General features: G+C 57.7%; 59 protein-coding genes (1 of these 59 running past the window's edge). 20 read left to right on the forward strand and 39 right to left on the reverse strand.

Annotation, left to right across the window (positions count from 1 at the left end):
* The first annotated feature begins 166 nt into the window (after nt 1–166).
* The 6 genes from ACSQ3H_RS30830 to ACSQ3H_RS30855 all read left to right on the forward strand — a co-directional run bounded on the left by ACSQ3H_RS30830 (nt 167) and on the right by ACSQ3H_RS30855 (nt 4064).
* Complete coding sequence (locus tag ACSQ3H_RS30830; protein WP_436120839.1) at nt 167–1714, forward strand: alpha/beta fold hydrolase; 1548 nt, start codon at nt 167–169, stop codon at nt 1712–1714.
* 132 nt (nt 1715–1846) lie between these two features.
* On the forward strand, nt 1847–2323 hold the full coding sequence (locus tag ACSQ3H_RS30835) for a carboxymuconolactone decarboxylase family protein (protein WP_436120840.1): 477 nt from the start codon (nt 1847–1849) through the stop codon (nt 2321–2323).
* 31 nt (nt 2324–2354) lie between these two features.
* Complete coding sequence (locus ACSQ3H_RS30840; RefSeq protein ID WP_436120841.1) at nt 2355–2717, forward strand: nuclear transport factor 2 family protein; 363 nt, start codon at nt 2355–2357, stop codon at nt 2715–2717.
* A gap of 141 nt (nt 2718–2858) precedes the next feature.
* On the forward strand, nt 2859–3200 hold the full coding sequence (locus tag ACSQ3H_RS30845; protein WP_436120842.1) for a hypothetical protein: 342 nt from the start codon (nt 2859–2861) through the stop codon (nt 3198–3200).
* Between the two features lie 83 nt (nt 3201–3283).
* Complete coding sequence (locus tag ACSQ3H_RS30850) at nt 3284–3559, forward strand: hypothetical protein (RefSeq protein WP_436120843.1); 276 nt, start codon at nt 3284–3286, stop codon at nt 3557–3559.
* Between the two features lie 109 nt (nt 3560–3668).
* Nucleotides 3669–4064 carry a DoxX family protein gene (locus ACSQ3H_RS30855; protein WP_436120844.1) on the forward strand — a complete coding sequence of 132 codons (396 nt, stop codon included), beginning with the start codon at nt 3669–3671 and terminating at the stop codon, nt 4062–4064.
* On the opposite strand, the gene ACSQ3H_RS30860 is transcribed toward ACSQ3H_RS30855, so the two are convergent.
* The 14 genes from ACSQ3H_RS30860 to ACSQ3H_RS30925 form a co-directional block, all read right to left on the reverse strand.
* A complete protein-coding gene (locus tag ACSQ3H_RS30860; RefSeq protein ID WP_436120845.1) occupies nt 4061–4831 on the reverse strand; it encodes an amino acid ABC transporter ATP-binding protein in 771 nt (256 codons plus the stop codon). The genes ACSQ3H_RS30855 and ACSQ3H_RS30860 overlap by 4 nt on opposite strands.
* Before the next feature lie 11 nt (nt 4832–4842).
* Nucleotides 4843–5505 carry an amino acid ABC transporter permease gene (locus ACSQ3H_RS30865; RefSeq protein ID WP_436120846.1) on the reverse strand — a complete coding sequence of 221 codons (663 nt, stop codon included), beginning with the start codon at nt 5503–5505 and terminating at the stop codon, nt 4843–4845.
* A gap of 4 nt (nt 5506–5509) precedes the next feature.
* A complete protein-coding gene (locus ACSQ3H_RS30870; protein ID WP_436120847.1) occupies nt 5510–6172 on the reverse strand; it encodes an amino acid ABC transporter permease in 663 nt (220 codons plus the stop codon).
* A gap of 67 nt (nt 6173–6239) precedes the next feature.
* Complete coding sequence (locus ACSQ3H_RS30875; RefSeq protein WP_436120848.1) at nt 6240–7085, reverse strand: transporter substrate-binding domain-containing protein; 846 nt, start codon at nt 7083–7085, stop codon at nt 6240–6242.
* Nucleotides 7086–7498: 413 nt separating this feature from the next.
* Nucleotides 7499–8002: a ferritin-like domain-containing protein gene (locus ACSQ3H_RS30880; RefSeq protein WP_436120849.1), complete on the reverse strand. Its 504-nt coding sequence runs from the start codon at nt 8000–8002 to the stop codon at nt 7499–7501.
* A 128-nt stretch (nt 8003–8130) separates the two neighbouring features.
* Nucleotides 8131–9003 carry an SMP-30/gluconolactonase/LRE family protein gene (locus tag ACSQ3H_RS30885; protein ID WP_436120850.1) on the reverse strand — a complete coding sequence of 291 codons (873 nt, stop codon included), beginning with the start codon at nt 9001–9003 and terminating at the stop codon, nt 8131–8133.
* A 5-nt stretch (nt 9004–9008) separates the two neighbouring features.
* Nucleotides 9009–9647 carry a 2-dehydro-3-deoxy-6-phosphogalactonate aldolase gene (locus ACSQ3H_RS30890; RefSeq protein ID WP_436120851.1) on the reverse strand — a complete coding sequence of 213 codons (639 nt, stop codon included), beginning with the start codon at nt 9645–9647 and terminating at the stop codon, nt 9009–9011.
* Between the two features lie 4 nt (nt 9648–9651).
* On the reverse strand, nt 9652–10569 hold the full coding sequence (locus tag ACSQ3H_RS30895; protein WP_436120852.1) for a 2-dehydro-3-deoxygalactonokinase: 918 nt from the start codon (nt 10567–10569) through the stop codon (nt 9652–9654).
* Nucleotides 10566–11333, reverse strand: a complete 768-nt coding sequence (locus tag ACSQ3H_RS30900) for an SDR family NAD(P)-dependent oxidoreductase (protein WP_436120853.1) — start codon at nt 11331–11333, stop codon at nt 10566–10568. Before ACSQ3H_RS30900 ends, ACSQ3H_RS30895 begins: the two co-directional genes overlap by 4 nt.
* A gap of 240 nt (nt 11334–11573) precedes the next feature.
* Nucleotides 11574–12200, reverse strand: a complete 627-nt coding sequence (locus ACSQ3H_RS30905; RefSeq protein WP_436120854.1) for a nucleoside triphosphate hydrolase — start codon at nt 12198–12200, stop codon at nt 11574–11576.
* Between the two features lie 13 nt (nt 12201–12213).
* Nucleotides 12214–12903 (reverse strand): D-lyxose/D-mannose family sugar isomerase, encoded by a 690-nt coding sequence (locus ACSQ3H_RS30910; protein ID WP_436120855.1) that lies wholly within the window; start codon nt 12901–12903, stop codon nt 12214–12216.
* 24 nt (nt 12904–12927) lie between these two features.
* Complete coding sequence (locus tag ACSQ3H_RS30915) at nt 12928–13707, reverse strand: ATP-binding cassette domain-containing protein (protein WP_436120856.1); 780 nt, start codon at nt 13705–13707, stop codon at nt 12928–12930.
* Nucleotides 13707–14789: an ABC transporter permease gene (locus tag ACSQ3H_RS30920; RefSeq protein ID WP_436120857.1), complete on the reverse strand. Its 1083-nt coding sequence runs from the start codon at nt 14787–14789 to the stop codon at nt 13707–13709. Before ACSQ3H_RS30920 ends, ACSQ3H_RS30915 begins: the two co-directional genes overlap by 1 nt.
* Before the next feature lie 249 nt (nt 14790–15038).
* Nucleotides 15039–16073, reverse strand: a complete 1035-nt coding sequence (locus ACSQ3H_RS30925; protein WP_436120858.1) for a sugar ABC transporter substrate-binding protein — start codon at nt 16071–16073, stop codon at nt 15039–15041.
* 301 nt (nt 16074–16374) lie between these two features.
* On the opposite strand from ACSQ3H_RS30925, the gene ACSQ3H_RS30930 reads away from it, so the two are divergent.
* From ACSQ3H_RS30930 to ACSQ3H_RS30940, 3 genes are read left to right on the forward strand one after another with little or no spacing between them, the layout of a single operon-like run.
* On the forward strand, nt 16375–17523 hold the full coding sequence (locus tag ACSQ3H_RS30930; protein ID WP_436121104.1) for an ROK family transcriptional regulator: 1149 nt from the start codon (nt 16375–16377) through the stop codon (nt 17521–17523).
* Complete coding sequence (locus ACSQ3H_RS30935) at nt 17524–17964, forward strand: RbsD/FucU family protein (protein ID WP_436120859.1); 441 nt, start codon at nt 17524–17526, stop codon at nt 17962–17964.
* Between the two features lie 2 nt (nt 17965–17966).
* Complete coding sequence (locus ACSQ3H_RS30940; RefSeq protein WP_436120860.1) at nt 17967–18902, forward strand: carbohydrate kinase family protein; 936 nt, start codon at nt 17967–17969, stop codon at nt 18900–18902.
* Between the two features lies 1 nt (nt 18903).
* Here the strand turns inward: ACSQ3H_RS30940 and ACSQ3H_RS30945 are convergent, their stop codons facing one another.
* From ACSQ3H_RS30945 to ACSQ3H_RS30980, 8 genes are all read right to left on the reverse strand, one after another.
* Nucleotides 18904–19302, reverse strand: a complete 399-nt coding sequence (locus ACSQ3H_RS30945) for a type II toxin-antitoxin system VapC family toxin (RefSeq protein ID WP_436120861.1) — start codon at nt 19300–19302, stop codon at nt 18904–18906.
* Nucleotides 19299–19538, reverse strand: a complete 240-nt coding sequence (locus ACSQ3H_RS30950; RefSeq protein WP_436120862.1) for a type II toxin-antitoxin system VapB family antitoxin — start codon at nt 19536–19538, stop codon at nt 19299–19301. Before ACSQ3H_RS30950 ends, ACSQ3H_RS30945 begins: the two co-directional genes overlap by 4 nt.
* Nucleotides 19539–19615: 77 nt before the next feature.
* Nucleotides 19616–21217, reverse strand: coding sequence for an ABC transporter ATP-binding protein (locus tag ACSQ3H_RS30955; RefSeq protein ID WP_436120863.1), 1602 nt, complete (start codon nt 21215–21217; stop codon nt 19616–19618).
* A gap of 1 nt (nt 21218) precedes the next feature.
* Nucleotides 21219–22358: an ABC transporter permease gene (locus ACSQ3H_RS30960; RefSeq protein WP_436120864.1), complete on the reverse strand. Its 1140-nt coding sequence runs from the start codon at nt 22356–22358 to the stop codon at nt 21219–21221.
* A complete protein-coding gene (gene oppB, locus ACSQ3H_RS30965; protein WP_436120865.1) occupies nt 22351–23274 on the reverse strand; it encodes an oligopeptide ABC transporter permease OppB in 924 nt (307 codons plus the stop codon). Before oppB ends, ACSQ3H_RS30960 begins: the two co-directional genes overlap by 8 nt.
* Nucleotides 23275–23688: 414 nt before the next feature.
* Nucleotides 23689–25287 carry a peptide ABC transporter substrate-binding protein gene (locus ACSQ3H_RS30970; RefSeq protein ID WP_436120866.1) on the reverse strand — a complete coding sequence of 533 codons (1599 nt, stop codon included), beginning with the start codon at nt 25285–25287 and terminating at the stop codon, nt 23689–23691.
* Between the two features lie 283 nt (nt 25288–25570).
* Nucleotides 25571–27196 (reverse strand): cisplatin damage response ATP-dependent DNA ligase, encoded by a 1626-nt coding sequence (locus ACSQ3H_RS30975; RefSeq protein WP_436120867.1) that lies wholly within the window; start codon nt 27194–27196, stop codon nt 25571–25573.
* Entirely contained in the window at nt 27196–28212 is a 1017-nt protein-coding gene (locus tag ACSQ3H_RS30980) for a ligase-associated DNA damage response exonuclease (protein ID WP_436120868.1), read from the reverse strand. The genes ACSQ3H_RS30975 and ACSQ3H_RS30980 overlap by 1 nt, the downstream gene beginning before the upstream one ends.
* Before the next feature lie 277 nt (nt 28213–28489).
* Between ACSQ3H_RS30980 and ACSQ3H_RS30985 the strand changes: the two genes are divergently transcribed.
* The 4 genes from ACSQ3H_RS30985 to ACSQ3H_RS31000 all read left to right on the forward strand — a co-directional run bounded on the left by ACSQ3H_RS30985 (nt 28490) and on the right by ACSQ3H_RS31000 (nt 32338).
* Nucleotides 28490–31009, forward strand: coding sequence for a ligase-associated DNA damage response DEXH box helicase (locus ACSQ3H_RS30985; protein WP_436120869.1), 2520 nt, complete (start codon nt 28490–28492; stop codon nt 31007–31009).
* A gap of 17 nt (nt 31010–31026) precedes the next feature.
* Nucleotides 31027–31722 carry a ligase-associated DNA damage response endonuclease PdeM gene (pdeM, locus tag ACSQ3H_RS30990; protein ID WP_436121105.1) on the forward strand — a complete coding sequence of 232 codons (696 nt, stop codon included), beginning with the start codon at nt 31027–31029 and terminating at the stop codon, nt 31720–31722.
* A 66-nt stretch (nt 31723–31788) separates the two neighbouring features.
* Nucleotides 31789–32007 (forward strand): AbrB/MazE/SpoVT family DNA-binding domain-containing protein, encoded by a 219-nt coding sequence (locus tag ACSQ3H_RS30995; RefSeq protein WP_436120870.1) that lies wholly within the window; start codon nt 31789–31791, stop codon nt 32005–32007.
* A complete protein-coding gene (locus tag ACSQ3H_RS31000) occupies nt 31994–32338 on the forward strand; it encodes a type II toxin-antitoxin system PemK/MazF family toxin (RefSeq protein WP_436120871.1) in 345 nt (114 codons plus the stop codon). The genes ACSQ3H_RS30995 and ACSQ3H_RS31000 overlap by 14 nt, the downstream gene beginning before the upstream one ends.
* A 12-nt stretch (nt 32339–32350) precedes the next feature.
* Here ACSQ3H_RS31000 and ACSQ3H_RS31005 read toward each other — a convergent pair whose 3' ends face one another.
* A complete protein-coding gene (locus tag ACSQ3H_RS31005; RefSeq protein WP_436120872.1) occupies nt 32351–32812 on the reverse strand; it encodes an Lrp/AsnC family transcriptional regulator in 462 nt (153 codons plus the stop codon).
* 121 nt (nt 32813–32933) lie between these two features.
* On the opposite strand from ACSQ3H_RS31005, the gene hppD reads away from it, so the two are divergent.
* Nucleotides 32934–34046 carry a 4-hydroxyphenylpyruvate dioxygenase gene (gene hppD, locus ACSQ3H_RS31010; RefSeq protein WP_436120873.1) on the forward strand — a complete coding sequence of 371 codons (1113 nt, stop codon included), beginning with the start codon at nt 32934–32936 and terminating at the stop codon, nt 34044–34046.
* 4 nt (nt 34047–34050) lie between these two features.
* Here the strand turns inward: hppD and maiA are convergent, their stop codons facing one another.
* The 3 genes from maiA to hmgA are packed head-to-tail and all read right to left on the reverse strand — an operon-like array spanning nt 34051 to nt 37024.
* Entirely contained in the window at nt 34051–34695 is a 645-nt protein-coding gene (maiA, locus tag ACSQ3H_RS31015) for a maleylacetoacetate isomerase (protein WP_436120874.1), read from the reverse strand.
* Nucleotides 34692–35711: a fumarylacetoacetate hydrolase family protein gene (locus ACSQ3H_RS31020; RefSeq protein WP_436120875.1), complete on the reverse strand. Its 1020-nt coding sequence runs from the start codon at nt 35709–35711 to the stop codon at nt 34692–34694. The genes maiA and ACSQ3H_RS31020 overlap by 4 nt, the downstream gene beginning before the upstream one ends.
* Complete coding sequence (gene hmgA / locus ACSQ3H_RS31025) at nt 35711–37024, reverse strand: homogentisate 1,2-dioxygenase (RefSeq protein ID WP_436120876.1); 1314 nt, start codon at nt 37022–37024, stop codon at nt 35711–35713. The genes ACSQ3H_RS31020 and hmgA overlap by 1 nt, the downstream gene beginning before the upstream one ends.
* A 78-nt stretch (nt 37025–37102) precedes the next feature.
* Here hmgA and ACSQ3H_RS31030 point away from each other — a divergent pair, with 78 nt between their 5' ends.
* The 3 genes from ACSQ3H_RS31030 to ACSQ3H_RS31040 all read left to right on the forward strand — a co-directional run bounded on the left by ACSQ3H_RS31030 (nt 37103) and on the right by ACSQ3H_RS31040 (nt 38293).
* The gene (locus ACSQ3H_RS31030; RefSeq protein ID WP_436120877.1) at nt 37103–37555 is read left to right on the forward strand and encodes a MarR family winged helix-turn-helix transcriptional regulator; all 453 of its coding nucleotides are present in this window, start codon (nt 37103–37105) and stop codon (nt 37553–37555) included.
* 76 nt (nt 37556–37631) lie between these two features.
* Nucleotides 37632–37859 carry a CopG family transcriptional regulator gene (locus ACSQ3H_RS31035; RefSeq protein WP_436120878.1) on the forward strand — a complete coding sequence of 76 codons (228 nt, stop codon included), beginning with the start codon at nt 37632–37634 and terminating at the stop codon, nt 37857–37859.
* On the forward strand, nt 37859–38293 hold the full coding sequence (locus ACSQ3H_RS31040; protein ID WP_436120879.1) for a TA system VapC family ribonuclease toxin: 435 nt from the start codon (nt 37859–37861) through the stop codon (nt 38291–38293). Before ACSQ3H_RS31035 ends, ACSQ3H_RS31040 begins: the two co-directional genes overlap by 1 nt.
* A gap of 10 nt (nt 38294–38303) precedes the next feature.
* Here the strand turns inward: ACSQ3H_RS31040 and ACSQ3H_RS31045 are convergent, their stop codons facing one another.
* The 3 genes from ACSQ3H_RS31045 to ACSQ3H_RS31055 form a co-directional block, all read right to left on the reverse strand.
* Nucleotides 38304–39065 (reverse strand): ABC transporter permease, encoded by a 762-nt coding sequence (locus tag ACSQ3H_RS31045; RefSeq protein ID WP_436120880.1) that lies wholly within the window; start codon nt 39063–39065, stop codon nt 38304–38306.
* Nucleotides 39062–39988, reverse strand: a complete 927-nt coding sequence (locus tag ACSQ3H_RS31050; protein ID WP_436120881.1) for an ABC transporter ATP-binding protein — start codon at nt 39986–39988, stop codon at nt 39062–39064. The genes ACSQ3H_RS31045 and ACSQ3H_RS31050 overlap by 4 nt, the downstream gene beginning before the upstream one ends.
* A gap of 202 nt (nt 39989–40190) precedes the next feature.
* On the reverse strand, nt 40191–41411 hold the full coding sequence (locus ACSQ3H_RS31055; RefSeq protein WP_436120882.1) for an MFS transporter: 1221 nt from the start codon (nt 41409–41411) through the stop codon (nt 40191–40193).
* A 128-nt stretch (nt 41412–41539) separates the two neighbouring features.
* Here ACSQ3H_RS31055 and ACSQ3H_RS31060 point away from each other — a divergent pair, with 128 nt between their 5' ends.
* Nucleotides 41540–42367, forward strand: a complete 828-nt coding sequence (locus tag ACSQ3H_RS31060; RefSeq protein ID WP_436120883.1) for an AraC family transcriptional regulator — start codon at nt 41540–41542, stop codon at nt 42365–42367.
* Here ACSQ3H_RS31060 and metH read toward each other — a convergent pair.
* Complete coding sequence (metH, locus tag ACSQ3H_RS31065; protein WP_436120884.1) at nt 42352–46128, reverse strand: methionine synthase; 3777 nt, start codon at nt 46126–46128, stop codon at nt 42352–42354. The genes ACSQ3H_RS31060 and metH overlap by 16 nt on opposite strands.
* A 190-nt stretch (nt 46129–46318) precedes the next feature.
* Between metH and parS the strand changes: the two genes are divergently transcribed.
* On the forward strand, nt 46319–46756 hold the full coding sequence (gene parS, locus ACSQ3H_RS31070; RefSeq protein ID WP_436120885.1) for a type II RES/Xre toxin-antitoxin system antitoxin: 438 nt from the start codon (nt 46319–46321) through the stop codon (nt 46754–46756).
* A 271-nt stretch (nt 46757–47027) separates the two neighbouring features.
* Complete coding sequence (locus ACSQ3H_RS31075; RefSeq protein ID WP_436120886.1) at nt 47028–47489, forward strand: RES family NAD+ phosphorylase; 462 nt, start codon at nt 47028–47030, stop codon at nt 47487–47489.
* Nucleotides 47490–47509: 20 nt separating this feature from the next.
* On the opposite strand, the gene ACSQ3H_RS31080 is transcribed toward ACSQ3H_RS31075, so the two are convergent.
* From ACSQ3H_RS31080 to ACSQ3H_RS31120, 9 genes are all read right to left on the reverse strand, one after another.
* Entirely contained in the window at nt 47510–48301 is a 792-nt protein-coding gene (locus ACSQ3H_RS31080; protein WP_436120887.1) for a heme ABC transporter ATP-binding protein, read from the reverse strand.
* Between the two features lie 2 nt (nt 48302–48303).
* Nucleotides 48304–49425, reverse strand: a complete 1122-nt coding sequence (locus tag ACSQ3H_RS31085; protein WP_436120888.1) for a FecCD family ABC transporter permease — start codon at nt 49423–49425, stop codon at nt 48304–48306.
* Complete coding sequence (locus tag ACSQ3H_RS31090; protein WP_436120889.1) at nt 49422–50300, reverse strand: heme/hemin ABC transporter substrate-binding protein; 879 nt, start codon at nt 50298–50300, stop codon at nt 49422–49424. The genes ACSQ3H_RS31085 and ACSQ3H_RS31090 overlap by 4 nt, the downstream gene beginning before the upstream one ends.
* 10 nt (nt 50301–50310) lie before the next feature.
* The gene (locus ACSQ3H_RS31095; protein WP_436120890.1) at nt 50311–51369 is read right to left on the reverse strand and encodes a hemin-degrading factor; all 1059 of its coding nucleotides are present in this window, start codon (nt 51367–51369) and stop codon (nt 50311–50313) included.
* Nucleotides 51370–51390: 21 nt separating this feature from the next.
* The gene (gene hemP / locus ACSQ3H_RS31100) at nt 51391–51546 is read right to left on the reverse strand and encodes a hemin uptake protein HemP (protein WP_436121106.1); all 156 of its coding nucleotides are present in this window, start codon (nt 51544–51546) and stop codon (nt 51391–51393) included.
* 406 nt (nt 51547–51952) lie between these two features.
* A complete protein-coding gene (locus ACSQ3H_RS31105) occupies nt 51953–52900 on the reverse strand; it encodes a substrate-binding domain-containing protein (RefSeq protein WP_436120891.1) in 948 nt (315 codons plus the stop codon).
* Between the two features lie 111 nt (nt 52901–53011).
* Nucleotides 53012–54025, reverse strand: coding sequence for an ABC transporter permease (locus ACSQ3H_RS31110; protein WP_436120892.1), 1014 nt, complete (start codon nt 54023–54025; stop codon nt 53012–53014).
* Nucleotides 54022–55572 (reverse strand): sugar ABC transporter ATP-binding protein, encoded by a 1551-nt coding sequence (locus ACSQ3H_RS31115; protein WP_436120893.1) that lies wholly within the window; start codon nt 55570–55572, stop codon nt 54022–54024. The genes ACSQ3H_RS31110 and ACSQ3H_RS31115 overlap by 4 nt, the downstream gene beginning before the upstream one ends.
* On the reverse strand, nt 55572–55700 hold the 3' portion of the coding sequence (locus ACSQ3H_RS31120; protein ID WP_436120894.1) for a Gfo/Idh/MocA family protein. It continues 1044 nt past the right edge of the window; the window shows 129 of its 1173 coding nt (coding positions 1045–1173); its start codon lies off the right edge, out of view; it ends in the stop codon at nt 55572–55574. Before ACSQ3H_RS31120 ends, ACSQ3H_RS31115 begins: the two co-directional genes overlap by 1 nt.

Consider the following 55700-nt stretch of genomic DNA (forward strand, 5'->3'; position numbering starts at 1 on the left):
CTACAACACATGATCACATAAGAGTTGTTATGGAACTCATAGATGGTTGGAAACGTTGCGCCGACAGAACAGCGTTCGCGATGAGCTTTTGAACCCTGGCCGCCATCTGACACTCCCGTGTAATCATGGTAGAATGCGTCAATAGCCCTCTCGAGCAGGTATACCGGTGAGAGCGGTCGAGACCAGATATACGCGAAATGGAGAACTCCGCATCGCCTACCAGGTGATTGGTCAAGGAGCGTTCGATCTCATTTTCGTGCCTGGCTTCGTTACTAATCTTGAGATCCTATGGGAAAGTCCCGGATTTGTGCATTTAGTCGAACGTCTATCTGTGTTCTCGCGGCTTATCCTTTTCGACAAGCGCGGAACTGGTTTGAGTGACCGGACCCAAGCGCGGGGCTTCCGCGGCAGCGTCGACGATATGCTGGCCGTATTGGACGCAGCAGGAAGCGGCAGAGCGGCCGTGCTCGGCGAAGCCGATGGTGCGGCTATTTCGGCGGTGTTTGCGGCGTCTCATCCCAAGCGCATGCGCGCACTCTTGCTCTATGGCGGGTATGCTCACTTTCATAATTCGGTGCTTGCACCGGCACCTTTTGCTGAGTTTCTGAGGGGTATCGATACGAGCTGGGGGCGCGGCGCGACGCTTTCCCGCTTTTCGCCGGACCGCGCTACCGATCAACAGTTCCTCGATTGGTGGGCGCGGTACGAGCGGCTGTCGGCAAGTCCCTCATCGGCCGTAGCGCTGGCGCAAATGAATGCTGAAATTGACATTCGTGGCGTGCTGCCGGGTATAAGGGCACCAACACTTGTCATTCACAGGTTGGAAGACATTCATGTCAACGCGGAGGCCGGCCGCTATCTGGCTGCTAATATACCAGGAGCGGTTTTTGCCGGTGTTCCGGGTAATGAGCATCCGATCTGGATGGGTGATACCGACCGCGTAGCGGACGTGATCGAAGAGTTCCTGACTGGCGAGCGGCGGGTGCTGAGCGGCGATCGCGTCCTCGTTGCACTTCTGGTCGTTCGTGTTCGCGGCGCTAGGCAAATAACAGCGGGCATCAATGATCATCAGTGGCGGGAACGTCTGGAAAGCTTCCGCGCAATGGCAAATAATCTCATCGCGCATCATGGTGGACAAGGGATCAGTTGGGAGCCGGAGAGAATTACGGTGAGGTTCGATGGTGCTGCACGCGCAACGGAATGCGCTCTCGCCCTGCGGGAGGCCGCCGATCGGCTCGATCTTCGCCTTGCCCAAGGTGTTCATGCGGGTGAAATCGAAGCCTCCAGCGATCTTATGACGGGATCTGCGATTCATGTAACGGAGCGTGTTGCCGCTGCCGCTCAGCCGGGAGACGTGCTGGTCTCAAGCCTTGTTGCCGATCTCGCGGCTGGATCGAGCCTGCGTTTCGCCGAGCGATGCGCTGTCGGCTTGCAAGGGGTGGACTCGGCATTGCGGGTTCTTGCCGTTGCGGCGGAACAGCATCTTGAACCGGTCAAGAACCGGAAGGACAAGCCGTCACTGGATGTGCTGACAACGCGCGAGCGAGAAGTTCTGGGGCTTGTGGCAAATGGCATGAGCAATTCGGCCATAGCAGCCGAACTCGACCTCAGCGAACACACTGTAAAACGCCACGTTGCCAATATGTTGCTCAAACTGGACCTGCCAACGCGGGCTGCCGCGGCCGCACTCAGCGCAAGGCAACCAAAGACCTAGATATCACTGGTCCGTTCGGGCCATCGCCGGAGTAATGCTTTCAGGCGAAGTTTACCCTGGCTAAAAGCTCTATCGTTTGCGCGGCGGATCCGGAAAGATTTCCGGACCCCGCAGGCAAACAAGGAGGATAAAATGTTCAGGTCCAGATTTGCAAACACTTTGCTCATCGCTGCGCCAAGCATTTTTGCGGTGACTGCACCAGCTCTTGCCGGGGATACCACGGCGCAAGCAGCCTATCAGGATATCGAAAAGACGCTTGGCTCCGTTCCCACAATGTTCAAGATACTGCCGGAAGCCGGCGTTGCCGGGGCATGGGCTGAGATCAAGGCGGTGCAACTCAATCCGGAAACCCAACTCGATGGTAAGACCAAGGAATTGATCGGGCTCGCCGTCGCTTCTCAGATACCATGCCAGTATTGCATCTATTTCCATACCGCAGCTGCGAAAGCCAACGGTGCAACGGATGAAGAGATTCGTGAGTCTGTAGCGATGTCAGCCATCGTGCGTCACTGGAGCACAATGCTAAATGGAATGCAGGTCGATCTGGCTACGTTCCAAACGGAGACAGACGCGCTAATGAAGCACGCCACGGGAACGACAAAGAAATAAAGCCGCTGACGTCAACTAAATGGAGGAAGATATGTCTATTCAAACAATGGAAAACGTTGGGGTTGTTCTCAAAAACGCCATCGAGGGACGCGATGGCCACAAATTGGCTAGCCTTTATGCCAATGACGCGGTCGTGCAGGTAATGGACCGGAACAACCCACCCAGCAGGCCACGGGAAATCAAGGGCAGAACCGCAATCGGAACCTTCTGGGACGATATTTGCAGCCGAACGATGACCCACAAGGTTGACACGCGGATTGCCGAGGGTAACCGCCTCGCCTTTACGCAGGACTGCACCTATCCCGACGGCGCGAAAGTGTTCTGCATGGCGTTTGTCGACCTGAAGGACGGGTTGATTGCCCGACAGACGGTTATTCAGGCTTGGGATGAATAGCTGGGATCCGGGAACCGGGCACGGCTCCCTCCGTGGCCGAGCCTGGTTTCCGTGATCGCTGCTCATCGATTTGTTCTCATACCAAAGCACGGTTGATTGTCGCACAAAAGAGTGGATAGTCGTCGGAATGGAGAGCCGGAAATGAATCTCAACGATGACGACGAGCACCTCATAGAGACGCTTTTCCGCAACGGCACGATTACCGTCGTCGGTGTCGTGCTTTCATTTTCCTTAGGCTTTCTTACGCAGTGGGCCAGTAATCCAATACCGTGGAAACTTGCCGACCTGCCGACGCTTATCTTCATAGCAATAGGCATCGTTCTTCAACTGCGCTCCCTGGCTTTGCTTCTGCAAACGTCATCACTGAAGAAAGTAATCTACGACAGAGCCAGCCGGCTATTCCTGAATGGCGTGATCACCACCGGGTCGGGCGTTTTTCTGGCAATCCTTATCGATGCCGTTCGATTGCTGGTGGAGCGTTAACCGACACTTGCGATTACTTGGTTTCGCCTCTTGATTTGCAGCCAACTGCCTGTTGTGTTGCCGGCCATCAAGGAGATCCTGCAATGCGATTAGAGACTGACTTTCCCGATCATCGGAACGGCCGATTTTCACGTGAACCTGTGCCATCCCATTGGCCCCGCAATGTGAGGCAACTTTCGCTGAAAGGCAGCGCCCTGTTCGGCATTCACGAAGAGACCGGCAATCTCTATTGGGATGGCAAGCTTATCCAGACGACCAATCGGCTCGGCAATTTTGAGCGGGGCCTTGGCCTTGCCCTGACTACAGCGATTGTTGCGATGGCTGTATTTGATGCGATCCGGTTCTTTTTCGGCCACTGATCTATCGCCAGAGATAGTGCCATGTTGCAGTTGTTTGTTTCGAATAGAATGGTCATTTTCGGTGTTACTGACACATACAATTCTTGTAGCTTCGTTAGCGGAGGATAGCATGGAAAGTTTTCAAGCACCCGTTGCATTGCTGGCCAGACTGTTCCTTGCTTATATTTTCGTCATGGAGGGCTGGGGTAAGATTGCCGACTATGCCGGTACCGGCGCCTATATGGAAGCCAATGGCGTTTCAGCGACGCTATTGCCTCTCGTCATTGTCACCGAACTGGGTGGCGGAATCCTTATCGCAATGGGTTTCATGACCCGTTACGCGGCGATCGCGCTTGCAGGGTTCTGTCTGCTGACGGCCCTTTTGTTCCATACCGACTTCGGAAATCTCGAACAGTTGATCAATTTCAACAAGAATATCGCCATTGCCGGCGGGTTTCTGGCGTTGATCGCGTTCGGTCCGGGTGCATTGTCAGTCGATGAATGGCGGAAGCGCGACGAGCGTTAGCCAAAACTTGATGTCTTGAGGAATTCGGCGAGCCGTTCGCTCTTCGGCTTATGAAACATCTCGCGCGGGTTGCCTTCCTCGCCGATGCGTCCCTGGTTCATGAAGATGACGCGGTTGGAAACTTCGTAGGCGAAGCGCATCTCGTGGGTGACAAGCAGCATGCTCATTCCATCTTGAGCCAGTGTCTTGATGACCTGCAAAACCTCGTTGACAAGCTCGGGATCGAGCGCCGATGTGACCTCATCAAAAAGCATGAGTTTGGGGTTCATGGCGATAGCCCGGGCGATCGCGACACGCTGCTGCTGGCCGCCCGATAGCTGGCCGGGGAAATGATCGGCACGTGTTCCAAGTCCGACCCGGTCCAGCCATTTCTCGGCGACGGCGCGCGCTTCCTCCTTGCTCAGCTTTTTCACCTTCATCAGGCCCAGCATGATATTGCGGGCGGCTGACATATGCGGAAACAGGTTGAATTGCTGGAACGCCATGCCGGTCAGCGCCCGTTGGCGTGCAATTTCTTTCTCCTTCTTGCGGCGGCGCTGGCCCCCAACGATCTCGTAGCCAATTTCCTGGCCGTCGATGCTGATCGAGCCGCCCTGGAATTCCTCCAGCATGTTGATACAGCGCAGCATCGTCGTCTTGCCCGAGCCACTGGAGCCGATGATGCTGATGACGTCGCCCTGTGTCATGGTGCAATCGACGCCTTTCAGGACCTCGACATCGCCGTAGCTTTTGTGCAGGTCGCGGATTTCAAGAAGATTGTTTGTCATCGTTTGTCGCCTCAGGATGGAACAGCGGTCTTGCGTTCGACGTAGCGGCCAAAACGCTCGATGGCATAGTTGATGATGAAATAGAGAAAGCCGGCGAAAAAATAGAATTCGAGGCTCATGAATGATCGTGAGATGATCTCCTGCGTGCGAAGCAGCAGTTCAGCAACGCCGATAATCGACAGCAATGTCGACGCCTTTACCATCTCCGCGGCGGTGTTGACCCAAGCCGGCAGAACCTGGCGCAGCGCCTGCGGCCCGAGCACATACGCAAAGGTTTGCGGGAATGTCAGGCCGATCGCCTTGGCGGCTTCCGTCTGGCCTTTCGGAATGGATTGCAGGGCACCACGGACGATTTCGCCGACATGGGAACTGCAAAACACCGCGAGTGCCAGAACGCCTGCCTGGAATGGTCCGAGATCGAGACCGATGGTGCCGAGCACGTAATAGCTCGCGAGAACGAGCACGAGAACCGGCGTGCCACGGATAAAATCCGTATAGCCACGAACGAACCAGCGCAGTGGCCGGACGCCGTAGGTCAGAGCAAGACCGACAAAGACCCCAAGTACCGTACCGAAGCAAATCGCCAGCAGCGAGATAGAAATGGTGAAGCCAAGGCCTTTAAGGATCGGTATGCGGGCCAGCCAGAGAACGTCGAGGAAATGAGCAATATCCATCAGATCACCTCGGCAATGACAGGCGGCGCTCGACAGCGCGCATCAGCGCCGCGAGGATCGAACAGGTGAAAACGTAAAGGCAGCTGGCGACCATCCAGGTCTCGATGACCCGGAAGGTTTCGACATTGATTTTGCGTGCCTCGAAGGTCAGCTCTGGCACGGCGATGGCCGCGGCGAGCGAGGTGTCTTTGAACAGCGAGATGATAGTACTGCTGAGCGATGGCAAGACATTGCGGAACATCAGCGGCGCGATGATCGAGGTGCGAATCTGCATTTCCGTGAGCCCGATGGCGAGCCCTGCTTCTCGCAGCCCGACAGGAATTGACAGCAGACCAGCGCGGAAAACTTCCGCAAGATATGCGCCGGAATAAAGCGCGAGCGTGAAGACGAAACTTTCGATCTTGCCTAGCCGGAAACCCAGCTGTGGTAGAGCGAAATAGGTGAAGAGAACAAGCACGAGGATCGGCGTGTTGCGGATGATCGTGACGTAGATACCGGCCGGACGCTTTATGAATCCGTTCCGGGATACCAGACAGAACGCCGTGAAAAGGCCAATCAGCGCGCCAATCAGGATCGCGCCAAAGGCCAAGGCAAGGCTGAGCGCCAGCCCTTCGAGTAAAAGGTCGAAGCTGCGCCACACCGCAGCAAAATTGAGCGTGTAACCCATAGTGTTCCTGTTGTCCGGAACGAGAAGGAACGGCTCCGAAAAATTCCGAAGCCGCAGCGTGATCGGGCTACTTGTATTCGACAGGGAAGCCGATTTGCGGAGGGGTCAGATCCTTGCCGAACCAGGTCTTGAACGATTTCGCATAGAAGTCGAATTCGACGCCAGTCATTGCTTCGTGCAGCGCAGTGTTGACGAAGTTCAGCCAATCCTGATCCCCGCGCTTGACGCCGCAGGCATAGGTCTGCGGATTCCAGCCATAGCCGGCATCCTTGTAGCGGCCCTGATTCTGGGTCATGTACCAGGCGAGTGACGATTGATCGGTCGCGGCGGCATCAGCCCGGCCGGACTCAAGGGCCTGATAGATCAGGTCTACGGATTCGTACTGATCGACCTTGGCTTCGGGCAGCGCCGCATGCACCATGCTTTCGGCATAGACATTTTGCAGGACGGAGATCGTGACCGAGGAACCCGCGGCTTTCAACGCGGCATACTCGGCGTATTTGCTGTCAGCCTTGAGCATGAGACCAACACCTTCGCGGTAATAGGGAATGGTGAAAGCGATCTGCTGTGCCCGTTCGCCAGTCACCGTCATGAACTGACAGGTGATATCGACCTTGTCCGTTGTGATATTCGGGATGCGCGCATCAGAGGACTGATTAACGAATTCGATCTTGTCTGGATCGTTGAAAAGCGCCTTGGCGATGATGTGGCCCATGTCGATATCAAAACCCTGAAGCTTGTCGTCAGCGCTCTTGAAATGCCATGGGGCATTGGTGCTGCCCGTGCCTAGAACCAGATGGCCCCGTGCCAGTACTTCATCCAATTTGCTTTTGGTTTCCTGGGCGAACGCCGTGATTGAAGGCAGCATCGCGAAGGCGGCTACAGCGGCCGCAACGCACAGTCGTTTGGTCATTTTCAGTTCCCCTATTCGTCGAGCGAATGTTTTTCATTGTCCATTATTATGGAATATAGTACCTAATAATGGATTGCTTATAGAATGACAGCCGCTGCAACTTGTCAAGGGCCATTCGACGACGGGAGCTCCACTGTTTACATGCCGTGGGCAACAAACTGGCCATAAACCTCTCCCGCAAGCCAAGCGAGCGCTGCCAGTCCGAGCGATACGGTCAGAATGGCGAGGACCGGATAGCCCTGTTTGCCTGGTTTGCTTCATCAGCCTCAATGCTCTTTGCCATGACGAGCCTCGTTTTTATCGCATTCGAAAGTTCGACGGACCCGGACAATGATGGTTCCGATTTCAACCGCAGGAACCAAACAAAAAGCCCGCATCATCGGCCGATGCGGGCTTTGCAGGACGGAGCTAAATCAAGCCGCTGCGGCGTTGACGCGGCTTTCGGCCATCGCGGTCAAGGCCTTGTCGGTATTCATTTCTTCCTGAAGATTCTGCTGGAGCAGTGCCGCGCAATCATTGCGGCCAAGCTGTTTCGCCCAGGCAACAAGCGTACCGTAGCGCGTGATCTCGTAATGCTCGACTGCCTGTCCAGCGGCGATGAGCGCAGCGTCCAGAACCTGATCGTCATCGACCTCGCCCGAGACATCATCGGCTTCTTCCAGGATGCCATCGATTGCCGGGCAATTCACGCCGGCGACATCCACGCCATGTAGCTTGAACACTTGTTCCAGACGTTCGATCTGCACCTCGGTCTCCTGCAGGTGCTTCTCAAAACCGTTCTTCAATTCCTGATCCGAAGCCTTGTCTATCATTTCAGGTAGGGCCTTCACGATCTGGTTTTCAGCGTAGTAAATGTCACGCAGGGTATGGACGAAGAGATCGTCCATTGTCTTTATATCCTTGGAAAAAAATCCCATGTCGTCCTCCTGTGTCACAGACATGAACAACCATTCGGCCGCCTCACAGCTTCCGCAAAGAGTTGCTCTCTCGGTTGGTCACAGGGAAACAACGAGGACCCGCGGGAATGGTTCCTTCGTCTTTTGAACTACAATCGCACCGGCGGATCGAAGCGGCCCTTCCCGGCAATTTCGACCAGGTAGGTCTTGCCTGCGTCAGGATCTGACCGGTGCAGAGTCTCATTCATTTCGTGGTAGGCAGTCGTCACGATGATATTCGCGCTGCCCTCGCTGACAAAGGCTGGACAGGAGGGCTGACGGACTGGCATTTCGATAGAACGGATACGCTTTCCAGTTGGCGAAAAGACGTTGATACATGCGCCTCCCCAGCATGCGTTCCACAAATTCCCATCGGCATCGACCACGGATCCATCGACACCGCCCTTTTCCTTGTGCTGGTAAAATACCAAAGGTTCACCAATGGGCAGGCCCGTGTCCGGATCTGTATCGACGCGCCAGATGATGTTCTTGCCGGTGTCGGCAAAATAGGAAATGCGGCCGTCGGGAGAAAAGCAGATCGAGTTCGTGATCGATATGTCGCTGAAAAGCTTTCGCAATTCGCCTTGGCGATACCAATAGATCGAACCTGCTCGCTTCTGCGTCTTTCCCATTGTGCCGACCCAAAACGCTCCGGCGGGATGGACGCGCGCATCATTGGAGCGGGTAGCGGGATTGTCGGCCTCGATCGGCTGATGCATCGTTGTGTGGCCCGTATGACGATCCCGGATGAACAACCCGGTTTCGGTGGCGACCAACTGCCGCTTCTCATCGATGACAGCAAGGGCGCTTGCCATTTGCCCAAGCGTATGAACTACAGCCGTGCCGCCGGCCAAGGGTTTCTCGAACAGGCGCCCGGTAACGATATCGAACCACCAGACGGTTTTGGTCAGCGGATCATAGCCTGGCCCCTCGCCAAGTTGGGCGGGCTCGTCATGGAATAAACTGATCTTCGGCTGCTCCACGATTGTCACTCGGAAAAAATGCGATCATAAGCCTCGACCGCCGCCTTTGCCCGACCTCGGACGAAAGAGGATGAGGCGCCGACTCTGTAGAGGCTTGAGCCAAGTCCGAAGGTGCGAACGCCGACTGCCTTATAAGCGGCAAAGGTTGTTTCATCGACACCGCCAACGGCGCCGATTACTGTACCTTTCGGCAAAATGGCACTGATCGCCTTGATGCCATCGGGGCCGAGCGCACTGGCCGGGAAGAACTTGAGGCCGGACGCGCCTGCCTTCAGTGCGGCCAGAGCTTCAGTCGGCGTGAAGACGCCGGGCATTGTCACCATGCTTGCTTTGCCTGCGGCGGCCAGCACCTCGGCATCAACGTTGGGGCTGATCATCAGCCGCCCGCCCGCCGCACCGAGGCGTGCGATATCGGCAGGATCAAGCACGGTACCCGCGCCGATCAACACATGCGACGGCAGATTTTTCACAAGCAATTCAATCGATTGGAAGGGATCCGGCGAATTCAGCGGCACTTCGATAACGTCGATGCCCGCCTCGACCAGTTCTTCGCCGATGGCCAGAACCTCGTCCGGCCTGACGCCGCGCAGGATGGCGATGAGATCGCGTTTCAGCTTCGGCCAGGGAGCGGAGACTTGAGACATATGACTATCCTTTGGCTGGCCAGATGCCAGATGCGGCGACAAAGAGGCCCTTGCGTACGGCTTCGTCGGCATCGACGAGGTCAAATCCGAGCCCGGCAATGGTTAGTGCCTTGCCATAAAGCGCAGCCATGGCGCCCGACGCGACAAGCGTTACCTTGCCATGCGATTTTGTCTTTGCGCCGGCTATCTCGGCCCCGATGAGCAGACCCGAAAGACGCGATGCAGCACCTTCCGGGGACAGATTGTCGAGCAACATCGCAGCGCGAATACCGAAAAGTTCACCGAGCATCCTCTCCCCGGACAGCATCAGTTTGACGGCTCCGGTGAATTGCGGATGGTCAAACGACGCGGAAGTGGCGGCATCCCCGATGGAATGGCGCAGGATCGATTGCGAGGCAAGAAGCGCGTAGAGTTCGCCGGTGAGGTAGGTGGAGAAGCTCTTCGCCCTTCCCTCTTCGAGCTCGACCCACTTGGAGTGGGTTCCTGGCATCGCAATGATTCCATTGGATAAATTTCGATCGAGGATCGCGCCAAGCAACTGGGTTTCCTCGCCGCGCATGACGTTTGGAGAACTCCCCGATTGCGACAGACCGGGGATGATCCGCACGTCGCGGGCGATGCCTTCGATTTTTACTGCGCCGGAAAGAATCGCCGACAGATCGGCGGGAACCGGAACATAATTCGCCTCGACCCAGCCCTGCCGCGAACCGGCCATTCCGCAAATGATAACGGGCAGATTGGCAGGCGCGCCAAGCGCTGTAAGATGGCCTTCCAGCGTCTCGGTAAAACCGCGATTGCGCGATGTATCGAGGCCATCGTCGGTGCGTTTTTCCGCCATCACGTTGCCGTCGGCATCCACCAGCCAGAGGCGAAAACGGCTTGTTCCCCAATCACTTAGCGCGTAGCAGGGTATAGCGCTCACAGGTAGCCGCCATCGACAATCAGCGTCTGGGCGCTGAGCATGCGGGCAGCATCGGAAGCAAGGAAAAGGCACGGTCCGACCATGTCTCCGGGCAAGATTTCCTCGCGCAGAACCTGCTTGTTGAGATGGACTCGGAGGCCTTCTTCCGTGACCCAGTGAGAGCGCTGGCGGTCAGTCATCACCCAGCCCGGCGCGATGGCGTTGACACGGATTTTCTCGGGTCCGAGCCGGCCCGCCAACCCCTTGGTAAGACCGATGATTCCAGCCTTGGCTGCCGTATAGGCAGGCAGATTGCCCTGATTGATCATGAAGGAGGTCGAGGTGAAATTGATGATTGAACCACCGCCCGACTGGCGCATGCCGGGTACGACCGCCTGCGCTGCAAAGAACTGCGGACGCAGATTGATCGACTGGTTCTTGTCCCAATATTCGACCGTCACATCGTCGATATCGTGCCGGTCGTCCCAAGCCGCATTGTTAACGAGTACGGTGATTGGTCCATTGTTATCAATGGCTTGCGCAATCGCATTCCGTAGGGCCTCGATGTCGGAAAGATCGGCCTTGAGGTAAAATGGCCGGTTGCCGTACTGTTTGTCCAGGGAATCTACAAGGGCTTGTGATGGCTCCTCAGCGATGTCTATGAAGGCAACGCGCGAGCCCTGACGGATGAAGCCTTCAGTCAGCGCGGCACCGATGCCCGACCCTCCTCCGGTAATGAGGACGGAGCGGTCTTTCAGATCGGGGAATATGGCAGAAGGCATCATGGCGAAAAACTCACAAGAAAATTCCACTATTGGAACGGTATTTGGCCGAGCAGGATTGTCATCTTGCGAGGGTGAAAGTCAAGGGACCGAAATTACTACCAGACACACTCAAATTTCCCGCGTCGGTTGAAAATTTCGCGCCAGAATCGCACATTCTTGCGCCATTTTCGGAACTTCTTGTGCAAGAATCGTCGAAGTTCGTGCAAAAACTGTTTCGGATTTCACCCTCTATTTTAAAAGTCAGTTCTTGATCGTGTAATCCGCAGGGCGCGACTTTTCCAGCACGAGGTCGGCGTTGGGCATGTCGTTCGACAGGGCACGTTGTTGAGCCGAGCCGACATTGTGGCCGAAGCCGAGCCAACGCTGTACCAGCCGGTTCTCCAGTTCAAGCCGGTCGACCTGCAGGAACACCGTCACATCGAAACGCGAGGCCAGCCGGTCCCAGGGCGATTGATCGAGGAGAAGGTAATTGCCTTCGACCAGAAGGATGCGCTGACCGGCCTTGACGATCCCTGCCCCTGCCCGCGCCAGATCCAGTTTGCGGTCAAATAACGGGATGACGATGTCTTCGCCTGAGCTGCGCAAACGCTTCAACAGCACCTCGAATCCGGCACAGTCGAATGTCGGCGGGGAGCCCTTGCGCTTGCGCAAGTCAAGGGCGTCGAGAATGACATTGTCGAGGTGAAAGCCGTCCATCGGTACGACCGCGGCCGCGCCTTTGTCGCGCGCATTGATGGCGTCGCAAAGCGAGGTGGAGACTGTGGACTTGCCCGCCCCGGGAGGGCCGGCAATCGCCACGATCAACCGGTCGGTCTTTGCCGCCCGGGCCAGTATCTCGGGAACCAGCTCGTCAAGCGTGATCAGCATGGATTTGTTCTTGTCAGGCGAGCCATTTGTCGTAGTCGGAAACGAGCAGGTGCAACGGCGCCTCGTCCTCGTCGATGGAGGAGAAACGGCCGATCGGTTCACGGAAGATATTGTCGGTGAGATCGTCATTGACCGTCGAGACCTCGCCGATCAGCACATCGCCGCCCTCGCCCCAGAAAGCGTGCCAGTTGCCCGGCAGCAGGGTGACGCTTTCGCCCGGCTGCAGCTTGAGCAGACCACCAGCTTTCTGGCGAACGATGCGCCCGTCCGTGGCCACCTCGACATCGGTCTTCTCGTCGACGCTGCCGTCGGGATTGGAATTGAACAGTTCGAGCACGAGCGTGCCGCCGCCACGATTGATGATGTCTTCTGCCTTGACGATATGGCGATGCATCGGCGACAGCTGCTTTTCGCGCGAGATCATGATCTTTTCGGCATAGAGCATGCCGCCGCCCTTTTTCAGGTCTTCCTGATTGCCGTTGCGGGTGGTGAAAAGGAAGAGGCCAAGCTCATCGAACTTGCCTTGACCGTAGTCGGTGATATCCCAGCCGAGGCGCGCCTGAAGAATCGCCTTGGAATCGCTGGCGGTACGGGTCTTCAGTTCTTCCGGTGACCAATAGGCGAAGGGCGGCATGACATAGCCGAAGGAGCGGATAAATTTGTCGCTCTCGCGGATGATCTCATTGACTTCAGAACGCTTCATTCTCAATTTTTTCCTTTATACACTTTATGCAATAGCTTGTGCCGGCGGCGCCTTGGCGCCAGTCATGAAGGCGACGGCATCCGACATCGTATATTCCTTCGGGTCGATCACGGTAAGGCGCTTGCCGAGGCGATGAATATGGATACGGTCCGCCACTTCGAAAACGTGTGGCATATTGTGCGAGATCAGCACAATCGGCAATCCGCGTTTTTTCACATCCTGGATGAGTTCGAGGACGCGCCGGGATTCCTTGACACCGAGCGCTGCGGTCGGCTCGTCCATGATGACAACCTTGGAGCCGAAGGCGGCTGCACGTGCCACCGCGACGCCCTGACGCTGGCCGCCGGAAAGTGTTTCTACTGCCTGGCCGATGTTCTGGATGGTCATCAGCCCGAGTTCGGTCAGCTTGTCCCGTGCCCGCTTCTCCATGGTCTTGCGGTCGAGCATGCGAAACAGACTGCCGGCAATACCGGGCTTTCTAATTTCGCGGCCAAGAAACATGTTGTCAGCAATGGAAAGCGCCGGGGACAATGCGAGATTCTGATAGACGGTTTCGATACCGGCATCGCGCGCCTGCATGGGCGAGCGGAAATGCACGGGCTTGCCATCCAGTGTGATTTCCCCCTCGTCGGGATGGACAGCTCCGGAAATGACCTTGATCAGCGAAGATTTTCCAGCGCCGTTGTCGCCAATGACCGCCAGTACCTCCCCGGCATAGAGATCGAAATCCGCATGATCGAGGGCGGTGACGCGGCCATAACGTTTTACCAGGCCGCGTGCGGTAAGGATGGGTTCTCTTGTCATTAGCCCGCTACCTTTCTGATCCACTGGTCGATTGCCACAGCCGAGATGATCAACACGCCGATCATCAAGTAGGTCCATTGCACATCCGTGCCGTACATGCGCATGCCGAAGGAAAAGACACCAACGATCAGCGCGCCGAAGAGCATGCCGAGGATCGATCCGCGGCCGCCGAACAACGACATGCCGCCGATCACCACTGCGGTGATGGATTCGATATTGGCAAACTGGCCAACCTGCGGCGAGACCGAGCCATTGCGGCCGATCTGTGCCCAGCCCGCCAGGGCGCAGATGAGGCCGGCCAGAACATAGACGGAAATGAGAACACTCTTGGTCCTGACGCCGGACAGCTTCGCTGCTTCCGGATCATCGCCGATTGCATAGACATGGCGGCCCCAGGCGGTGTGATTGAGGACGTACCAGAGGATGGCGATCAGCAGGATCATCGCAAACACGCCATAGGTGAACGTGGCGCTACCGATGGGTATTTTCTCCCCGAAAAACTGCAGCAGCCGGGCATTTGCCTCGATATCCTGCGCGCGGATCGTCTCGTTTGCCGAGTAAATATAGGTCGTCGCCAGAAAAATCTGCCACGTGCCGAGGGTTACGATGAAGGGCGGCAGTTTCACATAGGCGATCAGAACACCGTTGATGAAGCCACACAGGGCGCCAAGCGCGAGGCCGCACAGGATCGACAGTTCGACAGGCAGGCCATAGCGGAATGTGAATTGGCCCATCACGACGGATGTGAGCACCATGATGGCCCCGACGGAAAGGTCGATACCGGCGGTCAGGATGACAAGCGTCTGCGCTGCGCCGACAATACCGACGATGGCGACCTGCTGCAGGATGAGGGTCAATGCGAAAGGCGTAAAAAAGCGCGGTCCGACGATGACTGCAAAGATCAGCAGTGACAGCACGAGAACAATCAGCGGAACGGCAGCCGGACTCGAGTGAAGGAAATGGCGTGTCCGCTCGAGCAGGGTCTTGTGATCGCTGTCGAAACTGGCGACGGACGATGCGCTCTCACTGAGAACGTTTTCGAATTCCTGCTTCGGCGCCGAAGCTCGCGTGGTCTCTGTCATGGGGTGGCCTCCCAGAAATGTTTATGAAGACGACATTACACCATCTTTAAAAAGGTATCGTTCTTTGTTTCGGACGAAAGCGGCATGGCTGGCACTGGTTACCCTCCCCCTTGTGGGGAGAGTGGCTGCGCAGCAGCCGGGAGGGGTTCCTTTGAAATCATTTAGAAAAAGGCCCCTCCCCGTCGCTTCGCTCCGTCCCTCCCCACAAGGGGGAGGGCAAGAGAGGAAGCGTTTTGATACCTGACGGGATCAGCCCCAGCACTTGGATGCGCCGGTCTTCACGTCGATGGATTCGACGCCCTTGGCAGGCTTGTCGGTGACAAGCGCAACACCCGTGTCGAAGAAGGACTTGCCTTCGGTAGGCTTGGGTTTCTCGCCGGTATCGGCGAACTTCTTGATCGCGTCGATGCCAAGAGCTGCCATCATCAGCGGATACTGCTGCGACGTCGCACCGATAACGCCGGCTTCAACGTTCTTGACGCCGGGGCAACCGCCATCGACCGAAACGATCAGCACGCCCTTTTCCTTGCCTACAGCCTTCAAGGCCTCGTAAGCGCCGGCAGCAGCGGGCTCATTGATCGTGTGAACGACATTGATGTCCGGGTCTTTCTGCAGAAGGCTTTCCATCGCCTTGCGGCCGCCCTCTTCGTTGCCGTTGGTGACGTCGTGGCCAACAATGCGCGGATCCTTCTCGTCGCCGATCTTGTTGATATCAACAACATCGATGCCAAAGCCCTTCATGAAGCCCTGGTCGCGCAGGACGTCAACGGTCGGCTGCGACGGTGTCAGATCGAGGAACGCGACCTTGGCGTCTTTCGCCTTGTCACCCAGCGTTTCTGCAGCCCATTTACCGATCAGCTCACCTGCAAGAAGATTGTCGGTTGCGAATGTCGCGTCGGCCGCGTCAGCTGGATCAAGCGGCGTGTCGAGGGCGATAACCAGAACACCCGCGTCGCGAGCCTGCTTGACCGAGGAAACGATGCCGGCCGTGTCCGACGCGGTAATCAGAATGCCCTTGGCGCCGTCGGCGATGCAGGTTTCGATCGCGGCAACCTGGCTTTCGCTGTCTCCGTCGATCTTGCCGGCATAGGTCTTGAGGTCAACGCCAAGTTCCTTTGCCTTGGCAAGCGCGCCCTCCTTCATCTTGACGAAGAAAGGGTTGGTGTCGGTCTTGGTGATCAGGCAAGCGCCCACGCCTGCAGCCTGTGCCGGAGCGGCAAAGGCAGCGATGGCCACAGCGGCGGCACTGAAGATGGTCGATTTCAGATAAATGCTTCTACGCATGTCACTTCCTCCCAAAAAATCGCGCCAATTCGCGACGGGCCGACGGTGGTCGCGCCCTTGTTCATCGTAAACAGCTCGGACAGTTATCCTCCCGGCCAAGTGCTGGACCGTAGCAAATACCAGCCTCGTCGCTGTGTCAACATTAATAAATCACTCTGATTTAATATTGACAGCATTCCCCAATATCTCCATTGTCCGCCGTATTCATGGGAGGACTCGGTCCTTGAGTATTCGAGTATCGGAGCGTACCGGCACGGGAGGAACCAGGCCGACGCTTCATCACGGTACCAATCAAAGTGGCATGCGCGATCACAACGAGCGCGTGGTGCTTTCGCTGTTGCGCCAGCATGGCAGTCTTGCCAAGACCGCGATCGCCAGAATGACCGGGCTTTCGGCGCAGACAAGCTCGATCATCATGCGCATGCTTGAAGCCGACGAGCTTTTGTCGCGCGAAGAGCCGTTGCGGGGTCGCATTGGCCAGCCGTTGATCCCCATGTCACTCAATCCGGAAGGGGCGTTTTTCTTCGGCCTGAAGATAGGTCGACGCAGTGCCGATCTCGTGCTCATCGACTTTCTCGGCCGCATCCGTTCGATGCTGCATATGCCTTATGATTATCCTGCACCCGAACCAATCTTCCGCTTCGCCGCGGCAGGCATAACGCAGATGGTGGAAGGGCTAACACCAAAACAGCGCGAGCGGATTGCCGGAATTGGCATCGCGGCGCCCTTCGAACTGTGGAAATGGGCCGACACCGTCGGTGCACCGCAGGAGATCATGGATGAATGGCGCGGCTGCGATATTCGCGCAAGGGTAGCGGCGCTGTGTTCGTTTCCGGTGTACCTGCAGAACGATATGACCGCCGCCTGCGGGGCTGAACTTGTGTTCGGCCAGACCAAGGACATCAATGATTTCGTCTATTTCTACATCGGGTCCTTCATTGGTGGCGGCATCGTCATCAACGGCAGTCTCTATGCGGGGCGCAGCGGCAATGCCGGTGCGTTGGGCTCGATGCCAGTACCCGGACCGGACGGTACCGCGCGGCAGTTGATCGATATCGCCTCGATCACCGCACTTGAACGTGACGTCACGGAGCTCGGCCGGGACCCCTCGCCGCTCTGGGCTTCGCCCGAAGACTGGGGCGAGATGGGCGCAGAACTGGACGCGTGGATCGACCGTGCTGGCAGGGCGATCGCGCAGGCCGTTATCGCGTCGTCGTCGGTGGTGGATTTCGAGGCGGCCATTATCGATGGCTGGATGCCGGAAAGCGTGCGTGCGCGGATTGTCGACGCCGTGCGCAGGCACGTCGAAACATTCGATCTGGAGGGCATTCAATTGCCGGCGATCTTCGAAGGAACGGTTGGTATTCACGCGAGAGCGCTCGGCGCCGCAAGTCTGCCGCTGTCGGAGCGGTATCTTCTGGGACAGAAACTTTTCAGGAAGGGTAGTTAAGTGTTGATCGGTATTCCGCCCATGCTGGGGCCGGAGCTTTTGGCGACATTGCGCGCCATGGGTCACGGCGACGAGATCGCGCTTGTCGACGGCAATTATCCCGCGCTCGAGCACGCAAGGCGGCTGATCCGTGCCGACGGCCTGCCGCTGATCCCGTTGCTCGATGCCATACTGCAGGTCTTGCCGGTCGACGACTTCGTGCAGCAAGCACTGTTTCGCGCGTCAGTGAAGGGCAATGCTCCGCTGGCGGATCCCGTGCACGAAGAAATGGAAACTGTCTGCGCGCGGCGCGTGCCGGGCTTTGCGCTGGTTGCGCTCGATGGTGATAACTTTTATGCGCGTGTGAAAAACGCCCACACCATCATTGCGACGGGCGAGCCACGGCTTTATGCCAATATCATCATCCGCAAGGGTGTCATTTATCCAGGAAAAGAGATTTAGAGATGATTTTATGTTGCGGAGAAGCCCTGATCGACATGCTGCAGCGGACGAGCGACGCCGGCGAACCTGCCTTTGCGCCCTATGTCGGCGGCGCCGTGTTCAATACGGCGATCGCGCTGGGGCGGCTTGGCGTTCCGACCGAATTCTTCTCGGGCATATCGTCGGATTTCTTCGGCCAGATGCTGCTTGACAGTCTCACCGCCAACTATGTCGGCACGCGCTACGCCCATATTTCACCGCTGCCGACGACGCTGGCTTTCGTGCGCCTGACCGATGGCCAGGCGAGCTACATGTTCTACGACGAGAACAGCGCCGGGCGCTCACTCGCGATCGAACATCTGCCGACGCTCGATGACAATGTCACGGCGCTGCAGTTCGGCGCGATCAGCCTGATCCCGGAACCATGCGGCTCGACCTATGAGGCGCTGATGGCACGCGAGCACGAAAAGCGCGTGATCATCCTCGACCCCAACATCCGGCCGGGCTTCATCCCGGACAAGGAAAAGCATCTCGCCCGCATGCGCCGCATGATTGCCATGACCGACATCGTCAAAATTTCCGATGAGGATATGCGCTGGTTCGGCGAGAGCGGCACGATGGACGATATTGCCCGGCGCTGGATCGTGCCGGCGACGCAGCAGGGGCCGAAGCTGATCCTCGTCACCCACGGGGCCGACGGCGTGACCGGCTATAGCGCCGACCTTACCGTTCACGTCGCGGCACAGCGCGTGCCGGTTGTCGATACGGTCGGCGCCGGCGATACGTTTACCGCCGGCGTCCTGACCTCGCTGCAGGAGGCGGGAGTGCTGGTGAAATCCGCCCTGACCACGCTGACCGAAGCGCAGATCCGCAATGCCTTGACATTGGGTGTCAAGGCGGCGGCGGTCACAGTCTCACGCGCAGGCGCCAATCCACCGTGGCGGAACGAGCTCGGATAGATCAGGCGATTTCGATATCGGTAAAGGGAAATTCGTTGCCTTTGAACAATAAGGGCACGTTGTGCGCCTTTGCACAGGCATAGGCGAAGCAATCACCCATATTGAGGGCGGCCTTGTGGCGGCCACGACCGAACGTGTTGAATGCCTTGACGGCATCCCTGCCGATTTCGGCGGTGATCTCCACGATCTGCGCCTGAGTGGCGGTCGTAAAATCATCGACCATTTCCTGCGCTTCATCAATGGGACACACCCGCTTTCGGGCGAGACCAGTTACGGCTTCATAGAGGGCCATCGGTGAGACAAATACCGTTGAGGCTCCTGCCACGCGGACGGCCAGTGACGAGGCATCGGCTTCTTCATCGAGGATCGAAATTATTGCGGAGGCGTCGACGAATATCATTCGTTACCAGAAAGATCATCGAAAAACGCTTTATCCGCTTCAAGGCCGGTCTTTGGATAGGACCTGTAACGAGCGGATATCTCGGCCAACTTGTCTAGCAGGGGTGTTTTGTCCGCGATACGATCATACTCATGCACGACGGCTTCGCGAATGGCCTCCGTCAGGCTGGTATTTTTTAGTTTTGCCAAGCGCCTGACGGCTTCGTCAGTCGCTTTGTCTTTTATGGAAAAAGCCATTCTATAACTCCGTGTCTATACGTATAGACGAAACTGTCTATAAAATGGGTTCTTTCCCGATGCAATGCAAGAGCTGATCACTCCAGATCGAACGCGGCAGCCATCAGCGTCTTGGTATAGATGTGATGCGGGGTGTCGAAGATATCCTCGGTCTTGCCCTCCTCGACGATCTTGCCGTTCTTCATCACGATCACATAATCGGACATGGCCTTGATCACCGCCAGATCGTGGCTGATGAAAATATAAGAGAGGCCGTGCTTTTCCTGCAGGTCGCGCAGGAGTTCGATCACCTGACCCTGCACCGAACGATCGAGCGCCGAGGTCGGCTCGTCGAGAATGACCACTTTCGGTTTCAGGATCATGGCGCGGGCGATGGCGATGCGCTGACGCTGACCACCGGAGAATTCATGCGGATAACGGTTGCGAGCGGCCGGATCGAGCCCGACTTCCTTCAGCGCGGCTATGGCGCGCCTGTCCCGTTCGGCGCGTGACAATTGCGGCTCGTGGATGAGCAGGCCCTCAGTGATGATCTCGCCAACCGTCTGGCGCGGCGAGAGCGAGCCATAGGGATCCTGGAACACGAGTTGCAGTTCCCTACGCAGCGGCCGCATGGCCGAGCGGTCGAAATTCGAGATGTTCTTGTCGCCGAAATGAAAGTGACCGCTGCTGGGCAGAAGTCTTAGAAGCGCCCGCCCAAGCGTTGATTTTCCAGAACCGGACTCGCCGACAATGCCGATGGTCTGACCCTGTTTCAGCCGGACCGTAACGCCATCGACGGCGCGGAAAAGCTTGTTCGCCTTGGTGAAGAATCCGCCGCCTATGGCGAAATCCACGGCGACGTTGCGGCCTTCGAGGATGATCGGAGCGCTGTCGGGCGGCGGCTCCTTGCTACCACTCGGCTCGGCCGCGAGCAGCATCTTCGTATAGTCTTCCTTCGGGTGCTCGAAGATTTCCTCTATGCTGCCCCGCTCGACCACTTCGCCGCGGCGCATGACGACCACACGATCGGCGAAATGTTTGACGATGCCAAGATCGTGGGTGATGAGAACGATCGCCATGCCAAAGCGCTTCTGCAGATCACGCAGCAGATCGAGGATCTGCGCCTGGATGGTCACATCGAGGGCCGTCGTCGGCTCATCAGCGATCAGCAAATCCGGCTCATTGGCGAGCGCCATGGCGATCATGACGCGCTGTCGCTGGCCGCCGGACATTTCATGCGGATAAGAGTTGATGCGCCGCTCGGGATCGGGAATGCCGACGAGGTTGAGCAATTCGAGCACACGAATCTTGGCCTGTTTGAAGGTGACGCCCCTGTGGTGAACAATAGGCTCGGCGATCTGCCGCCCGATCGTATAAAGCGGATCGAGCGAAGTCATAGGCTCCTGGAATATCATGGTGATCTTCGCGCCGCGCACTTCATTAAGGCCCTTGAGCGGTAGTCCGATCAGCTCCTTGCCGCGATATTTCGCTGAGCCGGCAACGCGGCCATTATTGGCGAGGAGGCCCATGATTCCCATCATGGTCTGGCTCTTGCCGGAGCCGGATTCGCCGACGACGGCAAGCGTCTCGCCCGGTTTCACGTCGAGGTCGATACCCTTGACCGCCTTCACGTCGCCATCCGGCGTGGTGAAGTCGACCTTGAGGCCGCGTACGGACAATACATTGGCTTGCATATCCATCTTAGCGGTCCTTCGGGTCCAGTGCGTCGCGTAGTCCGTCGCCGATGAAATTCAACGAAAACAGCGTAACGACGAAGAAGATAGCGGGGAAAATCAGATACCACGGTGAGGATTGCATTTTATCCGCGCCCGCCGAGATCAGTGCACCCCAACTGGTCAATGGCTCCTGCACGCCCAGTCCGAGGAAGGAAAGGAAGCTTTCGAGCAGGATGACTTTCGGCACAACCACCGTGACGAAAATAACGACTGGCCCGATCGTGTTCGGGATGATGTGGCGCCGAATAATCTGCCAGTCCGTCAACCCAAGGGCCTGTGCCGCTCCGATGAATTCACGTCGCTTCAAAGCGAGCGTCTGACCGCGGACAATACGCGCCATGTCCAGCCACTCGACTGCACCGATCACCAGGAAGATCAGGATGAAACTCCGCCCGAAAAACACGACGAGCACTACAACCAGGAAGACGAAAGGCAGCGAATAGAGGATTTCTATGAGGCGCATCATGACATTGTCGACGCGCCCTCCGAGGTAACCGGAGATAGCGCCGTAGATGACGCCAATGACCAGCGAAACAAGGCTGGCGAGGCAGCCAATCGTGAGCGAGATCTGACCGCCGAGCATGACGCGGGCCATCAGGTCGCGGCCATTCTGATCGGTGCCGAAAAGGAAATATTCGCGCTTGACGTCGCCGGTCAGTTTCAGCGTCTTGCCGTCCTCTTCGGTGGCGGTGACCTGCGTGTTGTCGAACTCGTTGGCGCGATCGAAATAACGGGTCGAGCGCGGATCGATGGCCTTGTCCGAGTGGATGGTCGCGGTAAACGTATTGCCGTCCACGGCAAACTCTCGCAGTTCGACGCGGGCGCGATCTGCGACGCCCTTCATGACATCGCCCAGCGTGGAGGCTTTGGGCAGAGGTTCCAGACTTGGCGGCACGTTGACGTAGGAAGGAAACACCTCGTCGTATTTATGGCTGATAACGTAAGGGCCAAAGAAGGAAAAAACAGTAATCAGCAACAGCACCACGCAGCCGGCCATGGCCGCATAGTTGCGGCGGAACCGGATGACCGCGAGCTGAAACAGACTGCGCCCTTTGGATTCGTCCGGCGGGATGATTGTGGTGGGAATACCGGTCAGATCAGTCATGGCGAACCCTCGGATCGAGAAGGCCGTAGAGAATATCGACCAGAAGATTGAAGATGATGACGAAGATCGCAACGAGAACGACAGTTCCCATGACGAGCGTATAGTCGCGGTTGATGGCGCCGAGAACGAAATAGCGTCCGACACCGGGAATGGTGAAAATCGATTCAACGACGGCCGAGCCTGTCAGCAGAGCTGCGGCGCACGGTGCAAGATATGAAACCACCGGAAGCAGCGCACCCCGCATTGCGTGGGTGATGACAACCACGCGTGGCGGTAGTCCATAGGCGCGGGCTGTCCGGATGTGATCCGTATGCAGTCCCTCGATCATCGAGCCGCGCGTCAACCGGGCAAAGACGGCGAGCTGCGGCAGGGCAAGTGCAATCATGGGCAGGATAAGAAAGCGCCAGGAGCCGTCGCCCCAACCGCCCGCTGGCAGAAGGGAGAGGAGCACAGCGAAAACCAATGTGAGCACCGGCCCGACGACGAAGTTCGGTACGGTAACGCCGACGGTTGCGATGGACATGATGAGGAAATCGAGAAAGCTGTTCTGCCGGAGGGCGGCGATCGTGCCGATGATGACGCCGCCAAAAAGCGCAAGTAACAGTGCGTAGGAGCCAAGTGTTATCGAGTAGGGCAGGCCCTTGCCGATCAGTTCGGCGATGGTGTTGTCCTTGTAGATATAGCTTGGGCCAAAATCGCCGGTGACGGCATTTTTCAGATATTGCAGATACTGGTTCCACAGCGGCTGATCGAGATGGTAGGCCTTCATCAGGTTTTCCATCGTCGCGGGAGGCAGGGGCCGTTCCAGATTGAAGGGTCCTCCGGGCGCAAAGCGCATGAGGAAGAAGGATAGCGTGACGACAATGAACAGTGTCGGCACTGCACTCGCCAAACGGCGAAGAACAAAATGGAACATCGAGTTTAACTCTTCCTGTTGACGTGCCCGTTAGGGTCAGGACTCATTAATCTGGTCGAAATGGTATGAGGCTTTTCGTTCGGATACGAGAAGCGAAGGCGATGGAAATGTTTATCCATTTTCAAGTCCTTTGCGACAAAGTAGGCGGGCGAAAAGACCATATCCTCCGGACGCCGAAACGGCTGCAAGCTGCAGTGTCGAACCGCTCGGCCGGGGGAGTCAGGCGCGCTCACACGATCAATCCCCAGAAGACTGCGTTCCGTTGCAAAGTTCAAGAAATTCCATTCGCCGCTCTCATACGAGAAACGGCGGGAGCAAAATCCCGATCGGACATTGGCAGGCGGAAAGCGAAAACATGGGCCTGAGCAAACGGAAATGCGCAACCCGGATGAATCCGGATTGCGCACATTCAGTCTATTCCTTGATGCTCAAATACTTGCTCAGATGTTCATTGTTGCCATTGTCACCCCAACCCTGGACCTTGGCAGCAACGAGCCAGAAATTGGCGTCGTTGACCAGCGGGGCAATCGGCTGGTCGCGCATGAGAATTGCTTCGGCCTCGTGCAGGGTCTTGGAGCGGGCCGCAGGATCGCGTTCTTCATAGGACTTCTTCATCAGCGCATCGAATTCCGGATTTTCATAATGTCCGTAATTGAAGGTCTTGTTGCTGCTGACGTTGAGGTTGAGGAAGTTTTCCGCATCGGCATAGTCGGCCGTCCAACCGGCGCGTGCGACATTGAATTTGCCGCCTTCCTGCAGGTAGGCGTAGTGCGCGCTGATATCGAGATTCATCAGCGTTACATTGGCGCCGAACGTCTTCTTCCACATGTCGGCAACGGCAGTCGCAGCTTTCTGGTGGTTAGGGTTGGTGTTGTAGCGGATCTCGATATTCAAAGGCTTGCCGCCCTCGCCATATCCGGCTTCCTTCATCAGCTCCACTGCCTTGTCTTCGCGGTCAAGCTGGGACATGCCGGCAAAATCGGCCTTCGACGGTTCGCCATAGTTTTCGAGGCCCGGAGGCACCAGCGAATAGATAGGCATCTTCGAGTCGTTGAAAATATCATGCGAGAGGAAATCGCGATCAACCGACATGGACAGGGCGCGGCGGACACGGACATCATTGAATGGTTCCGTGCGCGTGTCGAAGGGGTAGTAGTATGTCGCGAAGGCAGGCGTCACATGAACCTGTTTCGGATCCGCCTTGCGCAGACGATCGATCTGATCGGTGGAGAAGTTGTAGACGAGATCGAGTTCGCCGGCCTCATAACGGCGCACGGCTGCAGCCTGGTCTTCCTGCGGATAGAAGATGACCTTGTCGAGCTTGACGTTGGCAGCGTCCCAGTAATTTTCATTCTTGACCACAGTCAGGTGATCATTCGGCACATGTTCGGTGAGCTTGAATGCGCCATTGCCGATGAGCTTGCCTGGCTTGACGAAGTCAGCGCCGTTCTTTTCGAAACTTGCCTTGTTGATCGGCAGCGCTGTCTGGTGCGACAGAAGTTCGATGAAGAACGGGGTCGGACGCTCCAGTGTAATTTCAAGCGTCTTGTCGTTGACGGCCTTCATCCCAAGCTGATCGACCGGCACTTTTCCCTTGTTGATCTGTTCGGCATTCTTGATTGGATAGAGAATGTTCGCATAGCCAGCGGCGGTCTTCGGATCTTCGACGCGGCGCATCGAGAAGATGAAGTCTTCTGCAACCACTGGCGATCCGTCGGACCACTTGGCGTTGTCGCGGATCTTGAACGTGTAGACGGTGCCGTCATCCGAGACGGTCCAGCTTTCTGCTGCGCCCGGCACGATCTTGCCGTTGGCGTCATAGACGGTCAGGCCCTCGTAAAGATCCTTGACGATGAAAGCTTCAATGTCGATGGACGTCTGCGACTGGTCGAGGGTTTGCGGCTCGCCGCTATTGCCACGATGGAGCACCATTTCTGCCAATGCGGGACTTGCTCCCAGCATCAGCGATCCGAGCAGCAAAGCCGCGCGGAGATTGAGTTTCGTAAAGGTCATTTTTATTTTCCTTCCCCTCTAAGAGAATTGCGAAGGCATGAACAAATGCCAAAATTTTCGCAAACGCAAGCAGGGGCTAATGCTTTCGTCGTAATATTTTTTCGTGAGGGGGGTTACGGGAACGTCAACGAAATGTTGCACTATATGGACCAAAGCGCCTTTTTACGGCGTTCTTCACGGAAAATGCGCTACTTTATGCTGGTATGACAATCGTAACGGAATATGTGGAAAACTGGGTGAAACTCGGTTTGGAGTTCTCCAAAGAGTGCCAGGACGCAAGAGATCAATCTGCTGTTTCCGCATCGCGGAGCAAGGCCTCCAAGGTTTCCAGCCGGTCGGCTTCGATGGGCGGCTTGTCCCAGCGCAGGCGCGAAATGCGCGGAAAACGCATGGCGACGCCCGATTTGTGCCGCTTCGAGCGATTGAGCCCTTCAAAGGCGACTTCCAGCACCAGGCCATGTTCTGGCTCGGCGCGCACGGAGCGCACTGGGCCGAAGCGCTCCGTCGTGTTGTTGCGTACGTAGGCGTCGAGCTGTTTCAGTTCCTCGTCAGTAAAGCCGAAATAGGCCTTGCCGACCGGGACCAAATGCGGCTCGGTTTCCGGTCCTGTCCAGACGGCGAAAGTATAATCCGAATAGTAGCTCGAACGCTTGCCGTGGCCGCGCTGGGCATAGACGAGCACGGCATCGATGACGAAAGGATCACGCTTCCACTTGAACCACGGGCCCTTGGGGCGACCCGGCACATAGGCGGAGGAGCGCTGCTTCAGCATCAGCCCTTCAATGATCGGATGTGGCGGGTTCTTGCGCAGTTCCACCAGGTCTTCGAAAGTCTCGAAGGGTACGAGCGGCGAAAGGTCGAAGCGGGTTGGCTCAAGCCGTTTGACGAAGGTTTCAAGGCGGCTGCGGCGCTCCATGAATGGCAGGGCGCGGATGTCGTCGCTGCCATCAAAAAGCAGATCGTAGAGCCGGACAAAAGCCGGGTGGCTTTCGAGCTGCTTGATGGACACGCTCTTGCGGTTGAGGCGCTGTTGCAAATCGCCGAAAGCGCCGATCTCGATACCTGTATCGACGCTGCGCGCGACGAGCAATTCGCCGTCGAGCGTGCCTTCGAAGCTCATGAAATCGGCGATATCGGGGAAGGCTGTGGAGATGTCGTCGCCGGTGCGTGAATAGATACGGCGCTGCCCATTCTCGGCGGTCAGCTGCACGCGGATGCCATCCCATTTCCACTCGGCGGCGTAATCCGCTGCATTGATTTTGGCGTAGTCCGGTTCTTCGAGCGGCGTCGACAGCATGACCGGACGGAACGGCGCGGAGCCAAGGCTTTCGGGCTTGTCGGCGCTTTTTTCGAGCCAGGCGAAAAGCGGTTGATAGGGTGGTCTGAGACTATGCCAAAGCTCTTCGATCTCGGTGACATCGACTTCGCCGAATTGTGCCAGCGCCTGTTTGGCAAGCCGCGCCGAAACGCCGATGCGCAGGCCGCCGGTGACGAGCTTCAGCAGCGCATAACGGGCGGATGCATCGAGCTGATCAAGCCATCGCTCAACCAGCCGCACGGCGTCGCTGCGCGAGGCGCGTTCCAGCGAGGTGACGATATCGCCGAGCGTTGGCACGGCATTTGCCCGGACAGGTTCGTCCGTGGACCAGACGAGCGAGATGGTTTCGGCAAGATCGCCGACGTAATCATAGGAATAGGCGAAAAGCTGCTCATCGATGCGCTCGGCGATAAGGCCGCGGATCATCGCAGGCTTGACATTGGCGATGTCGAGATCGCCGGTGATGGCCGCAAGCGCGAGGCCGCGATCCGGATCGGGCGTGTCGCGGAAATAATCGACGAGCAGCGTCAGTTTGCCATTGCGTGCCGGGGTCAGAACAAGGCGATCCAGAAGTGCGGCGAATTCTTCCATCAATCGCCCTCGTCCTCATAGCCGACCAGATGCAGGGGACGAGCGGCGAAACCATTGAGGTCGCACCAGCGCACCAGGGCTTCCTCGCGCCCGTGTGTTACCCAGACCTGCGAAGGGCCGAGCTCGGTGACCGTGCCGGTCAGTTCGTCCCAGTCGCAATGATCGGAAAGGATGATTGGCAGTTCGACACCGCCCTGACGCGCCCGCTGGCGGATTCGCATCCAGCCGGAGGCAAAGCACGAGACCGGATCGGGAAAGCGCCGCGCCCAGCGATCCAGAAAGGCCGAGGGCGGACCGATGACGATAGCGCCGGCAAAGTCCCTGGCGCTGCCAGTCTCGATGGTCGCGGGGGCGAGCGGACCGAGGCTGACGCCCTGCGTCTCATAATACTCACAAAGCTTGGTCAATGCGCGGTGAATGTAGATTGTCTGGCTGTAACCGGCGTCGCGCAGCATGCGGATGACACGCTGCGCCTTGCCAAGCGCATAGGCGCCGACGAGGTGCGAGCGTTCGGGGAACTGTTCGACCGATTTCAAAAGCTTGGCGATCTCGTCGCGGCTGTCGGGATGGCGGAATACAGGCAGCGCGAAGGTAGCTTCGGTGATGAAGACATCGCAGACGATAGGCTCGAAACCGAGGCACGTTGGATCGGCGCGGCGTTTGTAATCGCCCGAAGCGACGATGCGCATGCCATCCTTTTCGACCGCAATCTGAGCAGACCCGAGCACATGGCCGGCCGGGTGAAAACTGACGCTGACACCATTGAGTCCGGTGGATTTGCCGAGTTCCGCAACCTGTGTTTCGCCGGCGAAATTCGTGCCATAGCGCAGGCCCATGATGTCGAGCGTCTGCTGCGTCGCCATCACCTTGCCATGGCCGGATCGCGCGTGGTCCGAGTGGCCGTGGGTTATCAATGCCCGGTCGACCGGGCGCACCGGATCGATATAGAAATCACCGGCGGGCGAATAGAGCCCAGCCGGTGTGGAGCACAGCAAGGATTCGGGACGATTCAGCATGGCTGCACAGTTCCACCCTCCCCCAACGTGGGGAGGGTCGCTGCGAAGCAGCGGGGTGGGGGGATGAAAGTGCGTCTATGCCCCCCACCCCGGACCTGCGGTCCGACCCTCCCCACATTGGGGGAGGGTAAAGGCCGGAAATGTCTCGGCTTAACCTGATGCGCCATAATCTTTTCACAGCTCCTGTGACCTAACGAAGATAGGCCGCATTTGGCTCCGCGCAATCCTGACAAAGAATATCTTGGCGCATTGAAGCCGTGCCACTACATTCGCTGGAGTGAGCACCAGCAATGCACCCGTCGCCGAGATCGGCACCCCTCTTCTGCCCTTGCCTTTCCTGAACTGGTTTCAGGCCAAGGGCTGGTCGCCGCGTGCGCATCAACTGGAACTGCTGGAAGAGGCTCAGCAGGGACTTTCCGCATTACTGATAGCACCGACTGGCGCGGGCAAGACATTGGCCGGGTTTCTGCCGGCCCTCGTCGAGCTCGCCCAGCGCGGCAAAAGCAATGCGGCGAGCCGCGGCATCCACACGTTGTACATTTCCCCCCTGAAGGCGCTGGCGGTCGATATTCATCGCAACCTTGAAAAGCCCATCTCGGAGATGGGACTGGATATCTCGCTTGAGACCCGCACCGGCGATACGCCCGCCTACAAACGGCAGCGGCAGAAACTGGCGCCACCAGATATATTGCTGACGACGCCGGAACAGCTGGCGCTGCTGATCGCGGCCAAGGATGCCGGGCGGTTTTTCGAGGATTTGCGTTATGTGATCTTCGATGAGTTGCATTCCCTCGTTACGTCCAAGCGGGGCCACCTGTTGTCTCTCGGATTGGCAAGACTGCGGCGTTTACAGCCGGGATTGCAGACAATCGGCCTTTCCGCCACGGTCGCCGATCCGGACGCGCTGCGGCGCTGGCTGTTGCCGCAGTCCGGCGATGCGCCCATGGCCAGTCTTGTCACCGTGGAAGGCGGGGCAAAGCCCCATATCACCATCCTTGATTCGGACGATCACGTGCCATGGGCCGGGCATTCGGCGGTCTACGCTCTGCCGGGTATTTACGATGCAATCAAGCGGCATGGCACGACACTGATCTTCGTCAATACGCGCAGTCAGGCCGAGAGGCTGTTCCATGATCTGTGGATGGCGAATGATGACAATCTGCCGATCGCGCTGCATCACGGCTCGCTCGATGTTGCCAAGCGCCGCAAGGTGGAACAGGCCATGGCCGTCAACGCCTTGCGGGCCGTGGTCGCCACGTCAACGCTCGATCTCGGCATCGACTGGGGCGATGTCGATCTCGTCATCCATGTCGGCGCACCCAAGGGCGCCAGCCGCCTCGCGCAGCGTATCGGCCGCTCCAATCACCGCATGGACGAACCCTCGCGCGCCATCCTCGTTCCGGCCAACCGCTTCGAAGTGATGGAGTGCCAGGCGGCGCTCGACGCCAATTATATCGGTGCGCAGGATACGCCGCCTCTGGGTGACGGATCACTCGACGTGCTGGCGCAGCATGTGCTCGGCATGGCCTGCGCCGAGCCTTTCCGCGCCGACGATCTCTATGCGGAAGTCACCACCGCCCTGCCCTATGCTGCGCTGCCACGCGACACGTTCGATCGCATCATAGATTTCGTCGCGACCGGCGGGTATGCGCTGAAAAGCTATGAGCGCTTCGCCAAGATACGCCAGACCTTGGACGGGACTTGGCGCGTGACCCACCCGCGCTTTGCCCAACAGTACAGGCTGAATGTCGGCACCATCATTGAGGCGCCGTCACTCAATGTGCGGCTGACCCGCCAGCGCGGCAAAGGCGCGAATGTACGCGGTGACCCAATACTCGGCAAAGTCGAAGAATACTTCGTCGAGAGCCTGAGCCCGGGCGAGACCTTCTTCTTTTCTGGCCGTGTGCTGCGCTTCGAAGGTATTCGCGAGAACGAATGCATTGTCACAAATGCGGAAGGGTTCGATGCCAAGATACCATCCTATGCGGGCGGCAAGTTCCCTCTGACCACTTATCTTGCCGACCAGGTGCGCGGCATACTGGCCGATCCGGATCGCTGGGGCGCCCTGCCCGATCAGGTCAGCGACTGGCTTCGTATCCAGAAAGAAAAATCCGTACTGCCGCAGCCGGGCAGCCTGCTTGTCGAAACCTTCCCGCGCGGCGAGCGATCCTACATGGTGACCTATCCGTTCGAGGGCAGGCTGGCACATCAGACGCTCGGCATGCTGCTCACCCGGCGGCTGGAACGCGCCAAGGCAAGGCCACTCGGCTTTATCGCCACGGACTATGCCGTATCGATCTGGGGCTTGCGCGATATGGGGCGGATGTTCAAAAATGGTGAACTGCCGCTGTCGGAGCTCTTCGACGAGGATATGCTGGGCGACGATCTCGAAGCCTGGCTGTCGGAGAGCTTCATGCTGAAGCGCACCTTCCGCAATTGCGCGTTGATCTCAGGACTGGTCGAAAAGCGCCATCCAGGACAGGAAAAGTCCGGACGGCAAGTCACGGTTTCCACCGACCTGATCTACGACGTGCTGCGCGAGCACGAGCCCGATCATATCCTGATCCAGGCGACGCGCGCCGATGCAGCAACGGGCCTTCTCGACATTCGGCGCCTTAGCGATATGCTGAGCCGAATCAAGGGTCATATCGTTCACAAAAACCTCGACCAGATTTCGCCTTTTGCCGTTCCTGTCATGATGGAAATCGGCAAGGAACGTGTTCCCGGTGAAGCGCATGAGACGCTTCTGGAAGAGATCGCCGACGAGTTGACCCGGGAAATGATGGACCATAAATGAACGTGGCATTCCAGACGATCAAGACAGCCTTGCACGGTGCGGCCGAAGTGACCGTCGCCGGGCATAGGGCCGTCTGCGATCCGTCGGGTGCGCTCTATCTCGAACGTGACCGGATTCTCGTCGTCTCCGACCTGCATTTCGAGAAAGGCTCGTCGTTTGCCCGGCGCGGCATGATGCTGCCGCCATACGACACGGCGACGACGCTTGCCGCGCTTGCGAAGATCATTGCGCGCTATAACCCCGCCTGCGTCATCAGTCTTGGCGACAGTTTCCACGATGGCCAGGCCGCGGCACGGCTGCCTGCGCTCTATGCGACGGAACTCGCCGCGCTGATGGCCGGACGCGAGTGGATCTGGATCACCGGCAATCACGACCCCGATCATCCGGCGGACCTGCCGGGCGAGACATTCACGGAGCTGGCGCTCGGGAAACTCGTCTTCCGGCATGAGCCATCGAAATCCCCCTGCCCCGGTGAGATTGCTGGACACCTGCATCCGGCGGCCAAGGTTGTGCGGCGCGGGCAAGCGGTGCAGCGGCGCTGCTTCGTCAGTGACCAGTCGCGCATGATCATGCCGGCGTTCGGTGCGTATACGGGCGGGATGAACATTCTCGGCCGGGCGTTTCACGGACTGTTCGATGCGCAAACAATCACCGCGTATATGCTCGGGCATGCACGAGTTTATCCGATGGTTCGCAGTGCGCTTTACCTATAAATTTGCTCCCGTGACCCTTGCGGCTGGTAAGGAAATTCCTTACATTTGGTCGCAAGGAGATTGCACATGATTACCAGCAAAATGACCAGCAAGGCGCAGACGACGATACCGCAGGCGGTACGTATGGCGCTCAACCTTAAGCCTGGTGACGAAATCGCCTACAAGATCGAAGACGGCCGCGTGATCCTCATGCGGACAGAGACGAGCGTGCAAGGCGACGATCCGTTTGCAACCTTCTCGGAGTGGGATAGCGAAGCCGACAGAAACGCCTATGCTGACCTTTAAGGCGGGAGATATCGTCCGCGTTCCGTTTCCCTATACCGATCGCAATACCCGCCAACATAGGCCAGCTCTGGTCATCACTGACGGAGCGATCGGCAATGATGCGGAACTTCTCTGGGTATTGATGATTACCAGCGCAGGAAACAGATCTTGGGCTGGCGATGTTCCAATCCCGGCCCATCGCGATACTGGTCTACCCGCGCCCTCGGTCATACGTCCGGTCAAGATCGCCACGATTAAAGCCTCGCACGCCGATAAGCTCGGGCAGGTGACGAGAACTACCCTTGAGCAGGTCATACAAAGGGTAAAAGCAAACTTATCTATCGTTTCTTAGCCGTCGAGCTATTCATATCGGCAGACGTCCGTCTTCCTTCAACGTATCGAGTACGATGGCTGTTTTGACATGCTGGACGGATTCATGCGGCAGCAGAACCTCATTCACGAATGTCGAAAGTCCGCGCAGATCCGGCGTCACCACCTTGATGAAATAATCCATCTCTCCAGTCAGAGCGTGGGCTTCCATGACCTGCGGCAGTTTCGAGATCAGTTCCGAAAAGCGCTGGGCGTTGTCCCGGTTGTGGGTCGCAAGGGTTACCGAGATGATGTTGACGATGCCGAGACCGAGCTTTTCCCGGTCGATCTCCGCCCGGTAGCCGCGAATATACCCCTCTTCCTCCAGCCGCGTACGACGACGTGAGCACTGCGACGGCGAGAGGTTGATCCGTTCGGAAAGCTCGTTGTTCGTCAGTCGGCCATCTTCTTGCAGACTGATGAGTATTTTGCGGTCAGATGGGTCGAGTTGGGCCATTCATGCACCTTATGCCAAATATTCGCACGAAACATGCAGAATATACGCCTGCGGAGCGTTGAAATGCAAGCACATTGCAGGCGGTTTGCGCGATAATGGTAGTACATGAATGGAGGATGATATGGGCCCGTTTCCGCACGATGCACCGAAGGCTGTAATCAGCAAGGACAACCCCGCCGGTACGGATGGATTCGAGTTCGTCGAATTCTCGCACCCAGAGCCCGAAAAGCTTGAAGAGCTCTTTGCCCGTATGGGTTATGTGCCTGTGGCCCGTCACAAGACCAAGAAGATAACGGTGTGGCGGCAAGGCGACATCAATTACATCCTCAATGCCGAGCCAGGTTCTCACGCCACGAAATTTGTCGAAAAGCACGGCCCATGCGCGCCTTCGATGGCCTGGCGTGTGGTCGATGCCAAACATGCCTTCAACCACGCGGTGGCAAAAGGCGCGGCGCCTTATGAGAGCAACGACAAGACGCTGGACGTTCCAGCGATCGTCGGTATCGGCGGATCGGTGCTGTATTTCATCGAAACCTATGGCGACAAGGGCTCGGTCTATAATACGGAGTTCGAATGGCTGGGCGAGCGTGACCCGAAGCCGGAAGGCGTAGGCTTCTATTATCTCGACCACCTCACCCATAATGTCTATCGCGGCAATATGGACAAATGGTGGGCGTTCTATCGTGAGCTGTTCGGCTTCAAGCAAATCCATTTCTTCGACATTGCCGGCAAGTTTACCGGTCTGGTTTCGCGCGCGATCACCTCGCCTTGCGGCAAAATCCGCATCCCGTTGAATGAATCGACGGACGACAAGAGCCAGATCGAGGAATACTTGCGCAAGTACAAGGGCGAAGGCATCCAGCACATCGCTGTCGGGACGGAAGCGATCTATGACGCCACCGACAGGCTTGCTGACAACGGGCTGAAATTCATGCCCGGTCCGCCGGAAACCTATTACGAGAAATCGCAGAGCCGCGTAAACGGCCATGAGGAACCAATCGATCGTATGAAGAAGCACGGAATTCTCATCGATGGCGAAGGCGTTGTCGATGGCGGCATGACCAAGATCCTCTTGCAGATATTCTCCAAGACGGTGATCGGGCCGATCTTCTTCGAATTCATCCAGCGCAAGGGTGACGAGGGTTTTGGCGAGGGCAATTTCCGCGCTCTGTTCGAGTCGATCGAGGAGGATCAAATCCGCCGCGGTGTGATAAAAATCGAGGCGGCGGAGTAAGCAACTACACTTCTGGTTTCACTTTGTCCGGATGCGCCGCTGCGAACGCGCCGATCGCCCTGCACCGTTTCACGATGGCAGTGATGCGTTTGAGGTTGCCGGTTTTCACACCCCAGCGCTTGGCATTGTAGACCTGCGGCACGAGACAGAAATCCGCCATGCCAGGCGCGTCGCCGTGGCAGAATTTTCCCGTATCCGGATGGTGCAGCATGGCCTCGAATGCGGAAAGGCCCTCGGCGATGAACTTGCGCATCCAGGCGATGCGGACCGTGTCGCCACCTTGGGTCAAAAGCAGGACATGGGCCGTCACGCCCATGTTGCAAACCGGATGGACTTCCATGGCGATGGCATAAGAAAGTGCCCTCACCCTTTGTCGCCCTGCCGGGTCCTGCGGCAGAAAGCCGGCATCCACGTAAATCTCGTCGAGATACTCGATGATCGCCAGCGACTGGGTCATCATCCGCCCATCCATTGCAAGCGTCGGCACGAGGCCTTGCGGATTGCGGCTGAGATTGTCAGCGCCCTTATGCTCGTCCTTCAGAAGATTGACCGGTACGGTTTCATATTCGAGACCGAGACGATTGAGCGCTATGCGCACCCGATAGCTGGCGGATGAGCGCCAGTAGTCGTAAAGGATGATGCCGTTCATGCTTCACGTCCATAATTGATTACCTGCTGCTCGATGGCACCGAAGATCGAATGGCCGTAGGCATCCTTCATCTCGATCCGCACGAGATCGCCGAAACGTAAGAACGGCGTCTGCGGAGCGCCTTCATTGATGGTCTCGATCATGCGGACTTCGGCAATGCAGGAGTAGCCCACGCCGCCTTCCTCGACCGGTTTGCCTGGTCCGCCATCCAGCTTGTTGGAGACGGTACCGGAGCCGATGATCGTCCCGGCACCGAGCGATCGTGTCTTGGCGGCATGGGCGATCAGCGTTGGAAAATCGAAGGTCATGTCGATACCGGCATTGGCGCGGCCGAAGGGTTTGGCATTGAGATCGACATGGAGTGGCAGGTGCACCTTGCCGCTATCCCAGGCATCGCCCAGTTCATCAGGTGTCACGGCAACGGGCGAAAACGCCGATGATGGTTTGGACTGGAAAAAGCCGAAGCCTTTGGCGAGTTCCGCCGGAATGAGTCCGCGCAGACTGACATCGTTGACCAGCATGATAAGGCGGATCGCATCACCTGCCTCATTGACACTTGCACCCATCGGCACCTCATCGATGATGACAGCAACCTCGCCCTCCATGTCGATGCCATAGGATTCATCCGCCATGCGGATCGGTTCGCGAGGCCCGAGAAAACTGTCGGAGCCACCCTGGTAGATTAGCGGATCGGTCCAGAAACTTTCCGGCATCCCGGCGCCACGTGCCTTGCGCACCAGTTCGACATGGTTGACATAGGCCGAACCATCCGCCCACTGATAGGCGCGCGGCAGTGGTGATAGGGCATCATGTTCGTGAAAGCGTTCGGTGGGGACAGCGCCGAGCTCAAGGCTTTTGCCAAGCGCTTCCAGATGCGGAGCGATACGCGCCCAGTTGTCGAGCGCCGATTGCAGGGTCGGCGCGAGAAATGAAGCGTCGGTGTACTGGGTCAGGTCGCGCGAAACGAGTACGAGCTTTCCATCGCGTGTGCCATTGTTCAACGAGGCGAGTTTCATCAGGACCAATCTCCCTCAGGCGTTCCGTTGAATCGCTTCTTCAGGTCTTTCCAGCAATCGGCATAGTTATCTTGCAGCGATTCCAGTTCCGCGGCAAAGCGAGTCAGATGTTGCGGGAAACGTGTCTCGAACATGAAAGCCATGGTGTTTTCCAGGCGTTGCGGCTTGAGCTCCACCGTCGAAGCCTTGTTGAAACCCATCGCGTCGGGACCATGTGCCAGCATCATATTGTGCAGGCTCATGCCACCTGGCACGAACCCCTCCTCCTTGGCGTCGTATTGACCATATACCAGCCCCATGAATTCCGACATGATATTGCGATGGTACCAGGGTGGGCGGAAACTGTGCTCGGCCACCAGCCAGCGCGGCGGGAAAATCACGAAATCAACATTTGCCGTACCCTCTTCGCCGGAGGGGGCGGTCAGCACGGTGAAGATCGACGGATCGGGGTGATCGAACAGGATGGCGCCGACGGGTGAGAACGTGCGCAGATCATATTTGTAAGGCGCATAATTGCCGTGCCATGCAACCACATCGAGAGGCGAATGATCGAGTGTGGTCTCATAGAACTTGCCGCACCATTTGACATGGAGGCGGCAGGGCGTTTCCTTCTCCTCGAAGGCTGCAACAGGCGTTTTGAAATCACGCGGATTGGCAAGGCAATTGGCGCCGATCGGGCCGCGATCCGGCAGCGAGAATTTCGCGCCGTAATTCTCGCAGATATAGCCTCGCGCCTCGCCGTCAACGGCCGCTACCTTGAACATCATGCCGCGCGGGATGACGCAGATTTCCGAAGGCTCGATTTCGATGATGCCCATCTCGGTGAAGATACGAAGCCTGCCCCTTTCCGGCACCAGCAGCATTTCGCCATCGGCGTTGAAAAAATAGTCGTCTTCCATATCGCGGTTGAACGCATAGACATGCGCCGCCATGCCCGCCTGGCCATGGACGTCGCCCGCTGTGGTCATGGAGCGGATACCATCGATGAAATTCGTTGGATCCTTCGGCATGGGCGTCGGGTTCCAGCGTAATTGGCCGATAGGCAGTTCATGGTCATCGAGATTGGGCGCGGTTTTCCAATGTTCGCGCTTTGCCGGTCTAAAACGGCCGCTGTGTTTAACCGAGGGGCGTATCCGGTAGAGCCAGGAACGCTCGTTAATGCCGCGCGGTGCAGTGAAAGGCGAACCGGATAACTGCTCGGCGTAGAGCCCATAGGCACAGCGCTGCGGCGAGTTTTGGCCCTGCGGCAAGGCGCCAGCCAGGGACTCTGTTTCGAAATCATTGCCGAAGCCAGGCATGTAGTGAAGGGTCATGGCAGTACCTCCCGATAATAGTTGCAATTGTGACGATCTATTTTGTAACTATCAACTGCAAAGGGAGATTTCGCTGCAATGGATGATGAGACAACGGAAACACCGCCACTCATTCTGGAGGATTTCATCCCCTACCGGCTGAACAAGGCCGCTGAAGCTGTAAGCCAACGGTTCGCGAGCCTCTATCGCGATCAGTACGGGTTAACGCGGCCGGAATGGCGCACGCTGGCGACCCTCGGGCAGTTCGGCACACTGACAGCAACTGCCATCGGCTCGCATTCCTCGATGCACAAGACCAAGGTCTCGCGGGCGGTGTTCGCCCTGGAGCAGCGTCGCTGGCTGCGGCGCAAGCGCGACGACATCGACCGGCGCATCGAGAATCTGGAACTCACGTCCGCCGGGCGCAAGGCGTATACTGAGCTTGCCAAGGTTGCGCATCAATTCGAGGCTGAGTTGCTCTCACATCTAGGCCCGCGAGGCGAGAAGGAGCTGAAAGCAGGATTGTCGGCTTTGGAAAATTACTACTGGTAGCAGCTGTGAACTTGATATTGGTCGCCGAGAGATTATATGATGCGTGATGTTTGATGCGTGATGATTGGAGATGAATATGCGAACGACGCTGGCTATTGATGACGACGTGCTTGCAGCGGCCAAGGGTTTGGCAGAGCGTCAAAACAAGACGATCGGTGAGGTCATCTCAATGCTTGCCCGTAAATCTCTGCAGGCGCCAGTTACCAGCAGAAGCGAACGCAACGGCGTGCCGCTGCTGGCCGTGAAGGATGGAACCCCCGTTACGATGGAATTCGTCAATCAGTTGCGCGATGAATTGCCCTGATGGCATTTTTGCTCGACGTCAATGTCCTGATTGCGCTGTTTGATCCAGCACATATTCATCACGGTTCCGCGCACAATTGGTTTGCTGAGATTGGTCAATCCGCTTGGGCCACTTGTCCCGTCACGGAGAATGGTGTCATTCGCATTGTCGGCGACCCGCGCTACCGGAATTCCCCCGGTTCTCCAGCTGCAATTGCATCACTGTTTGCAGTATTTACGTCCAGACCCGGGCATCGGTTCTGGGCCGACAGTATCAGCCTTATGAGTTCAGACCTGATAGACCAGTCGCGACTGCTAACCTCAAGTCAGGTTACGGACACCTACCTTCTTGCACTTGCGAGGTCCAATAATGGCCAGTTGGCAACTTTTGACCGGCGCTTGGTGACTGATGCTGTGCCCGGTGGAAAAGATAACCTTCACCTTATCGAATTGTAATCCCGCCACCCTAACTCTTCAACCGATACCCAGTCTTGAAGATCCAGCGCAGGATCAGAATGCAGGCGATGAGGAACACCGCCGTCATGGCGAGGCTCGTGCCAATATGTACATCCGAGAGGCTGAAGAAGCTCCAGCGGAAACCGCTGATCAGGTAGACCACCGGATTGAACAGTGTCACGGTCTGCCAGAAGGGCGGCAGCATCTCGATGGAATAGAAGCTGCCCCCAAGGAAGGTGAGCGGCGTGATGATCATCAGCGGCACGAGTTGCAGCTTTTCGAACCCGTCCGCCCAGATGCCGATGATGAAGCCGAACAGGCTGAAGGTAACGGCTGTCAAAACCAGGAAAAGCAGCATCATGAAGGGATGGTCGATCCGGAGTGGCACGAACAATGCGGCCGTCGCCAGGATGATGACGCCAAGAATGATCGACTTGGTCGCGGCGGCCCCGACATAGGCGATGACGATCTCCATATAGGAGACGGGTGCCGACAGAAGCTCGTAGATCGTGCCGACGAATTTGGGAAAATAGATGCCGAAGGACGCGTTCGAAATGCTCTGCGTCAGGAGCGACAGCATGATCAGGCCTGGTACGATGAACGCGCCATAGCTGACGCCACTGATTTCCGGAATACGCCCGCCGATGGCCGAGCCGAATACGACGAAATAGAGGCTTGTGGAAATGACCGGCGAGATGACGCTCTGCATGATCGTGCGCCAGGTGCGGTGCATCTCGAACAGGTAGATCGCCTTGATGGCATAGAGGTTCATTTGCGTTCCCTCACGAGGTTCACGAAGATTTCCTCGAGCGAACTTTCGCGTGTCTGGATATCCTTGAAGCGGACGCCAGCCTTGTCGAGGTCTTTCAGCAGGGCTGTAATCCCCGTACGGTCCTTTTGGGTGTCGTAGTGATAGATCAGCTCGCAGCCGTCGGGCGACAACTCCAGTTCATATTTGGACAACACCTCCGGTACTGAATCGCGTTTTTCCTGAAGAAACAGGCGCAGGTTCTTCTTGCCGAGCGAGCGCATCAACTCCGCCTTCTCTTCCACGAGAATGATCTCACCATGGCTGATGACGCCGATGCGATCGGCCATTTGCTGGGCTTCTTCGATATAGTGTGTGGTCAGGATGATGGTGACACCGGATTCGCGCAGCGCCCGCACAACATTCCACATGTCGCGCCTGAGTTCGACATCGACGCCGGCGGTGGGCTCATCCAGAAAAAGGATTTCCGGTTCATGCGACAATGCCTTGGCGATCATCACGCGGCGCTTCATGCCACCGGAAAGCGTGATGATCTTCGAATCCTTCTTGTCCCAAAGGGAGAGCTCTTTCAGGATCTTTTCGATATGCGCCGGTTTGGCCGGTTTCCCGAAGAGGCCGCGACTGAAACTGACGGTATTCCAGACCGTCTCGAAGGCATCCGTCGTCAGTTCCTGTGGCACGAGGCCGATCTTGCTACGCGCCGCGCGATATTCCTTGATGATATCGTGGCCGTCGGCAAGGATCGTTCCCGAGGTTGGATTGACGATACCGCAAATCGTCGAGATCAGCGTGGTCTTGCCTGCGCCGTTTGGCCCGAGCAGCGCGAATATCTCACCATGGCGAATGTCGAGATTGATGTTCTTCAGCGCTTCGAAACCGGTTGAGTAGGTTTTGTAAAGGCTGGAGACAGAGATAGCTGAGGACATGAATTTACCTGGAAAGGAATTTCGGTCTGGACGTATCTGGTGGAACAAATCTTGAGGCGCGGGGCGCCCTCGAGAATGGTGTTCCTTATATGGGGTTAGATATCGTTTTACAAACCGGCATTCCTGACAATTAACGTCAGCATGTATGACCAGTCTGGAAGCAGTCAACAAAAAGCCCGGACATGGCCGGGCTTTTTGTTGTTCAGGCCGTAGCCGGTTCACCCCGGACTTCCCGCATGCTTGGCAGGAAGATCGTCAACAGTCCCAGGAACGGCAGGTAGGAACAGATCATATAGACATAATCGATGCCCTTGGCATCGGCGACGAAGCCAAGCACCGCAGCGGCGATACCGGCCATGCCGAAGGCAAAGCCAAAGAAGATGCCGGCGATCATGCCGACCCGACCGGGCACCAGCTCCTGCGCAAAAACCACGATCGCGGGAAAGGCCGACGAGAGGATGAAGCCGATGAAGACTGTGAGCACGCCTGTCCACAACAGGTTCGCATAGGGCATCATGAGGGTGAACGGCAAAACGCCGAGGATCGAGAACCAGATGACGGCTTTGGTGCCGATCTTGTCGCCGATGGGACCGCCCAGGATCGTGCCAACAGCAGCAGCACCGAGGAACAGGAACAACATCATCTGCGATTGCTGCACCGAAATGCCGAATTTGTGGATCACATAGAACGTGTAATAACTGGAGATGCTGGCAAGGTAGATGTTTTTGGTGAAAACAAGCAGCGTCAGGATCAGCAGCGATGTGATCACCTTTTTGCGTGGCAGCTTCAGCACCTTGCTGGCAGCTGCTCTGTTGGCATTGGCGATGCGATAGCGCTGGTACCAGCTGCCGACCTGATAGAGGATGATCATGCCGATCAGTGCGGCAGCGGAGAACCAGGCAATGCTTTGCTGGCCGCGTGGCAGAACGATGAAGGCAGCGAGCAAAGGGCCGAGAGCGGTACCAAAATTTCCGCCGACCTGAAAGAACGACTGCGCCAGGCCATGTCGTCCGCCCGAGGCGAGACGAGCCACCCGCGACGATTCCGGATGGAAGATCGACGAACCGATACCGATGAAAGCGGCGCCGGCGAGCAGCATGACATAATGGGTCGCGATGGAAAGCAGGCCGAGCCCAACCAGCGAGAACGCCATGCCAACGGGGAGCGAATAGGGCATGGGGCGCTTGTCGGTACAGGTGCCGACGACGGGCTGCAGCAGCGAAGCGGTAACCTGGAACGTCAGCGTGAGAAAGCCGATCTGCTTGAAGTTCAAACCGTAATTCTGCTTGAGCATCGGATAGATGGCCGCAAGCAGCGATTGCATCATGTCATTGAGAAAATGGCAGAAGCTGACTGCAAAAATGATGGCAAAGACGGTTGTTTCAGCGGAGCTACGCTGGGCGGGCAAGGCGGTGTCGGTCATGAGGCGTTTCCATCATAGAAAGAGGGTGCTACCGCATAGTGGGCCACCCTTCTTGCGCCACTGATATACCTGTTGCCTCAAACCTGCTTTCGTGGTTTGGTCCAATTCTTTCGTGAGTGGGCCAAATCATGCGCTATCGAACATTTGCTGCTCGCAACGCTGCAGGTATAGAACTGGAACAGCTGCACAAGCTGCGGCTGGACTGGCTCGATCATGCTGAAGGTGATGTCTTCGCGCTCGCCACAATCTATCCGTCGGGTTTTCATATTCCGGATCACCACCATAGCCAATCGCAATTGCTCCACGCCATCACCGGCGTGGCCATGGTCACGACGAAATTCGGACGCTGGATGGTGCCGCCCCATCATGCGCTGTGGCTACCTGCCGGAATCGAGCACGCTGTCGACATGCTCGGCGATGTTGCCATGCATTCGATCTATGTCCGGCCTGATGCGGTTGAAGGATTGAAGAGCCATCTCCACGTGGTGGGGTTGACGCCACTCATGGATAATCTCATCCGCGAGGCGGTGGCGGCTCCTGCCGACGTGCAGGCCGACCCGCGCACAACCTTTGTCATGGGGTTGCTACTACACGAAATCCCGAACCTGCCGGAACGGCCGCTAGGCCTGCCTTTCCCGGAAGACCGGCGGCTGGCCGCACTTTGCCGGGGGTTCCTGAAAGACCCCTCGCCCCACACCAATATCGATGATTGGGCCGATAGACTCGGCATGAGCCGGCGTACATTCACACGGGTATTCCGGCGGGAAACCGGCTTGAGCCTTTCCACGTGGCGTCAGCAGGCATGCCTGCTTTCGGCCCTGCCCCGCCTGACCGAGGGTGAGCCGGTGACCAGTGTCGCACTGGATCTCGGCTATAACAGCGTGCCAGCCTTCACCACCATGTTCAAGCGCATGCTCGGAGCGCCGCCACGGCACTACCTTCATTCGGCCGCCTGAACCCTCGGCGCAGGGACGTAGTTCAGGATCGGTCCAAGCCAGCGTTCGACCTGTTCGACTGGCATTTGCTTGCGTTCCGAATAGTCTTCCACCTGATCGCGTTCGACCTTGGCGACGCCGAAATAATAGCTCTCCGGATGGGCAAGATAGATGCCCGAGACCGATGAGCCCGGCCACATGGCGAAGCTTTCGGTCAGGCGCACGTTGATCTTCGTCTCCGCGTCGAGGACGCGGAAGAGCGTCTCTTTTTCGGTGTGGTCTGGCTGAGCCGGATAGCCCGGCGCCGGGCGGATACCACGGTAGGGTTCGCCGATCAAATCCTCCGCCGCGAGATTTTCATCTGGCGCATAACCCCAGAATTCCTTGCGCACCCGCTCATGCATCAACTCGGCGAAGGCTTCGGCAAAACGGTCGGCCAGCGCCTTAACCAGGATCGAAGAATAGTCATCATTGGCGCGCTCGAAACGCTCAGCAATGGCGATTTCCTCGATGCCGGCAGTGACGACGAAAGCACCCATATAATCCCGCACGCCGCTATCGACGGGCGCAACAAAATCACCGAGTGCCACATTCGGTCTTCCGTCGCGTTTCGACAACTGCTGGCGCAGGGTATAGAAGGTCGCGAGTTCCTTGTTACGACCTTCATCAGCGAAGACGCGAATGTCGTCGCCGACTGCGCCTGCCGGCCAAAGACCAATGACGGCTTTTGGATTGAACCACTTCTCCGCGATGATCTTTTGCAACATCGCCTGCGCATCATCGAACAATTGCCGGGCAGCTTCGCCCTGCTTCTCGTCTTCGAGGATGGCTGGATACCGGCCTTTCAGCTCCCAAGTCTGGAAGAACGGCGTCCAGTCGATATAGCGGGCGATTTCTGCAAGATCGTAGTTCTCGAATACGCGCGTGCCGATGAACTGCGGCTTGGTCGGTTCGTACGAGGTCCAGTCTATCTTGTGCGCATTGGCACGCGCCTTGGCCAATGGCAGGCGCTGTTTGTCGGCTTCGTTGCGCGCGTGGGCGTCTGCGACCTTGACATATTCGGCCTCTATAGCCTCGACGTAACCCGGCTTGGTCTCCTTCGACAGAAGGTTGGAGACGACGCCCACGGCGCGGCTTGCGTCCGTGACGTAGATCGTCTGGCCCTTATTGTAGCGCGGGTTGATCTTGACTGCCGTGTGCACGCGACTGGTCGTTGCGCCACCGATCAGCAGCGGAATATCAAAACCCTCGCGCTCCATCTCCGAGGCGACATGCACCATCTCGTCGAGGGAAGGCGTAATCAGGCCGGAGAGGCCGATAATGTCGACCTTCTCGTCGCGGGCAGTCTGCAGAATCTTGGTTGCGGGCACCATGACGCCGAGATCGATGATCTCGTAATTGTTGCAGGCAAGCACTACCCCGACGATGTTCTTGCCGATATCGTGCACATCGCCCTTTACCGTCGCCATCAGCACCTTGCCAGCGCTTTCGCGCTCGCCTGTGCCGCCATTGGCAAGCTTCTCCGCCTCCATATAGGGCAGGAGCAGAGCCACGGCCTGTTTCATCACGCGGGCGGATTTCACCACCTGCGGCAGGAACATCTTGCCGGCACCGAAAAGATCGCCGACTACATTCATGCCGGCCATCAACGGGCCTTCGATCACATGCAGCGGCCGCTCAGCCGCTTTGCGGGCCTCTTCCGTATCGACATCGATGAATTCGGTGATGCCGTTGACCAGCGCGTGCTCTATGCGTTTGGCGACGCTCCATTCGCGCCACGCAAGATCGCGTTCGCGCGCTTCCTTGCCAGCAGAACCCTTGTAGCGTTCGGCAAGATCGAGCAGCCGCTCGGTTGCGTCATCGCGGCGGTTAAGAACCACATCCTCGCAGGCTTCGCGCAGTTCCGGATCGATCGATTCATAGACCGCCAGCTGACCCGCATTGACGATGCCCATATCCATGCCAACCTGAATGGCGTGGTAGAGGAATACGGCATGCATGGCCTCGCGCACCGGCTCATTGCCCCGGAACGAGAAAGACAGATTGGAGATGCCGCCGGAAATATGCACGTGCGGCAGGGTTTCGATGATCTGTTTCGTCGCTTCTATAAAAGCAACGCCATAGCCATTGTGCTCTTCGATGCCGGTTGCAACGGCAAAGACGTTGGGATCGAAAATGATGTCTTCCGGCGGGAAGCCTGCCTCCTTGGTCAGGAGTTCATAGGCGCGGGTGCAGATCACGACCTTGCGCTCCAATGTATCGGCTTGGCCATCCGTATCGAACGCCATAACGACAACCGCCGCACCATAGGCGCGAACCTTCTTGGCGTGATCGAGGAAGGCCTGTTCGCCTTCCTTCATCGAGATGGAATTGACCAGCGGCTTGCCCTGGACGCATTTCAACCCGGCTTCGATCACGGCCCATTTGGAACTGTCGATCATCACCGGTACCCGGGCGATATCGGGCTCGGCGGCGATGAGGTTGAGGAATTCGACCATGGCCTTTTCGCTGTCGATCAGGCCTTCATCCATATTGATGTCGATTATCTGCGCGCCATTGGCCACCTGATCGCGCGCCACATCGAGCGCTGTGGCAAAGTCGCCGGAAGTGATAAGTTTGCGGAACTTGGCCGAGCCGGTGATGTTGGTGCGTTCGCCGACATTGACGAAGGCAATATCCTTGGTCAGCGTGAAGGGTTCGAGGCCCGACAGGCGCATGTGTATTTCGGTCTCGGGGACTTCGCGGGGCTTGTATTTGCCGACAGCCTCGGCGATCGCCTTGATATGCTCGGGTGTCGAGCCGCAGCAGCCGCCGACGATGTTGAGCAGGCCTTCTTTCGCAAAACCCTCCAGCTGGGTCGCCATCGCTTCCGGGCTTTCGTCATATTGACCGAATTCATTGGGCAGGCCGGCATTGGGATAAGCACAGACGAAAGTATCGGCGACGCTTGCGATCTCCGCCAGATGGTCGCGCATGGCGTTGGCGCCGAGTGCACAGTTGAGGCCGATGGTGAAAGGTTTGGCGTGGCGAACCGAGTACCAGAAGGCAGTCGGAGTCTGGCCGGAAAGCGTACGGCCGGACAGGTCGGTGATCGTGCCGGAGATCATTACCGGAAGGGTGATGCCCTTTTCCTCGAACACTTCGTTCGTCGCAAAGATCGCTGCCTTGGCATTCAGCGTATCGAAGATGGTTTCGATGAGGATGATATCTGCACCGCCATCGATGAGGCCGCGTACCTGATCCGCATAGGCGGTGCGCAGATTGTCGAAGGTGACAGCGCGATAGCCGGGATTGTTGACGTCCGGCGAAATCGATGCCGTGCGATTTGTCGGGCCGAGCGCACCGGCGACGAAACGGCGGCGGCCATCCTTCTGCTCGGCTTTCAATGCTGCACGGCGGGCAAGCCGCGCCCCGTCGCGGTTCAGCTCATACACTACCTCTTCCATGCTGTAGTCAGCCTGGGCAATCGTCGTGGAGGAAAACGTGTTGGTCTCGAGGATATCAGCACCGGCCATGGCGTAGGCGTAGTGGATATCTTCGATCGCCTGCGGCTGCGTCAGGATCAAAAGGTCGTTATTGCCCTGCAGGTGACAGGAGCAATCGGCAAAGCGGGTCCCACGGAAATCATCTTCGTTCAAGCTAAGGCTTTGAATTTGCGTGCCCATGGCGCCGTCGAGAATCAGTATCCGTTCCTTCGCCGCCTTGGTCAAAGCCGCGAAAACTTCGGAGCCGTCCCGAGGAGCACCCATGGGACCGAACAGATTATCAACCGCAATATTCATAACTCGGCACGCCTCATGATCCATGATCTGGAAGAGGTGCTAAGGTCACATAAAGATATCTTTATGTCAACAAGTCAATTCTGTTGGCGGCATGATATGTCGCAGTCGTGGTGGGACAAAGGTGGTCTTGTAAAGCGGCAATATGCCGTCTATATTCAAGCAAGTTGCCGCAAAGGCTTGGAGCACGCAGATGTCAAAGGTTATTGTCGAGGAAGTTGCCCGAAAGCTTGGCGGGGCGCTGGTGCTTGGATCTGAAGTTCGTTCGCAAGCCGATCTGGCCATGGCTGTTCGTAATCGCCTGCCTTTGAGTGCTTTGAAAGGCTTGACCCTTGCCGGATTGAGCAATCAGGAAATCGAACAATTCGTCATTCCTCAGCGAACAAGGCGGCATCGCGCTGACAAGAAGCAACCGCTGACGGTCGACGAGTCCGACAGGGCAGTCCGTTTGATGCGTATTCAGACACTGGCTGAAGAAACGTTTGGTGACAAGGAAAAGGCCAACCGCTGGCTGCGTCGAACTCTGGCCGAACTCGGGGGAGAAACGCCGCTTGTGATTGCGCAGACGGAAGCTGGCGCCCGCGTCATCGAAACCATCCTTGGCAAGATCGCTTGGGGTGCAGCCGCCTAGAGCCTCTTGTGATAATATTGACGCGTTCTGCCGGAGGGAATTTGGTTCTAGATCGAGGGGTTTGGCGAGGCCGATGCCTTCCCATCGGGCGATGCCGAAGCCCGAAGGAATTGACCCGAATTCACCCGGCCCTTCGGGTTTCCGGCTGGCGGCCAACCACTTTGTCAGGCGGCGTCGGACGATGGAAGGGCATCGACCTCGCCACCTTCCGCGTGGGTTGTCTCGCCATCCGTGAAACAGAACGTCGCCAATATTATCGCAAGAGGCTCTAATGCGGCTTTGGCGATTATCCGGCAGGCAGCATGCGGAGACTTTCGACGGCGGCTACGGGCTGTTGTTCGATGGCCGCTGGAACACCGTGGGCCATGCAGTCACTTATTGCGCGACCTCTCCTGCTCTTTGTGTGCTGGAAAAGCTGGTGCATGTCGAAGATCCGACACTTTTGCCGGAACTCGTCATGGTGACCTATGAGGTACCGGACAATATTCCCGTTGAGAACGTTGCAGTTCAATCTTTGCCATCAGAATGGCGGCGGCAGGAGGGACTGACCCAAGGTATGGGCGATGACTGGCACCGCGCAAAAACATCGCCGCTGTTGATGGTGCCATCCGCGATCGTTCCGATTGCCGGTTCACCCGATATCAATGTGCTGATCAACCACACACATAGAGCGGCGGCGGAGATCAAAGTCCTCACATTGGAGCCGTTCACGCTCGACCCACGACTCCTATAGACTGGCAGCTATCACGCAGTTCACATTGCCGCCGATTGCGGCAGGACAAAAGGCACCTGTTTCGCGGGCAGGCCTCCGACTTTGAGCGCGCATTCGTAGACATGCAGAATACGCTCGTCAGTCAGGACCTCAGCCGGCGTTCCCACGCTATCGACGCGACCACCGTGCATGACCACGACGCGATCCGCATACATCGAGGTCAGGTTGAGATCGTGCAGGATGGCAATCACCCCGCCGCCGCGACTCGTAAAGGCGCGGGCAATCTGCATGATGATCAACTGATGCTTGATATCGAGGCTGGAGACCGGCTCGTCGAGGAAAAGGAAGCGCGGTTGGCCATCGAGAACAGGTTGCCAGACTTGGCAAAGCACGCGTGCGAGCTGTACCCGCTGTTGTTCGCCGCCGGAGAGTTCCTGATAGAAACGCCCGCCGAAGCCAGCGAGGTCGACGAGTGCGAGGGCCTCATCAGGAAGGTTATCGGCAACGTGCCGCGTGGCGCCGGAACGGCCGCTGGTCAGACCGAGCTTGACGATCTCGCGCACGGTGAATGGAAAGGACAGCGACGTCGATTGCGGCAGGATCGCGCGCATTGCCGCCATCTGCCAGGCCTTCAAATGGCTGAGGGAATGGCCGTTGATCGTGATGCGTCCGGTAAAAGGCACATCCCCCGAAAGCGCCCGCATGAGGGTGGTCTTTCCTGAACCGTTCGGGCCGACAATGACGGTCAGCTGCCCCGCTTCCGCATTGAAACTCGCATTTTCGACGATGGTCTTGCGGCCGAGAATAATGCTGACGTTGGAAACGCTGATCATGGTCACAGATCCAGAATGCCGCGGCTGCGCAGCAATATCCACAGGAAGAAAGGCGCACCGACCGCCGCGGTGACGATGCCAATCGGCAGTTCCGAAGGCGCGACGATGGTGCGGCTGACGGCATCGGCGAGCAGTAGCAAGCTGGCACCCAAGAGCGCCGCGGCTGGCAACAGATAGCGGTGATCCGGTCCAATCACCAGGCGCAGCAAATGCGGCACGACGACGCCAACGAAGCCAATGCCGCCGCTGACGGCGACGGACGCGCCGGTTGCCGCGGCGACCACAATGATGGCGATGCGCTTGAAGCGCTGTACCGGAATGCCGAGATGGCTTGCGGAAGCTTCGCCGAGTGCGAGGCCGTTGAGGCTGCGCGCGAGAAAGGGCGAAACCAGCAACGCCGCTACAATGAAAGGACCAGCCGCAGCGATCTTGGCCCAATTGGAGCCGGCGAGCGATCCCAGTGTCCAGAAAGTTAGATCGCGCAACTGCCTGTCATCGGCGAGATAGGTCAAAAGACCTATATACGCTCCGGCCATGGCGCCGAGCGCAATGCCAGCCAGAAGCATGGTAGCGATGGAGGTCTGTCCGCGCCGCGTTGCGACGCCGTAGAGAACGAGCGTGAAGACCAGTGCCCCGAAAAAGGCGGCGATGGACAAGGCATAGAAACCGAAGATCGTGACCAGCGGTGCCAGGACCGTGCCGCCAAGTACGATGACGCTGACAGCACCAAGCCCGGCGCCTGCCGACACACCGACAATACCGGGATCCGCAAGCGGATTGCGAAACAGGCCCTGCATCACAGCACCGGAGACGGCGAGCGACGCTCCGATCAACGCGCCGAGGACAACGCGTGGCAGGCGGATATCGTAGATAATGATGCTATCGCGAAGGGAAAGGACATTGTTGGCGCTGTCTGCACCCGGCATCAACGCGCCGATAACCGAGACGACCGATGCATCGGAAGCGCCGGCCGCAAGGCTGAACATGATCGTCGCCAGCAAAGTAAAACCAAGCGCGATGATGACGCCTTTCGCCAGGAACGAGCGGTCGCCTTCCGCACGCGTCCTGCCGCTGCCCTGTCTCGATCGACGAGCAGCAGGTCTCATCAAAACGGACACGCTCATTGGCCCACTTCAGTGCCATAGAATGCCTTGGCAAGATCATGCACCGCCTTTGCCGTCCGCGGACCGAAGCCGAGCAGATACTGTCCGCCCATGCGCACGATGGTCTTCGATTGGCCGGCAGGCGTCGCCGCAATCGCCCTGTTGGCAAGAAGGTCGGCATCGGTGGTGGTCCGGGGTCCGCCTCCATCCATGACAAGAATGACATCCGGCTTTGCAGTGAGAATGGCTTCGTCAGTTATCGTCTTGTAACCAGAATATTCAGTGACGACGTTGTCGGCGCCGGCCAGCTCGATAATGCCGTTGGCCGCCGTTCTGGTGCCTGCCGCCATGATCTTGCCGCCGGCGGCACTGAGGACAAAGAGCACACGTTTGCGGACCTTGATGTCTTTGGTTTCTGCCTGGGCCGCAGCCAGATTTTTCTCGACTTCGGCGGAAAGCGTTTCCGCCTTGGCATCAACGCCGAGCGCCTTGCCAACGATCCGGATTTTCTCGGACACACTGGCGGCAGTATAATTTTCCGGAATAAACACAAAAGGCACGCTCGCCTTTTTCAAAACGTCGATGGCTTCCTTTGGACCGGAACCTTCGACAGCGATGATCGCAGTCGGATTGATCGACAGGACGCCTTCCGGCGAAAGCGCGCGCATATAGCCGACATCGGGAAGCTTGTTCGCCGCCTCGGGATAGATGCTTGTCGTATCGCGACCGACCAGCCGGCTCTCTTCACCCAAATCAAAGATGATTTCGGTGATGGATCCGCCGATGGAAACCACACGGCTTGCATCGGGAATTCGTCCGGTGATTTCTTCGGCAATTGCATTGCCGGTCAATACCAGCATGCCGAATATTGCCGCGACGAGCGGGAGTTTGGTCATCGTCAATTCCTCAGGCTGCCACGCGCATAAGGCGCGGCAGAGCTTCAACCAACTGGCGCCAGTCGCTGCGTTCGCCGGAGCCCTCGTGCCTTTTGCCGAAGAACTGGATGATCATGTCGCCTTCGCTGCCATAAGCCTCGATCGAGGTAACATGGCCGTCCTTTGTAGGCTTGCGCACGGCCCAAAGCTCGGTGATGTGGTCGGTACGCAGGTGCATATGGAAAGTTTCGTCGAGGACATTGATCCACGGTCCCATCGGCTTGACGTTGTCGATCGGTCCCGAATGGATCTGGATGCAGCCGCGATTGCCGATGAAGCACATGATAGGCAGCTGCTCCTGCGCTGCATCATGCATCATTGCGGCAAGCGCACCTGTATCGAGCTGCCACGCGTAATCCTGTCCGATCACCTGCACCGCCTGATGACGCGTCATATTGAATGAGCGCAGGATGCCGAAAAATTCGTGCACATCCTTCATCTGGGTCCAGCGATCACGCAAGCCTGAGGCATCCAGTTCTTCGAGCTCGAGCGTTTTTTCCTCCAGCCTTGGAAGCGCCTGCAATTCCAGAGACTGCGACTGATCGTCGAGACGCAGCTTGGCTACCAGAGTTTGGTAGGCTTCGAGATTGGATGCCGGACGCAGGTGTATCTTGTGGATGGCCTCGCCCGCCGCATCGAAGAACTGCAGGCTGCGCCGAATGTCGTCGCCTTCCTGCTTTTCAACGGCAAAACCATGTGCCCATGAATTCGGGAAAAGCCGCATATCGATCTGCTCGCCAAGCAGCATGGAGGCGTGCTTGCCGACGATTGGCTTGTCATAGATGCCGATCTTCTCGTGTACCGCGCTCTCGTTACGGGTGAGCGCCATGACTTCGCCAAGCGATTCGATTTCAGTCAAAAAGGTTTCGATGCGCGGACTGATACGAATGACATTGATCCCGCAATAGGCGGCGACCAGATCGGCTTCCGAAATCTGCAGTTGCTGCGCAAGATCGCGCTCGCGCATTTTCGGGTTGTCCGCCCTCGCCTGCCGGATCGCCTCGGGTGTCGGTTTTACAGTGTCAGTCATGCCTCAAGCCCACTCGTTTGATTATTTATTCAGGATCAGTTTGCCCTGCCGGGTAATTTTCAGCCGGTAAAGCGAACCGGCATGTTCGATGCCAACTTCATTGGTGCCGTCGAACAGAATATCGCTGCCGAAAACGCGGATATCGGGTTGTGCCGGCTTAGCAAAATCGGAGCGCATCGGAGCTAGGTTGGTTAGACGCACCTGCATATCGATGATTTGACGTCGGGACATGGCAATGGGCCTTTTCTGTTCCTTTTGTCCGGAACAATGCCGTTCGCATCATCCCGCTGATTTAAACTTGACTATCTTATTCATCTTTATTACTCAAGATAAAGAAGAGTCAATAACTCATATTAATAAAGGCGGCCCACGGACGCAAAATTTGCTGCAAGCCTTGGCCATAGCATGACCGCTGTTACAGCCATATTCCTGCTTGCCGCAACAGGGGTGGCGTCGGGGGTAATATCCTCCCCGACGTCAACCCCGACACCTGAGTTGAACGCATTGAAGCCTGAAACTTCGGGCTAATAAAAAAGGGCCCAAGCGGGCCCTTTCGATTCTCAGCTGGATAACTGACCTCAGATCAGAAGGGCGAATCCGGGAAGTAGAATTCCTTGGCATTGTCCTTGGTGACCAAAGTCGCATCGAGGATGTACTTGCCGCGCACCGGAACCTGATCGTAGAAATTGGCGACGGTGAGTTCCATTGCCGTTGCGACCATTGAAGGCGGATAGAGCACGTTGATCGGTGTCATCTTGTCACCATCGGCAACGCGCTTGATCATATCCTTCATGCCGGCGCCGCCAATGACCATCTTGATATCGGTTCGCTTGGCCTGGTTGATGGCTTCGAGTACACCGACAGCCATGTCGTCGTCCTGGCACCATACGGCATCGATCTTGGGAAACTTGGTCAGATAGTCCTGCATGATCTTGAAGGCATCATCGCGCGACCAGTTGCCGAACTGCTTGTCGAGAACCTTGATGCCGCTGCCCGCGATCGCATCGTCAAAGCCCTTCTGGCGCTCTTCATCGATGACGATCGGCAGACCCCGGATAACCGCGACGTCACCGGTCTTCAGTGTGTCTTTGAGATACTCGCCGGCAACGCGACCGAGTTCCGGATTGTTGCCCGCTACATAGAGATCCTGGATCGTCGGATCGGACAGGGCGCGGTCAACCACGGTGACGAAGATACCCTTTTCCTTGACGGCGCGGATCGGATCGGTCAACTCGTCGGAGTTGTGTGGCAGCGTTACCAGAGCATCAATGCCCTGTGTCGTCAGATCCTCGAGCGCATTGGCCTGCGAGGCGCCGTCCGGTGAAGTCTTGATGGTGATCTTCAAGCCCGGATGAGCGGCTTCGAGAAGCTTGGCAGCACGTTCGGCATGATAGACGACGCCGCCTGTCCAGCCGTGGTCTGCCGCCGGAATGGACACGGCGATATTGACCTTCTTGTCCTGGGCGTAGGCGAAAGTCATTGTCGTAGCGAGCGCCGCCGCCCCGACAAGACCGATCAAAAGATTACGCATTTGTCTTCTCCCAATTTTCATTCGGGCCTTGATTGCGGTCGGTGGGTGGCCCTGTTCCCCCGTCCGGTCAGAAGGAGCAGCCTCCCCGCTCCTGCATTTCTCAGTGCCGCGTCACGCCTTCTTCTTCTGCAGCGTACGCTGCACCAGCATCGCGATGATGATGATCGTGCCCTGCACGGCACCAATCAGATACTCGCTGACGATGTTGGAGAGCACCATGATGTTGCCGACGATCTCCAGCATGAAGGCACCGCAGATCGTGCCCCATATGCGGCCGACACCGCCGCGAAGCGCGGTGCCGCCAATGACCACGGCGGTGATCGCCTGCAGTTCCCACAGCATCCCGGTGGTGGTCGTTGCGGCGCCGAGACGTGGGACATAGACCACAACGGCAATCGCCACGCAGATGCCCTGAAGGATATAGGTCATGGCGCGCACGCGGTTGACGTGGATACCGGAATAGCGCGCCACATCCTCGTTCGAACCGACGGCAATCACATGCCGTCCGAACGACGTCTTGTAGAGGATGAACGCACCGAGCAGGCCGACGGCAATGATGAGCCAGACCGGGAATGGCAGCCCAAGGAAAACGCCGGTATAGACCGGGCGGAACATGTTGCGCATGGCAATCGACTTCATCGCGATCGAGCCGCCATCGGCCAGCCAGACGGTGACCGAGCGGAAGATCGCCATGGTGCCGAGTGTGACGATGAAGGGCTCGATCCTGCCGATGGTAATAATAACGCCGTTCAAAAGCCCCGCCAGCGCACCGACGCCGATGGCGACGACGACGCCGGCTGCCAGCATCGCGGTGTCACCGTCAATGGCTGCCGAATTCAGGAACAGGATCATGATACCGGCCACGAGCGCTGCCATCGATCCGACCGACAGGTCGAGCCCGCCGGCCGAGATGACGAAGGTTGCGCCAACTGCGATGATGGCAATGAAGGATGAACGGGTCAGGACGTTGAGCAGATTGTCGATCGACAGGAAGTTCGGGTTGACCAGCGCACCGAGAAGAAACAGCGCGGCAAGGGCGAGGAACGGCGCAACCGCCGTCTTGTCGAGATCCGCCAGCTTGCGGCCATAGCCGCGTGTGTCGGTCAGTGTTTTCGTATCGCTCATGCGTTCCCCGCACTGTAAAGCTCTGCTTCGTTGATTTTGACGCCGGTGGCGTAGACGACGATCTCATCCTCGGTCATCTCGTCACCGGTCACCTCGCCGACAATGCGCGACGAGCGCATGACGAGAATGCGGTGGCAGATGCCGATGAGTTCCTGCATTTCCGAGGAAATGACGATGACCGATTTGCCTGCCTTGGCGAGGTCGGCGATGAATTTGTAGATCTGTTCCTTGGTGCCGATATCGATGCCGCGTGTCGGCTCGTCGATGATGACGATGCTTGGCTCGAGCAGCATCATCTTGGCGAGCAGCAGCTTTTGCTGGTTGCCGCCCGAAAGCTGTCCGGCCAGAAGGTCGCGGCGGCGGGCGCGAATGTCGAAATCGGTGATAGCCTTGTCGAGACTCGCGTCCTCGCGCTTGCGCTCGATGAGCGGACCCTTGGTGAACTTCTCCAGGGTTGCCAGGGTCAGGTTCGTGCGCAGATCCTGCGCGAGCAGAAGGCCTTTGCCCTTGCGATCCTCGCTCAGATAAACGATGCCCGCCGCCATGCTGTCGCGAACCGTATGGAACTTGACCGGCTTGCCATTGAGGCTGACTTCGCCATGCCCCGTACGCAGCCCGACGATCCCTTCAAGGAGTTCGGTGCGGCCCGCACCGATCAGCCCGGCAAAACCAAGAATTTCGCCCTTGCGCAAAGTAAACGTGGCGTCGCGGGCGTAGCCCGGAACATCGAAGTTCTGGACCTCGAGCACGTTCTGATGGCTCGCTGTATCTTCCCGTTCAGGATAAAGCTTCGACATGTCGCGCCCCACCATCAGCCGCGCCATGTCGACGGGCTGCAGCTCCGAGGCCTCGCGTGTGGCGATGAGCTTGCCGTCGCGCAACACCGTGATGCGATCGGCGATGGCTCCCACCTCCGGCAGACGATGTGAGATATAAAGAATGGCAACGCCCTTGTCCCGCAGGTCGCGAATTACTTTCAGCAGCGCTTCGGTTTCGAACGGTGTCAGCGACGCGGTAGGCTCATCGAAGATTACTACGCGATGCGGGACCTGCAGGGCGCGGGCGATCTGGACCAGCTGGCGCCGCGCGATGGAAAGCCGCGAAATTTGTGTCGTCGGATCGATGTCGGCGCCGAGACTTTGTACTGCGGCGGCGGACTGGCGATTCATCTCAGGGTCGTTGACCATAAGCCCGCGTTTCAGTTCGCGGCCCATAAAGATATTTTGCGCGACGGTCAGGTCCGGCGCGAGCAGGATTTCCTGATGTACCAGAACCAGCCCGCGATGTTCCGCGTCGACGGGGCCGGCAAAGCTGACCGGCTCCCCGTCTATCGCGACGGTGCCCCGGGTCGGCTTCAGGTGCCCGCTGAGGAGCTTCATCAGCGTCGACTTGCCCGCGCCGTTTTCGCCGATAATCGCATGCACTTCGCCGGGCCTGATTGTCAGGCTGATGTCGGTCAGCACCTCGACCGGCCCAAACGCCTTGGCTATGCCGCGTGCTTCCAGCACCGGCACTGTCGCAGCCTTTGTGGTTTGGTTGTCGCCCATCACACCTTCGTCCAAACCCCGCCCGCCTTGGACGACTTCACGGCAGCCTCGATGAATTCCATTCCGGCAAGCCCATCCTCAACGGTTGGATAGATGGCATCTTTCGGTGCCTTCTTGCCGGTACGCGC

Source organism: Phyllobacterium sp. LjRoot231 (assembly GCF_964253365.1).
In the GTDB taxonomy this organism is placed as follows: domain Bacteria; phylum Pseudomonadota; class Alphaproteobacteria; order Rhizobiales; family Rhizobiaceae; genus Phyllobacterium.

Coding starts and splice junctions, on each gene's coding strand:
- ACSQ3H_RS30910 (WP_436120855.1), bottom strand. CDS start 12,903: ATGAAGCGTTCTGAAGTCAATGAGATCATCCGCGAGAGCGACAAATTT.
- hemP (WP_436121106.1), bottom strand. CDS start 51,546: ATGCGCTCCGATTTTGCTAAGCCGGCACAACCCGATATCCGCGTTTTC.
- hmgA (WP_436120876.1), bottom strand. CDS start 37,024: ATGACCCTTCACTACATGCCTGGCTTCGGCAATGATTTCGAAACAGAG.
- maiA (WP_436120874.1), bottom strand. CDS start 34,695: ATGAACGGCATCATCCTTTACGACTACTGGCGCTCATCCGCCAGCTAT.
- ACSQ3H_RS30940 (WP_436120860.1), top strand. CDS start 17,967: ATGATTTTATGTTGCGGAGAAGCCCTGATCGACATGCTGCAGCGGACG.
- ACSQ3H_RS31085 (WP_436120888.1), bottom strand. CDS start 49,425: ATGAGCGTGTCCGTTTTGATGAGACCTGCTGCTCGTCGATCGAGACAG.
- ACSQ3H_RS31075 (WP_436120886.1), top strand. CDS start 47,028: ATGCGGCTTTGGCGATTATCCGGCAGGCAGCATGCGGAGACTTTCGAC.
- ACSQ3H_RS31050 (WP_436120881.1), bottom strand. CDS start 39,988: ATGTCCTCAGCTATCTCTGTCTCCAGCCTTTACAAAACCTACTCAACC.
- ACSQ3H_RS30880 (WP_436120849.1), bottom strand. CDS start 8,002: ATGGGATTTTTTTCCAAGGATATAAAGACAATGGACGATCTCTTCGTC.
- ACSQ3H_RS31035 (WP_436120878.1), top strand. CDS start 37,632: ATGCGAACGACGCTGGCTATTGATGACGACGTGCTTGCAGCGGCCAAG.
- ACSQ3H_RS30980 (WP_436120868.1), bottom strand. CDS start 28,212: ATGCTGAATCGTCCCGAATCCTTGCTGTGCTCCACACCGGCTGGGCTC.
- ACSQ3H_RS30975 (WP_436120867.1), bottom strand. CDS start 27,196: ATGGAAGAATTCGCCGCACTTCTGGATCGCCTTGTTCTGACCCCGGCA.
- ACSQ3H_RS31030 (WP_436120877.1), top strand. CDS start 37,103: ATGGATGATGAGACAACGGAAACACCGCCACTCATTCTGGAGGATTTC.
- ACSQ3H_RS31105 (WP_436120891.1), bottom strand. CDS start 52,900: ATGCGTAATCTTTTGATCGGTCTTGTCGGGGCGGCGGCGCTCGCTACG.
- ACSQ3H_RS30890 (WP_436120851.1), bottom strand. CDS start 9,647: ATGTCTCAAGTCTCCGCTCCCTGGCCGAAGCTGAAACGCGATCTCATC.
- ACSQ3H_RS30925 (WP_436120858.1), bottom strand. CDS start 16,073: ATGCGTAGAAGCATTTATCTGAAATCGACCATCTTCAGTGCCGCCGCT.
- ACSQ3H_RS31020 (WP_436120875.1), bottom strand. CDS start 35,711: ATGAAACTCGCCTCGTTGAACAATGGCACACGCGATGGAAAGCTCGTA.
- ACSQ3H_RS30945 (WP_436120861.1), bottom strand. CDS start 19,302: ATGATATTCGTCGACGCCTCCGCAATAATTTCGATCCTCGATGAAGAA.
- ACSQ3H_RS30850 (WP_436120843.1), top strand. CDS start 3,284: ATGCGATTAGAGACTGACTTTCCCGATCATCGGAACGGCCGATTTTCA.
- ACSQ3H_RS30950 (WP_436120862.1), bottom strand. CDS start 19,538: ATGGCTTTTTCCATAAAAGACAAAGCGACTGACGAAGCCGTCAGGCGC.
- ACSQ3H_RS30860 (WP_436120845.1), bottom strand. CDS start 4,831: ATGACAAACAATCTTCTTGAAATCCGCGACCTGCACAAAAGCTACGGC.
- oppB (WP_436120865.1), bottom strand. CDS start 23,274: ATGTTCCATTTTGTTCTTCGCCGTTTGGCGAGTGCAGTGCCGACACTG.
- ACSQ3H_RS31000 (WP_436120871.1), top strand. CDS start 31,994: ATGCTGACCTTTAAGGCGGGAGATATCGTCCGCGTTCCGTTTCCCTAT.
- ACSQ3H_RS30875 (WP_436120848.1), bottom strand. CDS start 7,085: ATGACCAAACGACTGTGCGTTGCGGCCGCTGTAGCCGCCTTCGCGATG.
- ACSQ3H_RS31040 (WP_436120879.1), top strand. CDS start 37,859: ATGGCATTTTTGCTCGACGTCAATGTCCTGATTGCGCTGTTTGATCCA.
- ACSQ3H_RS31110 (WP_436120892.1), bottom strand. CDS start 54,025: ATGAGCGATACGAAAACACTGACCGACACACGCGGCTATGGCCGCAAG.
- ACSQ3H_RS30855 (WP_436120844.1), top strand. CDS start 3,669: ATGGAAAGTTTTCAAGCACCCGTTGCATTGCTGGCCAGACTGTTCCTT.
- ACSQ3H_RS31005 (WP_436120872.1), bottom strand. CDS start 32,812: ATGGCCCAACTCGACCCATCTGACCGCAAAATACTCATCAGTCTGCAA.
- ACSQ3H_RS30960 (WP_436120864.1), bottom strand. CDS start 22,358: ATGACTGATCTGACCGGTATTCCCACCACAATCATCCCGCCGGACGAA.
- ACSQ3H_RS31080 (WP_436120887.1), bottom strand. CDS start 48,301: ATGATCAGCGTTTCCAACGTCAGCATTATTCTCGGCCGCAAGACCATC.
- ACSQ3H_RS30905 (WP_436120854.1), bottom strand. CDS start 12,200: ATGCTGATCACGCTTGACGAGCTGGTTCCCGAGATACTGGCCCGGGCG.
- ACSQ3H_RS30915 (WP_436120856.1), bottom strand. CDS start 13,707: ATGACAAGAGAACCCATCCTTACCGCACGCGGCCTGGTAAAACGTTAT.
- ACSQ3H_RS30870 (WP_436120847.1), bottom strand. CDS start 6,172: ATGGGTTACACGCTCAATTTTGCTGCGGTGTGGCGCAGCTTCGACCTT.
- ACSQ3H_RS30930 (WP_436121104.1), top strand. CDS start 16,375: ATGCGCGATCACAACGAGCGCGTGGTGCTTTCGCTGTTGCGCCAGCAT.
- parS (WP_436120885.1), top strand. CDS start 46,319: ATGTCAAAGGTTATTGTCGAGGAAGTTGCCCGAAAGCTTGGCGGGGCG.
- ACSQ3H_RS31055 (WP_436120882.1), bottom strand. CDS start 41,411: ATGACCGACACCGCCTTGCCCGCCCAGCGTAGCTCCGCTGAAACAACC.
- ACSQ3H_RS30840 (WP_436120841.1), top strand. CDS start 2,355: ATGTCTATTCAAACAATGGAAAACGTTGGGGTTGTTCTCAAAAACGCC.
- ACSQ3H_RS30955 (WP_436120863.1), bottom strand. CDS start 21,217: ATGGATATGCAAGCCAATGTATTGTCCGTACGCGGCCTCAAGGTCGAC.
- ACSQ3H_RS31090 (WP_436120889.1), bottom strand. CDS start 50,300: ATGACCAAACTCCCGCTCGTCGCGGCAATATTCGGCATGCTGGTATTG.
- ACSQ3H_RS30970 (WP_436120866.1), bottom strand. CDS start 25,287: ATGACCTTTACGAAACTCAATCTCCGCGCGGCTTTGCTGCTCGGATCG.
- ACSQ3H_RS31060 (WP_436120883.1), top strand. CDS start 41,540: ATGCGCTATCGAACATTTGCTGCTCGCAACGCTGCAGGTATAGAACTG.
- ACSQ3H_RS30900 (WP_436120853.1), bottom strand. CDS start 11,333: ATGATGCCTTCTGCCATATTCCCCGATCTGAAAGACCGCTCCGTCCTC.
- ACSQ3H_RS30845 (WP_436120842.1), top strand. CDS start 2,859: ATGAATCTCAACGATGACGACGAGCACCTCATAGAGACGCTTTTCCGC.
- ACSQ3H_RS30995 (WP_436120870.1), top strand. CDS start 31,789: ATGATTACCAGCAAAATGACCAGCAAGGCGCAGACGACGATACCGCAG.
- ACSQ3H_RS30835 (WP_436120840.1), top strand. CDS start 1,847: ATGTTCAGGTCCAGATTTGCAAACACTTTGCTCATCGCTGCGCCAAGC.
- ACSQ3H_RS31115 (WP_436120893.1), bottom strand. CDS start 55,572: ATGGGCGACAACCAAACCACAAAGGCTGCGACAGTGCCGGTGCTGGAA.
- ACSQ3H_RS31045 (WP_436120880.1), bottom strand. CDS start 39,065: ATGAACCTCTATGCCATCAAGGCGATCTACCTGTTCGAGATGCACCGC.
- metH (WP_436120884.1), bottom strand. CDS start 46,128: ATGAATATTGCGGTTGATAATCTGTTCGGTCCCATGGGTGCTCCTCGG.
- hppD (WP_436120873.1), top strand. CDS start 32,934: ATGGGCCCGTTTCCGCACGATGCACCGAAGGCTGTAATCAGCAAGGAC.
- ACSQ3H_RS31095 (WP_436120890.1), bottom strand. CDS start 51,369: ATGACTGACACTGTAAAACCGACACCCGAGGCGATCCGGCAGGCGAGG.
- ACSQ3H_RS30865 (WP_436120846.1), bottom strand. CDS start 5,505: ATGGATATTGCTCATTTCCTCGACGTTCTCTGGCTGGCCCGCATACCG.
- ACSQ3H_RS30920 (WP_436120857.1), bottom strand. CDS start 14,789: ATGACAGAGACCACGCGAGCTTCGGCGCCGAAGCAGGAATTCGAAAAC.